This window comes from Catenulispora sp. MAP12-49 (assembly GCF_041262705.1).
Taxonomy (GTDB): Bacteria; Actinomycetota; Actinomycetes; order Streptomycetales; family Catenulisporaceae; genus Catenulispora.
In genome coordinates, this window is sequence record NZ_JBGCCP010000058.1 from 1 (window position 1) to 41,256 (window position 41,256).

Sequence of the window (41,256 nt, forward strand, 5' to 3'; positions counted from 1 at the left end):
AGCGCGACCCCCACTCCCCGGAGCGAGGCCGCTCGCCGCGCAGGCGCCGCCGGAGGCGCCCTTGACTGTCGCCCTTGACTGTCGCAGTAGAGCCGCCCACCTGCCCACACCACCACCGCCCCGCGAAACCAGCGCCACCCCCGACCCGCGCCACCAACGGATCCCGCAAAACCATGCGCGAAGCCGTCAAGAAACGCCTGTGCCTGTCAACCCACGAACAAACCGCAACCAGCCATACCCACACACATAAGGGCGCCTCTGTCGCTCAGGCAAAGCCCTGTTCTATATGTCAAGCCCCTGATTCGCGGCATCGTCGAGCGCCTTGTCCAGCGAAGTGGCCGCCATGATCAGCGCCAGGTGCGTGAAGGCCTGCGGGAAGTTGCCCAGTTGTTCGCCGGTCGGGCCGATCTCCTCGGAGAACATGCCGACGTGGTTGGAGTAGGTGAGCATCTTCTCGAAGGCGTAGCGGGCTTCGCGGATTCGGCCTGCCTGGGCGAGTGCGTCGACGTAGAGGAAGCTGCACAGGCTGAACGTGCCTTCGTTGCCGCGCAGTCCGTCCGGCGAGGCGGCCGGGTCGTAGCGGTAGACCAGGCTGTCGGACACCAGCGTGCGGTCCATCGCGTCCAGGGTGGACAGCCAGGCCGGGTCCCGTGGTGCGAGCATCCCCATGCGCGGGATGATCAGCAGGGAGGCGTCGAGCACGCCGTCGTCGCCGCCGTTGCCGTCGCTGTAGTGCTGGACCAGGGCCTGCTCCTTGGCGTTCCAGCCGCGCGTCATGATCTGCTCGATGATCGTGTCCCGCTCCCTGGTCCAGCGCTCCAGGTCCGCCGGGCGGCTGAACTCGGTGGCCAAGGCGATGCCGCGGTCGAAGGCGACCCACGACATCACCCGGCTGAAGGTGAAGTCCTTGCGCCCGCCGCGGGTCTCCCAGACGCCCTCGTCGGGGCGGTCCCAGGAGTCGGCGAGCCAGTCGAGGGTTTTTGCCAGCGACTTCCACCCCTGATACCCGGTGCTGCGCTGCAATAAGGCGCCTTCGGACAGGGCGTACATCGCCTCGCCGTAGATGTCGAGCTGGAGTTGGTCGGCGGCGGCGTTGCCGACGCGGACCGGCGCCGAACCGCGGTAGCCCTCGAGATGGTCCAGGACCGTCTCGGTCAGCGTCGGGTCGCCGTCGACCCGGTACATGATCTGCAGCGGGTCGCCGGTCCGGCTCTCGCGGTCGCGCAGGCGCTCCCCGATCCAGTGGACGAACTTGTCCGCCTCCTCGACGAAGCCGAGGTCCAGCAACGCGCGCACGGACAACGAGCCGTCGCGCACCCACGTGTAGCGGTAGTCCCAGTTGCGCTCGCCGCCGATCTGCTCCGGCAGGCCCATGGTGGCCGCGGCGACCGGGGCGCCGGTGGGGTGGTATATCAGCAGTTTGAGGGTGATCGCGGAGCGGTTGACCGCGCTGGGCCACCGGCCCTGGTAGGTCGAGCTTCGCACCCACTGCTGCCAGAAATGGATGGTGCCCCAGGCGGATTCGGAGGCGTCCTCGGCGGTCATCGGCGGGGGCAGGGCGCTGTCGGGCGCGCACACGGTGAGGGCGAACCCGGCCATGTCGCCGACCCGCAGGGTCGTCTCGCCGCGGACGTCGTCGCCGTCCTGAGCCATCGGGAAGTTGCCTGCCTGCAGGTACGCGGTGGCGCTGGGGGAGCGGAAGACGGCGCTCTCCCCGTCGAGCCGGAGCTCGTGGCCCGCCCGCGCGTAGTCGAAGCGCGGACGGCATTCCATCGTCATCGTGACCGCGCCGCGCACCACGCGGACCGCGCGCATGAGCGCGTGCCGGTCCGTCGGGGTCGTGGACGTGATCGGCGGCATCCAGTCGACGACTTCGCAGACCCCGTCCGGCGACGTGAACCGCGTGATCAGGACAGCGGAATCCGGGTAGTACAGCTGCTTGGCCTGAGCGTCCGGGTGGGTCGGCGCCAGCTTGAAGAACCCGCCGCGGGCGTGGTCGAGCAGCGAGGCGAACAGGCTGGGCGAGTCGAAGCGGGGCGCCGCGAACCAGTCCACGACACCGGCGGAGGAGACGAGCGCCGCGGTTTGCAGGTCACCCACCAGACCGTGGTCGGCGATGAGCGGATAGCGGTCCATGGCTACTCCCGCGTCGTCGTGGAAAAGCCTCTATAAACCCTTCCACTATCCGGCGCCGGGCGCGATTCGGCCTCCCGTCGGGGGGCTCGTTGCTCCATGTGGAGGTGGTGGCTGTGCGCTTGCTGGTGGTTACCCGGTAGCATCGCGTGCCGAGTCCGAGGAGGGCGTGATGAAGCAGAGGGCGCGATGAAGCATCGGCCGGCATGGGCGCCGGATGAGGTCGACATCGAGCGTCCATCAGTGGCGCGGATGTATGACTACTTCCTCGGCGGTTCTCACAACTTCCCGTCAGACCGGGATCTTGCCGAACAGGCGCAGAAGGCCTTCCCGGACGCGCCTCATGTCGTGCGGGCCAATCGGTCGTTCCTGGGCCGAGCCGTCGCCGCGTTGTGTGCGCTCGGCGTCGAGCAGTTCCTCGACCTCGGCTCCGGGATTCCCACCGTCGGCAACGTCCACGAGATCGTCGCCGCGCGCAGGCCCGGGGCTCGCACGGTGTACGTCGATTCCGACCCGGTGGCCATCGCTCACGCCTCGGTGCTGTTGCGGGACACGAACGGTGTCGCCGTCGTGCACGCGGACCTGCGGGATCCGGATGCGGTTCTGCACGAGGCGGTCCACGCCGGAGGACTCGATCTCGCCCTTCCGGTGGCGGTTCTGCTGGTCTCGGTGTTGCCGTTCATACCGGACGAGGACGACCCGGCCCGGATCGTGGCGGCCTACCGGGATGCCACCATCCCGGGCTCCCACCTGGTCATGAGCCACGGCACCAACGAATACCGGCCCAAGCAGGTCGGCGACGTCGAGACCGTCTATGCCAAGACCACGCAGCCTGGCGTGTTCCGCGGCAAGGCTGAGATCGGGCGCTTCTTCGAAGGGTACGACCTGCTCGAGCCGGGTCTGGTGGACATCGTTCATTGGAGGCCGGAACCCGAAGCGCTGCGGACAGACCCGCTCGGCGGCGACGTCGCTCGCTACAGTCTGATCGCCGGAGTCGGCAGACGGCTCGTGTAGCGGCCGCAGACGAGCGTCCTCGGGTAGCCTTGATCCACACGCGGGCGGGGGCGGAAGCGGGCGGGCTGGGATGACCGAAACAAGCGAGCGCGGCGCTGCCGAGGGGACCCGGCGGGCCGAACTGGCCGCGTTCCTCAAGACCCGGCGCGCGAAGATCCAGCCCGGAGACGTCGGCCTGCCCGACGGCGTCCGGCGGCGGGCCGCGGGACTGCGGCGCGAAGAGGTCGCGCAGCTCGCCGGGGTCGGGCTGTCCTGGTACACGTGGCTGGAACAGGGCAGGGCGATCAACGCCAGCACGCAGGTCCTGGACGCGCTGGCCACGACGCTGCGCATGGACCCGGTCGAGCGCGAGCACCTGCACGTCCTGGCCGGAGCCGTCCCGCTGCGCGGCCAGGCCGACGACCTCGTGATTCCCGACGCGGTCTTCGCCATCCTGCGTTCGCTCGACCCGCTGCCGGCGACGCTCGCGACAAGCCGCCTGGACACGCTCGGCACCAACGAGGCCTTCCAGGTGCTCTTCGCCGGCTGGCACGACCTGGGCTGCCTGCACCACAACGGGCTGTGGTGCACCATCACCGAGCCGAACGCCCGCCGATGGCTGCCGGACTACGACGACGACATCGCCTACCTCGTGGCGAGGCTGCGCAGCAACTACGCCCGCCACATCGGCGACCCGGAGTGGGAGGCGAACATCGCCCGCCTATCGGCCACCTCGCCGGAGTTCGCCAAGATCTGGGCGCGGCAAGAGGTCGCCGAGCCCTGCCTGCGGTCACGGCGGGTCATGCATCCCGACCTCGGACTGATGAACTTCACGCTGACGCAGCTCGACGTCGCTTTCTGCCCGGAGGTCTACATCAACGTCTACACACCCAGCGACGCCGAGACGTGGGCGCTGCTGGCGCGGACCAGACAGGGTTGATGTAGAGCGCTTCTGTTTGAAGTGCCAGCTGTTTGAAATGCGGCGGCCCTGGTGTATGTGTGGGTCGGGTTGGGGGTGTTGGTTCGGTTGGTGGGTGGGTTTTAGAGGCTCTCTACGGCTTCGCGCATGGTTTACGGGATCCGCAGGCTGGCGCGGTCGTCAGGCGTGGTCTGGGCTGCGTTGGCTGCTGATGGTCTGGGCAGGTGGTGCTGTCTACTGCGATAGTCAAGATCAAGAGCGACAGTCGCAGGCCACAGTCACAGGCGACAGTCAAGGGCGCCTCCGGCGGCGCCTGCACGGCGTGCGGCCTGGCTCCGGGGAGTGGGGGTCGCGCTGGCTGCCGGCGGACGCTGCTAGTGGTCGCCTCCGTCCCGGATTCCCCGTCTGTGGTGTGGGCGGGGTCCACTCGGTGAGGCACAGCGGCGGCCGGGTGGTGCGTGCGTGAGGTGCGGGAACCCTTCCCACAGGCGGGACAAAGGCGACCACAAGCAGCGTCCGCCGCCCGACAGCGCGGCCCCCCATCCCCGGAGAGAGCGCCGCTCGCCGCGTAGGCGCCGCCGGAGGCGCTCTTGACTGTGGTCTTTGACTGTCGCTCTTGATCTTGACTATCGCAGTAGACAGCACCACCTACCCAGACCAAATGCCGGCCCTGGCACGTACCTTAGGTGCTGCCACGCACAACGCCCGCCTCCTACAAGCGATCCCGCGACGAACGCCGGATCTTGACGCCCGCTGCCTTCTCCGTCAGCCTGTCGCCTGACAACGACGTCGGCCGCTGGCATGCAAGGAGACGAATGCGCCGTCTTGGGAACGTTCACACCCGTAGATCCCGCCTCACCCCCAGACCCCGCCTCATCGCGATGCTCAGTGTTGCGATACTCGCGATGGCCATCTCCCCTCAAGCAGCCAGCGCCGGCTCCGCGGACGCCAAAGCCGTGCCTGTCTCGGATCCCGCGGCCATCGTCAATCCCCTGATCGGCACCGGGAGCGGCGGCGACGTCGTGGGCCAGGTCGACATGTTCCCCGGGGCCGTGACGCCGTTCGGCATGGTGCAGTGGAGTCCGGACACCTCCTCGCGGCCTCCGGGTGGCGGGTACGACTACGCCGACACCTCGATCACCGGGCTCAGCCTCACCCACGTCTCAGGGCCCGGATGCGCCATCGGCGGCGACTTCCCGGTGCTGCCGATGGTCGGCGCCGTTCCCGCGGACCCGTCCTCCGCGCGGCAGCCCTTCAGCCACAGCACCGAATCGGCGACCCCGGGCCTGTACTCGGTGACCCTCGCGCCCGGAACGTCTGGCGCGATCAAGACCCGGCTCACCGCCACCGCGCGTACGGGGTTGGGCGAATTCACCTTCCCGGCCACCGACCAAGCGCGGGTGCTGGTGAACTCGGCCGGATCGGCGTCCGGCAGTTCGGCGGCGACCTTCGCGGTGACCGGTGACCGGGAGATAACCGGCTCCGTCACCAGCGGCCACTTCTGCGGACAGTCCAACTCCTACACCGTCTACTTCGCGGCGCGATTCGACCGGCCCTTCACCTCCTCGGCCACCTGGAGCGGCGGTACCGGTGGCACTTTGACCTTCGACACCCGCAGTGATTCGAAGGTGCGGATGCAGGTCGGGGTCTCCTACACCTCGGCCGCCGGCGCGCGCCGCAACCTCGCGGCCGAGGCGACGTCGTGGAACGTGGACGATGTGGCGCGTGCGGCCCATCAGGCCTGGAACAAGCAGCTGCGCAAGATTGAGATAGCCGGCGGTACCGCCGCTGAGCAGTCGAGCTTCTACACCGCGCTCTATCACACGCAGCTGGACCCGAGCGTGATCGACGATGCCGACGGTGCGTACCCCGGCTTCGACGGGAAGGTCCACACCGCGCCCGCCGGACACCATCAGTACTCGAACTTCTCCGGCTGGGACGTCTACCGCTCCGAGATGCAGCTGATCGGGCTGCTCGACCCCGATCGCGGCTCGGACATGGCACGTTCGCTGCTGGCCGACGCCGACCAGGGCGGCTGGCTGCCCAAGTGGCCCTCGGTCAACGGCTACACCGGTGTCATGAACGGCGACGCCGCCGATCCCATCCTCGCCGACCTCTACGCTTTCGGCGCCCGCGATTTCGATCTCGGCAAGGCGGTCGCCACGATGGTCCACGGCGCCCAGGGCACCGGCGCTCAGGGCCAGGGCTGGTATGTGGAGCGGCCGCACGGCCAGGACTACATCGCCAAGGGCTACGTGCCCAACGTCGGGTCCGACTCGATCAGCCCGGTGCCCAACGGTGCGTCGGAGACCGAGGAATACGCGCTGGCGGACTTCGCCATCTCCCAGCTGGCCCACGCCTCCGGTGACACGGCAGAGGAGTCCGTGTTCTTGAAGCGCTCGCAGAACTGGGCGTCGGTGTTCAACACGGCTACCGGATACATCCAGCCGCGCGACGTCGACGGCGCCTTCCCGTCCGGGGACCCGACCACCGCCGGCCAGTCCGGCTTCGGCCAAAGCGGCTTCCAGGAGGGCAACGCGTCGCAGTACACGTGGATGGTGCCGCAGAATCTGCGAGCCCTGTTCGACGGCATGGGCGGCGATGCCGCGGTGCGGCAGCGGCTGGACACGTATTTCACGCAGCTCAACGCCGGGCCGAACCAGCCGTACCACTGGCAGGGCAACGAGCCGGCGTTCGGCACGCCGTGGGCGTACGACTCCGCGGGCGCACCGTGGGAGACGCAGCGCGTGGTGCGGCGCATCACCTCGACGCTGTATTCCGCGACCCCCGGCGGCGAGCCGGGCAACGACGACCTCGGTGCGATGAGCTCGTGGTACGTCTGGGCGACGCTGGGCGTGTACCCGCAGACCCCGGGCGTGCCGATGCTGGTGCTCGGCGCGCCGTTGTTCTCCTCGGCCGTCATCCACGCCGGTGCCAACACCCTGACCATCAAGGCTCCGCAGGCCGGTGACGCGGCTCCGTACATCCAGAGCGTGCGCCTGGACGGCCGGGCAACGCAGCACACGTATCTGATGCTGGACGGCCGCGATCACCACCTCGACTACACGCTCGGTGCCTCGCCCGACCAGACGTGGGGTTCGGCGCCCCAGGACGCGCCGCCGTCGTTCGGCGCCGGGCCGGTCAGCTTCCCGCCCGCCACCCGGGCGGCGTTGTCGGTCACGCCGCAGCAGGTCCGTGTGGCGCCCGGGACGACGACGAGCGTCACGGTGAAGGTCGACAACACGCTGGGCACGTCCCCGGCGACCGTCACCTGGAGCGCGCAGGGTCCGGCCGGTCTGGCCGCCACGCCGTCGCAGACCACTGTCACGGTCGCGGCCGGGGCGGTGACGACGACCGCCGTCAGCCTGGCCCCGGACCCGGCGACGGCCTCGGGCTACTACCAGGTCGCGGTGCGGGCGAGCGCGTCGAACGGCGCGGTGCTGCCGACCACCGACATCCTGGCCACCGTCGCGGCGCCCGGCGTCTTCATCCCGACCGCCTATGTCACCGACTACAGCGACGGGACGCTGACCCCGGTCGACATCCGCACCGGCAACGCGGGCCCGGCCATCCCGGTCGGCAGCGGCCCCGACGGCGAGGCGATCACGCCGGACGGCAAGCGCCTGTTCGTGGCGAACAACAACACGAACAACGTGACCGTCATCGACACCACGACCAACCAGGTGATCGCCACCGTTCCCGTCGGCAGCGTCGCCGCCGACCTGGCCGCGACCCCGGACGGCAGGACGGTCTGGGTCAGCGACTTCGGCGACGGCACCGTCCAGCCGATCGACGTGGCCACCCTGACCGCCGGCCCGCCGGTGAAGGTGGGCAGCCAGGCCGAACGCGTGATGATCAACCCCGCCGGCACCCAACTGTGGGTCGCGAACCAGGGCGACGGCACGGTGAGCGTCGTCGATCTCGCCTCGCGCACCGTCGTGCACACGGTCGCGGTCGGCGCGGCGCCGTTCGGCGTCGCCTTCGCCCACGACGGTTCCAAGGCGTACGTGACCAACGGCGGCGGCAACAGCGTCTCGGTCATCGACACCGCCGCCTACGCCGTCTCCGCCACGATCCCGGTCGGCGCCGGCCCGCAGGGCATCCGGGTCTCCCCGGACGGCTCGGTGGCCTACGTCGCCGACTCCGGCGCCGGCGGCGTCACCCCGATCACCATCGCGACCGGCGTCCCCGGCGCGCTCATCCCGACCGGGTCGGGCGCCTACGCGGTCGGCTTCACGCCGGACAGCACCGTCGCGTGGGTGGTCGACACCAACACCAACGACGTGCGTCCCGTGACGGTCGCCACCGGCGCGGTCGGTGCACCGGTCGTCGTCGGCAACGTCCCGGACGGAATCGTGGTGACGCCCGCCACCGCTCACTGATGACAGGGGATTGAGAAGTTGAGAAGGTGATGCCCGGCCGAGGCTCTCAGCCTCGGCCGGGCATCATGCGCGCGAGCCCCCGCTCACAGAAGCCCGCCAGAAGCCCGCCAGAAGCCCGCGCTCTGGCCGCCGCGCCGGCGCTCGAATCAGTACGCGGGGAACGGACCCCAGTCCTTGATCGCGAACGCGCTGCCGCTGCGGACGACCTCCAACGCCGTCTGTCCGCTGAAGTGCGCGGGCAGGATCAGCGCCGTGTTGTCCGCGGCCCAGCCGAGCAGGTCGCGGCGGGTGGTCCGGGCCGTGGCCGGGTCCTCGCAGAAGCAGCTGTGGTGGTCGGGGTGGGAGACCTGGAGCGGGGTGTGCATCAGGTCGCCGGCGAACAGGGCGCGGTCGGTGCCCGAGGTCAGCTGGAGGACGGACGCGCCCGGTGTGTGGCCCGGTGCCGCCACCAGGCGCAGGTTGCCGTCCACCGTGTGCTCGCCCTCCCACAGCTGGACCAGACCCGCGGCGCGGATCGGTTCGACGCTGTCCTCGAAGGCGCCGGCGTTCACCCCGTTCGCGATATCCGGGTTCTTCGAGGGATCGAAGTGCTCGACGTCGAGCCGGGGCATCAGGTAGGTCGCGTTGGGGAAGGTCGGCACCCACCGTCCGCCCTCCAGCCGGGTGTTCCAGCCGATGTGGTCGACGTGCAGGTGGGTGTTGATGACCAGGTCCACCTCCTCGGGGCGGATTCCCGCGCGGGCGAGGTTGTCCAGGTAGCCCGAGGACAGGTGGTCCCAGGCGGGGACCGCCGAGCGGGTCTTGTCGTTGCCGATCCCGGTGTCGACCAGGATGATCCGGCCTTCGCTGCGCAGGGCGAAGGTCTGGAACGCGACCTGCACGATCCGGTCCTCGGCACCCAGGTGGTCCGGGACGAGCCAGTCCCGGTTGTCCTGCCAGTCCCGGTCGGGCCAGCCGGGGAAGAACTGCTCCGGGGTCATGCCGACCGGCCCGTGCAGCTCCTCGACGCGGGCGACGGTGACGTCGCCGATGGTGATCTCGTTCATGCCACGACTATCGATCGTCGTCCGGGCCGGCAACCACGCCGTGTCGGGGTGCCCCTGTGCGTGGCACACCCCGGCAGGGTGCGGCACAGCGGCCGCGGTGGTCCGACAATGGGCCCATGGCTGATCGCGAGAACCCGGGCGAACTCGGTGAGTACCTCAAGGCGTGCCGCGCGCGCGTCCGGCCCGAGCAACTCGGCGTCACGCCCTACGGCGACCGGCGTCGCGTTCCGGGCCTGCGCCGCGAGGAACTCGCGCTGCTCGCGGGCGTCAGCCCCTCGTACTACGCCCGCCTGGAGCAGGGGCAGTCCCGCAACGCCTCGCCGCAGGTGCTGGACGCGATCGCGGCGGCTCTGCGGCTGGCCCCGACCGAGCGGCAACACCTGCACGCCCTGGCCGAGTCCGCCGGCCGGCGCCGGATCACCCGGCCGGCGCCGGTCGAACACGCCGATCCGGCCCTGCTCGAGCTGCTCGGTGCGATGCGGGAGGTTCCGGTGCTCGTCCTGGGCAGGCGCGGCGACGTGCTGGCCTGGAACCCGATGTGCCACGCCCTGCTGGCCGGCCACCTCGACCGCGACAGCGCCTCGGTCCCCGGCCGCCGTCCCAACATGACCGAGCTGGTCTTCCTCGACCCCCACACCCGCGCCCTCTACGCGGACTGGGACAGCAAAGCCCGAGCCGTCGTGGGCAACCTGCGCCTGGCGGCCGGAGCCCACCCCGACGACCCGGCCCTGGCCGCCCTGATCGGCAAGCTGATCCTGGCCAGCCGGGAGTTCACCACGATGTGGGCCGACCACCGGGTCCAATCCTGTGCGACCGCCGCCTACGAGCTCCACCACCCGATCGTGGGAACCCTGACCGTCACCCAGCAGACCCTGCGCTCGGTCGAACGACCCGACCAGACCCTCATCACGTGCACCGCTCCGCGGGAATCCGCGTCCGCCGCGGCGCTGGAGCTCCTGGCCCATGTGGCACATCAGCCGGTCCGCGACGGTGCCGAGGTGTCAGAACCAGAAGGTGCCGAGGTGGCAGAACTACCGGCCTGACCTTGTACTAGAATCGCGCAGTCGTCCCGAGGCCGTCCTGACACGCCGGCCGTTTCGGAGCCTGAACCGGTCTACAGAAGGTTCTGAATGGGTGCTGCGCGTGCGGACTGGACAGCGGACGCCTTCATGGCCGAGCTGTTCCGTGTGCATTCGGGCCCGCTCCTGCGCTATCTGCTGCGTCTGACCCTGGGGGATACGGCGCGCGCCGAGGATCTGTTGCAGGAGACCATGGTGCGGATCTGGCGCCATCCGGAGAACTTCGGCGGCGAGGTCGAGGCGTTGCGGCCGCTGGTCTTCACGGTCGCGCGGCGGGCGGCGGTCGACGCGGCGCGGGCTCGTGGCTCCCGGCCCCAGGAGGTCGGCGACGCCGAGGAGTCGGGGGTGGACGCGTTCGGGGCCGAGGAGCCGGAGTTCGAGCGCGTGCTGGTGGCGCAGGTGATGAAGCGGGCGTTGCTCAAACTCAGCCCGGAGCATCGGGTGATGATCGTCGAGGTGCATTTCAACGGCCGCACGATCGAGGAGACGGCTCAGCTGCTGGGGATTCCGTTGGGTACCGCCCGGTCTCGGACGTACTACGCGGTGCGGAACCTGCGGAAGGCGTTGGCCGACCTGGGGTATGAGCGCTGAGCGGAAAAATCTTGCGGCGTCGGTGATATGAGGCGCGGCCCCGCGCGTAGTGCATCTCGGAACCGCTGCGTTCCTGTCTGAGATGTCGATGCGAGGGGAGTACCCCATGGACGGCGACCTCACTGATGCCCAGTGGGCTCTGCTTGAGCCGTTGTTGCCCGTTCCGACGGCGCGCGGGAAGGGCGGACGGCCTCGTTACCGGTCGCGGCGCGAGCTGATCGACGGCATCCGCTGGCGGTTTCGTGAGAGTGGGCGCTGGGACCGGGTTCCTGACCGTTACGGACCCCACCAGACCACATATGCCCTTTTCTACGCGTGGCGGAAAGACGGCACGTGGGAGCGGCTGGTCTCGGCTCTGGGCGCCGGTCCGGAGGCACGCACCATCATTCCGTGGGCCTCAACGGCAGGGGGCGCCAAGCGCTGAGTGCCGCTTGCGTACTGTGACCATGCATACTTTGCTGATCTGCCCCGCCACTTCCGCCGGCGGGCGGTTGTCTTCGCGCTTTCACCGGCGAAAGGTCTGGTTCCGGCATGGGCACAGTCGCGGCGAGGCGGCGCGGGCGGCGGGTCGCGGTGATCGCGCTGGTGGTCGCGGCGGTCGTTCCGGCTGTCGGGGCCGCGGCCGTGGTGTGGGACAACTCCGGCACGTCGCTGGCCTCGGTGCGTGCCGAGAGGCGCGGAATCCAGTATCTGGGCCAGACCGTGAAGCTCTTGGTGTCGGTCGCGCAGGCCCAGTCGGCGGCGGTGCGGAGCCTGCCGCCGGCGCAGCCTGGCCTGGCCACGGCGGTCGCCGCCGTGGACGCCACAGGCCTGCCCGGCGATCCGGATCCCGGCGCCGGCACGTTGTGGGCCCAGATCCGGCCCCAGGTCTTGGCCCTGTCCGGCAACCCGGCGACCGGCGCGGCTGCCTATCGGGCGTACAGCCAGGTCACGGACCTGCTTCTGCAACAGATCACGGCCATCGACGACGCGTCCGGCCTGGTGCCGGATTCCAGGGCGGATGCCTACCATCTGATCGACGCGTTGACGGTCTTGCTGCCGGACATGGAAGTGCAGGCGGGACGCTACGACGACCAGGTGACTTTGACCGAACCCACGACGGGGACGACGCAGCCGGGTACGGCTGCTGCGACAGCGCAGATCGCGGTGCTGCGGGACCGGATCGCCGTGGACGCGCACGCGTTCGTGACCGCGCTGAACAAGGTCTTCCGCACCACCGGCAGCGCCACCTTGGGTCCGCATCTCCTGGGCGATGTCGACCTGGTGAACACCGACATCAACGCGCTGGCGCCGACGGCGTCGGCGATCGACGAGGCCCTGATCATGCGGTCGGCGCCGACCGTGTCCCAGGAGCGCAAAGCGTTCGACCCGGCTGTGCAGGTGTTGGAGACGGCCGGCCTGGACGAGTTGGACAAGCTGCTCCAGGTCCGCGAGGCCGGGTACGACCGGCAGCGGCTGGAAGTGGCGGCGCTGCTCGGCGGCGGTGCGATGCTCGCGGCGTCGTCGCTGGGATGGCTGTGGTGGCGGCGCGGCCCGGGCCCGGATGTCGAGCAGGAACCGGAGCAGCATCGCCGTCAGGTGTCGAGTCGGCGGTCCGGGCAACGGCCCCAGCCCCAGCCCCAGCCCGAGCCCCAGCCCCCGGCCGACACGGCTCCGCTCGCCCTGCCCGATCGGCACCCCTGATGACCCGCCCTCGGCGCGGGCTGCTCATTCGGCACAAGCTCCACCTGCTCGTGGCCGTTCCGCTCGTGGGGCTGCTCCTGGCGACCGCGCCGCTCATCGATGACCGGGTGAGCCGTGCTTCGCAGGCTTCGGATCTGGCCGGCTTGATGACGGCGGCCGACCGGATCGGCGCGCTGGTGCAGGACGTGCAGCAGGAGCGGCTGTTGTCGATCTCCTATCTGGCCTCGCCGGACGCCGCGCCGAACGCCGTGGTGGTCCAGGAGGCGCTGGTGTCCGGGGCGGCGGCCGATCTGCGCCGGTCCCTGGGCCGCCGGCTCACCCCGGAGTTGACCGCCGCCCTGGACGGCGTGGACGGCCTCGGCCCGCTGCGCCAGCAGGTGCTGCACCAGACCGTGACGCCGAACCGGCTCAATTCCGCCTACGACACCGTGGTCGGCGCCTTGATCGATGCGATCGGCCTGATCCACCCCCGGGACGCCACGGTCGCCGGCAGCGCGGACCAAGCCGCGCTCGACGCGCTGTTCCGCGCCGATCAGTACCGCGGCACAGCCGGTGCGGCACTGCTGGCCTCGCTCGCGGCGCCGGCCGGCGCCGCGGGGGCGCTCGGCGCGGCCGGCCGCGCCGAGCAGGCCGAGGCCGTGGAGGTCGACCGGTTCAAGGAACTGGCCACGGCCGACCAGGCGCGGCTGTTCCGCCTGGCCGAGTTCGGCACGGCCTCCGCGCTCGTCAACGATCTGCAGGGCCAGATCGAGACCGCGCACGGTGCCCCCGCTGATGCCCAGGCCGGGTCCGCCCCGAGCCCGGCTTCGCAGACCCAGACCCAGACCCAGACGCAGACACAGACCCAGCCCGCCGACGACCGCAGGGTCCTGGTCGACCGCCTCGCCGACGCCGTCACGGCCCAGTACGGCCTGCGAGTCCTGGTCGAGGAGAAGATCGCCCACGACATCTCCACCGAGGCCGAGCATGCCGCGCACACCGAGCGGATCGCCGCCCTCGGTTTCGGCGTGGCGGTGGAAGCCCTGGTCGTCGTGGTCATCTGGCTCAGCATCAGCATCCGTCGGTCGATCTCCGAACCGCTGCGCGGCCTGACCGAGGCCGCGACCGAGGTCGCCGACCTGGCCGACTCCGAGCTGCGCCGGGTCGCCGACGTCGACGACTCCGGGCCGCGCGCGCCGATGCCGCGCCTGGCGGCGGTCCGCCTCACCAGCCGCGACGAGGTCGGCACGCTGGCCGAGGCGTTCAACCGGGTGCAGGCCACCTCGGCGCGGCTGCTGGAGCGGCAGATCCTCAGCCGGCGCAATGTGGCCGTGATGTACGGCAGCATCGGGCGGCGCACCCTGAACCTGGTGCGCCGGCAGCTGGCGCTCATCGACGAACTCGAAGCCGGGGAGGCGGACGCCGACCGCCTCGACCGGCTGTTCCGGCTCGACCACGCCGCCTCCAGGCTGCGCCGCAGCGCCCACAGCCTCATCGTGCTGTCCGGCACCCCGTACGAGGACGGAGCCCCCGGCGAGCCGCTGACCTTGTATGACGCCGTCCGCGCCGCGCAAAGCGACATCGACGACTACCGTCGCGTGGTCCTGACCTCGGTCGTCGAGGACCTCCTGCGGCCCCGCACGGCCGGCGACGTCGTCCTGGTCCTGGCCGAGCTGCTGGCCAACGCGGTCGCCTTCTCGCCGCCGGACAGCAAGGTCGAGGTCGCGGCCTACAGCATCGGCGGCGACCGGTGCGTGCGGATCGTGGACCACGGCGTGGGCATGCCCGCGGACCGGATCGAGGAGGAGAACACGCGCCTGGTCTCGCGCGAACGGCTGGACTTGGCGCCGACCGACCTGCTGGGCCTGTTCGTGGTCGGCCGGCTTGCTCGGCGGCACGGGCTCAGCGTGCGGTTGTCCGAGTCTCCCGGCGGCGGGGTCACGGCGGTCGTCGTCATTCCCGACCGGCTGTTCGTGGCGGGTACCGAGAAGGGCGGGGCGGAGGGCGGGATCCCACCAGAGGTCGCCGAGGCGATCCGTCGTGCGATGACGGCGTGGAGCGGGGAAGGCGTGGGACGACAGCTTCCCGCCCAGAGGGCCGGCGCGTCGGCTCCGGACCCCGACGACGCGCTGCCGGCCTGGCAGCCGTCCCGGGACCCCGGCGCCGTCCCGTTCCGGCTGGACCGGCGCGTGCCCGGGGCCACCATGGCGCCCCGAACCGGCGGCACGCCCGGCACGCCGTCACCGACACCGGACCCGGAGGCGGTTCGCGCCGAGATCGAGGCCTTCGAAGCGGGAGAGGCGCGCGCCGCTGCGGAGACGAGCGTGGAGAAGCAATGAGCGACACACCGACAGAACCGACGACACCGACCACACCGACAGCACCGGCCGGGGCCGAACTCAGCCGGCAGGCGCAGGACTTCTCCTGGACGGTGGACGCCTTCGTCCGGCAGACCGACGGCGTCACCGACGCGATCGTGGTCTCCGCGGACGGGCTGCCGATCGCGGCGTCCGAAACCCGCGGCCCGGACGCGGCCGACCGGCTCTCGGCCATCGTCTCGGGGCTGGCGAGCCTGGCCGGCGCGGTGACCACCACCGAGGACCTGGGCCCGCTGAACAAGATCATCCTGGATCTGGCCGACGGCTATCTCCTGGTGGCGGCGATCGGACACCGGGCGCTGCTCGGCGTGCGCGCCCTGAAGGAATCCGATCTCGGCACGGTGGCCTTCGAGATGACCGTGTACGCCCGTCAGGCCGGCGCGCGCCTGACGCCGCCGCTGGTCCGCGAACTGCAGCGGGCCAGGCCGCTGTGAGGTTCGCGGACACCCGCGCCGCGGCTCGCCCCCGACTTCGGCACCGGCACGGGCACCGGCGGCGGATCAGAGCGCTGGCCGTCCTCGCGGCGCTGGCCTGCGGACCCGGGCTGGCAGCCGGGTGCCGGGCCTCCGGCCCCCGGTCCGCGGCGGACGTGAGTGTCGGCCAGGTCGATCCGGGGGCCCGCTCGCAACTGCCGCCGGAGATCCTGGCCCGCGGGCTCGTGACGATCGCGACCGACCCCACGTACCCGCCCGACGAGTTCCGCCAGTCCGACGGCACGCTGGTGGGCATGGACGTGGACCTGGCCCGCGCGGTCGGGGCCAAGCTGGGTGTGCGAGTGCAGTTCACCCAGGTGCAGTTCCGGGACATCCTCGCGGGAGTGCAACAAGGGGAGTACGACATCGGGGTGTCCTCGATCACCGACACCACGCGCCGGGAGGAACTGGGCGACTTCGTCACCTACTTCCAGGCCGGCTCCTCGCTGCTGGTGCGCGGCGGCAACCCGCTGACGCTCTATCCGGACGACGAGTCGCTGTGCGGGCACCGGGTCGCAGCCCAGGAGGGCACCGTCGAGGTGGATCCCGTGCTGTCCTCGCGGTCGGCGCAGTGCGTCGCCGACGGCCTGCGCCCGATCACCACGGTCGTGGTGGCCGCCGAGGCCGACTCCCGGGCCGCCGTGCTCAGCGGCCGTGCCGACGCGATGTTCGAGGACGCCCCGATCGCCTCGTACGAGACGGCGCACTCCGGCGGCCAGTTGCAGACCGCCGGCGACCAGATCGACAAGGCTCCCTACGGTTTCGCGCTGGCCAAGGAGGACAAGCCGATGGACGACGCCATCCTGCGCGCGATGCAGGACCTCATCGACGACGGCGAGTACGCGGCCATCCTGTCCCGCTGGGGCCTGACCGCCGGCAGGGTCCCGGCCGCGACGCTGGACGGAGCGATCAATTGACGTCCGTTCATCTCTTCGCAACTTCGCGCGCGAGTACCATGACCGACAAGCGGACCACGAGATATGCCCGGTGGGGAGGTATGCGATGAGCTCAAGGAACCGCAACACCCAGCCGGGACCGGAACACACCGCGGCGAACAGTGAGGCGCTCGCGGCGTATGTCCTCAACGCCTTGGAGCCCGAGCAGCAGGCCGCGATGCAGCAGCACCTCCAGGACTGCGACATCTGTTACCTGGAGTACACGAGTCTGGGTGTACTGCCCGGTCTGCTGGACTCGCTCTCGCCGGAGGACATCAGGGAACTGACGGCGACGGTGACACGGCGTGCCGGGGCGCAGGCCGGGCAGCCCGCGAGCGTGACCGGCGCCCGCCCCGATCGCTCGGCACGGCCGGCGCGGTCGTGGTCCCGCCGACGGCGCGCACTGCTGGCCGGCGGCGCGTTCTCGGCCGCGATGGTCGCCACCGGCTTCGCCCCCGCCTACGCGGACAGCACACCGCCGGCGGCGCACCCCGGCGAGACGGCGAAGCCGGCGCCGGACCCGTCGGCGGCACCGGACGCGGCAGCGGCGGCGGTGGTGCTGACCGTGTCGGCGCAGAGCCTGCCCGAGGACCTGACCGCCCTGGACGTGGAACTCCGCTCACCCCGGGCGCTCCGCGAGTGTGTGTTGGAAGTGACGACGGACGACGGCGCGCGCATCGAAGCCTGCCGCTGGTCCGGTACGCCGAGCACCCGCGTGGTGTTCAGCGGCGACATCCCGCTGGCGGCCGCGCGGCTGCGGGCGGTGGCCGTTTTCACCGGGGACGGCACGGTTCTGGCGCGGCACGAGCTTCCTTAGTAGGACCCTGATAGCGAACACCAGAGTCATGGTCACCTGGTGTATCGCCTGGCACACTACGGACACCGTCACACGTCAACTCCGAGCCCTTCGGTGAGGTGTCTTCATGGCTGACCACGGCAGTTCGCAGCGGCAGGACACAGCCGAGCCCGATGCCGGCTTGCGGCGGCGGCGCTTCCTCGGCTTCCTGGTCGCCGCGCCGACGCTGGCCGTGGCGGTCGACTGGGCTCAGCCGGCCCCCGCCGGGGCGGCCGTGGTGACCCTGCCGCAGCCGGAGGACCTGTTCGATCTGGGCGACATGCAGAACCTGGCCGCGGCTCCGACCTCCGGCCTGATCTCGGTGCGGCTCGACGCGGACGGGACCGCTTTCTTCGCCGTGCCCCGGGCCGAGGTCGGGCAGGGGATGACCACGGCCGTCGCGATGATGGTGTCCGAGGAGCTGGACCTGCCGCTGGACAAGATCGAGGTCGGGCTGGCCGACGCGCGGCCCGAGCTGCTGATGAACCAGCTCACCGGCGGCTCGAACTCCGTGCGGAGCATGTACCTCCCGGTGCGTACCGCCGCCGCGATCGCCCGGCAGCGGCTCGTCGACACCGCCGCGGCCCAGTGGAATGTCCCGGCGGCCGACGTGAGCACCGCCGCGGGCGTGGTCAGCGGGCCCGGCGGGCTCAGCGCGACCTACGGTTCGCTGGCCACGGCGGCGGCCGCCGACCAGACGGTCGCCGTGACCGCCTCGCTCAAGTCCCCGGCGCAGTTCGGGGTGCTCGGTACGCCGCGGGGCCGCATCGACGCGCGGGACATCGTGACCGGCCGCAAGCAGTTCGCGATGGACGTCACGGTGCCCGGTGCGCTGCCCACGATGGTCGCGCGCCCGCCGACGATCAACGGCACGGTCGTGGCGATCAACAACCTGTCCGCGGTCCTGGCCATGCCGGGCGTCACCGATGCCGTCGCGATCAGCCACGGCGTCGCCATCCGGGCTCAGACGTTCGGGCAGTGCATCGACGCGATCCAGGTCGTCGACGTGACCTGGGGCCCGGGCACCGTGGACGGCGAGTCGGACGCGACGGTGCTGGAGAAGCTGCGGGCCGCGCAGCTGCCGATGATCGTGCCCCCGCTGTTGAGCCAGACCGTCGACGCCGAGTTCGTGTTCGCCTTCGCCAGCAACGCCCCGCTGGAACCGGACTGTGCGATCGCCGATGTGCGCGGCGACCGTGCGGAGATCTGGGCCAGTCTGAAGGTGCCGATCGTCGCGCAGTCCGAGATCGCCGCACAGCTCGGTCTGCCGGTCGAGGCGGTGACCGTGCACGTCACGCAGGGCGGTGGCTCGTTCGGGCGGCACCTGTTCCACGACGTCGCCGCCGAGGCTGCCCAGGCCTCGCAGAAGATGGGCAAGGCGGTCAAGCTCTCCTGGTCCCGGACCGATTCCTTCCGGCAGGGCCGGGTGCATCCGATGTGCACATCGCGGGTGCGGATGAACTACCTGCTCGGCAACGTCCTGAGCTATGAGCAGCGGCACACCGGCGTGCAGACGGACTTCGGGCACGGACTCGGCGAGATGATCACCGCGACCGCCGCGAGTCTGCCCGTGGCCGGGAACCTGACCTTCGCCGAGACGATCTTCGAGCTGACGCAGAGCTCTCCGTACGACTTCGGCGTCACCACCCAGCTGCTCAACGAGATTCCGGTGGAGTTCAACACCGGCAGCATGCGCAACATCTACTCGCCGAACGTCGTGTGCGCGCAGGAGTTGACGGTCGACCGGGTCGCCGCCCGGATGGGTCAGGACCCTGTGACGTTCCGGCGGGGATTCCTGCGCGACCAGAAGGTGCTCGCTGTGCTGGACAAGGCCGCGGACCTCGGCCAGTGGGGCAGGCCGATGCCGGCCGGCACCGCGCAGGGCATCGCCGTGCACACGGAGTACCGCGCCGCGATCGCCGTACTCGTGGAGATCGACTGCACGCCCGCGACCGTCGATCGGCCGATTCAGGACGGCGTGGGCGGGCCGCGCGTGACCAAGGCGCTGATCGTCGTCGACCCGGGCTTGTGCATCAACCCGACAGGACTGGAAGCGCAGATGATCGGCGGCATGCAGGACGGCATCGCGCTGGCCTTGACCTCGAGTCTGCACGTCCAGAACGGGATCCCGCTGGAGGGCAGCTGGGACAACTACTTCTACACGCGCGAGTGGAACACGCCACCGGATCTGCAGGTGGTCATCATGCCGAACACCAGCGACACCCCGAGCGGCGCGGGAGAACTCGGCGTCGCGCCGGCGTTCGCGGCCGTCGCGTGCGCGTACGCCAGGGCCACCGGCACGATGCCGACCTACTTCCCGATCAACCACAACGCGCCGCTCGGTTTCACCCCGCTTCCGCTGGAACCGTCCACGCCGCAGTCGCCCACCGACGGCCTAGCCCACACCTTCTGACCCGCGTTTCCTGACCCGCGCTTCCCGACTCACGCCTTCTGAGGGAAAACGATGACCACACACACTTTCGTGCTCAACGGCGAGCAGGTCAGCGTCGAGGCCGAGGACGGCGTCCGGCTGTTGTGGGTGCTGCGCGACCTGCTCGGCGTGACCGGGCCGAAGTACGGCTGCGCGCTGGACGTCTGCAAAGCCTGCACCAGCCACATCAACGGCAAGGCGTTCAACCCGTGTTCGGTCCCGGTCGCGGACATCGCGCCGACCGACGAGATCACCACCATCGAGGGCCTGGCGGCCAGTGTCGGCGCCGATCTGCACCCGATGCAGCAGGCGTGGCTGGACCACGACGTGGCCCAGTGCGGGTACTGCCAGCCCGGCCAGATCATGGCCGCGGTCGCGCTGGTCGAGCTGGTGCGCTCGCAGGGCCGGGCGGTCACCGAGGCCGATCTGGACTCGCTGCGCAACATCTGCCGCTGCGGCACGTACTCGCGGATCCGGCAGGCGATCGTCGAGGGTGCTCAGAAGATGTGAGTGAGGACCCGCTCGTCGCGCCGTCGGGCGGGCACCGGCTGGTGAAACTCAGTCCAGGAAGCCGCGCAGCAGCATGGCGGTGCCGTCCAGGTGTTCCAGCATCGCGCGGCGCGCCCCTTCGGGATCGCCGCTGAGGACGGCGGTGGTGATGCGTTCGTGCTGGTGTGCGGCGTGCCGGAGGTTCACCGGCATCATGGGGATCGACTCCAGCAGGTCGTTGCTCCGCAGCCGGGCGTCGGCGACCGCGGCGGCCAGCTGCGGCGAGCCGGACAGCTCGGCGATGGCCAGGTGGTAGCGCGTGTCGGCGATGCGGTACGCGGCGATGTCCGCCGATTCGGCCGCCTTCATCCGATCCACCAGCAGGGCCCGCATCTCGGCGTCCAGGGTCCGGGCCGCGGCCGCCTCGGCGGCGCCGCCCTCCACGGCGCGCCGGAACACCAGCGTGTCCTCGAGCCCGTTCGGCAACCGGTCCACGGCCTCGCGCAGATGCCCGTGCGGTGCCGGGGTCCGGAGCACGTAGGCGCCCCCGGCGCGGCCCCGCCGGCTCTCGACGATGCCCTCGGCCGACAGCACCTTCAACGCCTCGCGCACCGTGTCCCGGCTGACGTTCAGCAACTCGGCCAGCTCCCGCTCCGGGGGCAGCCGGTCCCCGATCGGCACCTCGCCGAGCTTGATCGCCCGCAGGATCCGCTCGATCGTGTCCTCGAACGCGTTGCCCGTCCGCACCGGCTGGAACAGCGAGTAGCCCTGGACGTCAGCCACCGTCGAGACCATCGCCCCTCATGAGTTCTTTCGAAGGCCTGATACCCGGCCATTATCGCTGCTTCGCCGTGCGCGTGTCCACGCCACTCGCCGAGTTTCCCCGACTGCCTCGGCTGAATCGCCTGATCTGGCTGAATGCTTGACACGGCGAAACGCCAGCCCCACACTTGCGGGCACCGCAATGGATGGTTAGCCAACCATTAAGAGTCCCGAAACTCCCGCCGCGTTTGCCGGAGGTGCTCCGTGACCGCCGAATCCACCGATACCGACAGACCGCTCGAGGGCGACGAGCAGCGTCTGCACGAAATGGGCTATGCCCAGGAACTGGCCCGCTCCATGTCGGGCTTCTCGAACTTCGCCGTCTCCTTCTCGATCATCTCGATCCTGTCCGGGTGTCTGACCCTGTACGGGTACGGCATGACCACCGGCGGCCCGGCCATGATCGTCTGGGGCTGGCCGCTGGTCGGCCTGATGACCCTGCTGGTGGGCCTGTCCATGGCCGAGGTCTGCTCCAGCTATCCCACCGCCGGCGGCCTGTACTTCTGGGCGGCCAAGCTGGCCCGCGGCAACGGTGCGGCCTGGTCGTGGTTCACCGGGTGGTTCAACTTCCTGGGCCAGGTCGCCACGACCGCGGGCATCGACTACGGCGCGGCGCTGTTCGCCAACGCCTTCCTGGACCTGCAGTTCAACTTCGCGACCACGCCCGGCCACACCCTGACGATCTTCGGCGTGATCCTGCTGCTGCACGCTCTGCTGAACACCCTCGGTGTGAAGCTGGTGGCCCTGTTCAACGACATCAGCGTCTGGTGGCATGTCGTCGGCGTCGCGATCATCGTCGGCGTGCTGGCGTTCTGGCCCTCCCACCACGCCTCGGCCAGTTTCGTGTTCACCAAGTTCGTCAACGAGACCGGCTTCCACAACCCGCTCTACGTCGGCCTTCTGAGCCTGCTGCTGGCGCAGTACACGTTCACCGGCTATGACGCCTCGGCGCACATGACCGAGGAGACCAAGAACGCCGCCGTGGCCGGGCCCAAGGGCATCATCACCTCGATCCTGGTCTCGCTGGCCGCCGGCTGGGTCCTGCTGATCGGCATCACCTTCGCCATCACGAAGTACGACGGCGCGGTGACTTCCGGGACCGGGGTGCCGCCGGTCCAGATCTTCATCGACGCCATCGGCACCACCGGCGCCAAGCTGCTGCTGCTGATCGTCATCGGCGCGCAGTTCTTCTGCGGCATGGCCTCGGTGACCGCGAACTCCCGCATGATCTACGCCTTCTCCCGGGACGGTGCGCTGCCCGGCTCGAAGATCTGGCACCGGATCAGCGACCGCACCCGCACGCCGGTGAACGCGGTCTGGCTCGCCGCGGTCGGCGCCTTCGCGCTCGGTCTGCCCTCGATGTGGAACAGCACCGCCTACGCCGCGGTGACGTCGATCTCGGTGATCGGGCTCTACATCGCGTACGTGATCCCGGTGTTCCTGCGGCTGCGCCAGGGGTCCTCCTTCGAGCGCGGGCCGTGGCACCTGGGCCGCTGGAGCCGGCCCGTGGGCACCATGGCCGTGGGGTGGACCGTGCTGATCACGGTGATCTTCGTGCTCCCGCAGGTCAGCCCGATCACCACCAAATCGTTCAACTACGCCCCGGTCGCGGTCCTGGTGGTCCTCGGTTTCGCCGGAGTGTGGTGGCTGGTCTCGGCCCGGCGCTGGTTCACCGGGCCGAGAGTGCAGGGTTCGCTGGAAGAGCTGGAAAACATCGAAGAAGGGCTTGAACACTGATGGGTCCGTATCGCGGTCGCCTGACCCTGGACGAGCTGCGCGACATGGTCGCGGCGGGCACGATCGACACGGTCGTCCTGGCTCTGACCGACATGCAGGGCCGGTTGCAGGGCAAGCGGATCGCCGCCGACTACTTCCTGTCCGACGTCGTCCCGCACGGTTCGGAGGGCTGTGGCTATCTCCTGGCTGTCGACGTCGACATGAACACCGTCGAGGGCTATGCCCTCTCCTCGTGGGAGGGCGGCTACGGCGACCTCGTCATGGCCCCGGACATGGCCACGCTGCGCCTGGTGCCCTGGCATCCGGGCACCGCGATGGTGCAGTGCGACGTGGCACATCACGACGGGACCCCGGTCAGCGCCTCGCCGCGCCAGGTGCTGCGCCGCCAGCTCGACCGGCTGGCCGCACTCGGCTGGGACGCCTACGTGGGCACCGAGTTGGAGTTCATCGCCTTCCGGGACACCTACGAGCAGGCCTGGGACCGTGACTACCACCGCCTGACCCCGGTCAACCAGTACAACGTCGACTACTCCGTGCTGGGCACCGGCCGCGTCGAGCCGCTGCTGCGCCGGCTGCGCAACGGAATGGCCGGCGCGGGCCTGGTCGTGGAGTCGGCCAAGGGCGAGTGCAACCTCGGCCAGCACGAGATCGCGTTCAAGTACGACAAGGCCCTGAACACCTGCGACGACCACACGGTCTACAAGACCGGGGCCAAGGAGATCGCCTCGCAGGAGGGCGTGAGCCTGACGTTCATGGCCAAGTACAACGAACGTGAGGGCAACTCCTGCCACATCCATCTGAGCCTGCGCGACCGGGAGGGCAGCCCGGTGATGGCCGGCGACGGTCCGCACGGCTTCTCGCCGGTCATGGAGCACTTCCTGGCCGGACAGCTGGCCGGCCTGCGCGACTTCTCCTTGTTGCTGGCCCCGAACGTCAACTCCTACAAGAGGTACGTCGCCGGGAGCTTCGCCCCGACCGCGATCGCCTGGGGGCGCGACAACCGTACCTGCGCGCTGCGCGTGGTCGGGCACGGCTCGTCGCTGCGGTTCGAGAACCGCGTGCCCGGCGGCGACGTGAACCCCTATCTCGCGGTGGCCGCGTTGATCGCGGCGGGACTGCACGGCGTGGAGAACCGGCTGGAGCTGGAGCCGGAGTTCGCCGGCAACGCCTACGCCTCCGACGCTCCGCGTGTGCCGTCCAACCTGCGCGACGCCATCGAGGCGTTCGAGGGCAGCCAGCTCGCCGCGGACGCGTTCGGCAAGGACGTCGTGGCGCACTACGCCCACGCCGGCCGGGTCGAGCTCGCCGCCTACGACTCGGAGGTCACCGACTGGGAGCGGCGGCGGGGGTTCGAGCGGCTGTGAGCGGACGACCCCTGATCGGCATCACTTCGTACCACGACATGGCGTCCTGGGGAGTGTGGCAGCAGCCTGCCGCACTGATCCCGTACACCTATGTCAGTGCCGTGACTCGGGCCGGAGGCGTCGCGGTGCTGCTGCCGCCGCAGCAATCAGGTGCGCTGGAGGCCGTGGCCGCCATCGACGGCCTCCTGCTGGCCGGCGGACCGGACCTGGATCCGGACACCTACGGCCAGGATCCCCATCCCCGGACCGGCACGCCGAACAGCGAGCGGGACGACTGGGAGTTCGCGGTGCTCGGCGAGGCTCTGCGGCAGCAGATTCCGGTCCTCGGGGTCTGTCGCGGGATGCAGCTGATGAACGTCGCGCTCGGCGGACGCCTCATCCAGCATCTGCCCGACCGGCTCGGCGACGTGGTGCACCAGCCCGCGCCGGCGGTGTTCGGGGACCAGAGCGTCCGGGTCCGGCCGGGCAGCCGGCTCGCGCCGATCCTGGGCACCGGCCCGGTACCGGTGCGCTGCTACCACCACCAGGCGGTCGCCGAGATCGGGCACGGTCTTCTGCCCGCCGCCTGGTGCGGCGACGAGACGGTCGAGGCCCTGGAGATGCCGGAGCGGGACTTCGTCTTCGGCGTGCAATGGCATCCCGAGGCCGCGCCGGAGGACAACCGCCTTTTCGAAGCCCTCGTCGAAGCGGCGTCGAAGAACAGCATCGAAAGAGAGAACGCATGACCGACAACGAGGCGGTGTCCGCCGGCTCCGTTCACGAGGTGGTGAACCCGGCCACCGAAGAGGTGATCGCCAAGGTCGAGCTCGCCGGGACCGCGGAGGCCGACGCCGCGATCGCGCGCGCCGCGGCGGCGTACGAGAGCTGGCGCTCCGTCGCGCCGGCCGACCGTGCGCGGCTGCTGCGGGCGTTCGCCGCCGAGGTCGACGCCGACCGGGAGCACCTGGCGGCCCTGGAGGTCGCCAACTCCGGTCACACGATCGGGAACGCGCGCTGGGAGGCGGGGAACGTCAGGGACGTTCTCGAGTACTACAGCGCCGCTCCCGAAAGGAACTTCGGCCGGCAGATCCCGGTGGCCGGCGGGATCGACATCACCTTCAAAGAGCCGCTGGGCGTGGTCGGCGTGATCGCGCCGTGGAACTTCCCGATGCCGATCGCCGGCTGGGGGTTCGCGCCGGCGCTGGCCGCCGGGAACACGGTCGTGCTCAAACCCGCCGAGCTCACCCCGCTCACCGCGCTGCGTCTGGCCGAGTTGGCACTGCGAGCCGGGATCCCGGAGGGGGTGTTCCAGGTGTTGCCCGGGCGCGGTGCGGTCGTGGGCCAGCGCTTCGTGGACCACCCGGCGGTGCGCAAGGTCGTGTTCACCGGCTCCACGCGGGTCGGCAAGCAGGTCATGGCCGGATGCGCGGCGCAGGTGAAGCCGGTGACGCTGGAACTGGGCGGCAAGAGCGCGAACATCGTCTTCGCCGACGCGGACCTGGCGGCCGCGGCGGCGGCGGCGCCGATGGCGGCGTTCGACAACGCCGGCCAGGATTGCTGCGCACGGTCCCGCGTCCTCGTCGAGCAGTCGGTGTTCGAGGACTTCATGGCCCTGCTGGAGCCCGCGGTGCACGGCGTGCGGGTCGGTGACCCGCTCGACGAGTCCTGCGACATGGGCCCGCTGATCTCGGCCGCGCACCGGGACAAGGTCGCGGCCTACGTCCCCGACGGCGCGCCGGTCGCCATCCGGGGGAGCGCACCGTCCGGCCCCGGCTACTGGTTCGCGCCCACGGTCCTGTCCCCGGTCGAACACTCCGCCGCCGCCTTCACCGAGGAGATCTTCGGCCCGGTGATCTGCGTGGCGCCGTTCCGCGACGAGGACGACGCGGTGCGCATCGCCAACGACTCCGAGTACGGGCTGTCCGGATCGATCTGGACCCGCGATCTCGGCCGTGCGCTGCGGGTGGCCCGCGGCGTCGAGGCCGGCAACCTCTCGGTCAACTCCCATTCCTCGGTGCGGTACTCCACGCCCTTCGGCGGGTTCAAGCAGTCGGGCCTGGGCCGGGAACTCGGCCCCGACGCGCTGGACGCCTTCACCGAGACCAAGAACGTGTTCATCTCCACGAACTGAACCGCGCAACCGAACCGCGCAACGAACGACAGGAAACACATCATGAGCAAGCGTCTCGACGGCCGCGTCGCCGTCATCACCGGAGCCGGCAGCGGGATCGGCCTGGCCAGCGCGCGCCGCCTGGCCGCCGAGGGCGCCAAGGTGGTCTGCGCGGACGTGGACCCCGAGGCCGGCGAGAAGGCCGCCGCGGCGGTCGACGGCCTGTTCGTCCACGTCGACGTCACCGACGAGGCCGCCGTCGAAGCCCTGTTCCGCACGGCAGCCGACACCTACGGCAGCGTGGACATCGCGTTCAACAACGCCGGCATCTCCCCGCCGGACGACGACTCGATCCTGGTCACCGGTCTGGACGCCTGGCGCCGGGTGCAGGAGGTCAACCTGACCAGCGTGTACCTGTGCTGCAAGCACGCGATCCCGTACATGCAGCGCCAGGGCAAGGGCTCGATCATCAACACGGCGTCCTTCGTGGCGGTGATGGGTGCCGCGACGTCGCAGATCTCGTACAGCGCGTCCAAGGGCGGCGTGCTGGCGATGTCACGGGAGCTGGGCGTGGAGTTCGCCCGCCAGGGCATCCGGGTCAACGCCCTGTGCCCGGGACCGGTGAACACCCCGCTGCTGCAGGAACTGTTCGCCAAGGACCCCGAACGCGCGGCACGCCGCCTGGTGCACATCCCGCTGGGCCGCTTCGCCGAACCCGAGGAGATCGCCGGCGCCGTGGCCTTCCTGGCCAGCGACGACTCCTCGTTCATCACGGCCAACACGTTCCTGGTCGACGGCGGGATCTCGGCGGCGTACGTCACGCCGGTGTAAGACGGCCGACCTGCGCTGAACTGTGCCGGCGCTCGGGACCCGGGCCTGGCGGTGCGGTGGCGTGGCGGTGTCGAGGACGCCGCCACGCCACCGCACACAGCGGCGCGTGTCCGTCCGATCAGGGCTCGATCACCCGGTCGCGCCCTGGCCGTACCAGAGGTGGTCGTCGGGGCGTGCGACGGTGCCGGTGCCCCGAAGATCGGCGTAGAGCTGGCCGTCGGCGAACGCCGCGGTGACCCGGTGGCCGACGCGCACAGCGAGCGCCGACTTCCCGATGCCGGCGGCGCCGGTGAGGACCACCACCGGGCCCGCGCTCCCAGCGGCCTGCATCGCCACCGTGCGGCAGAGATATTCCACGGCGCTCGTGCGCCCGACGAAGTCCGCCAGATCGCGAGGAATCTGGCGCGGCGTCGGCATCGCGGTCGTCGGTACCGGCCCGGCACTGCCGAAAGACGCGGTACCCGGCGGCATCTCGGCGACGGCCGCAGGATGCCCCGAGCCTGCCGGATGCGAAACAGGTCGGCCCCTCCGGTTCCAGTCCTGAGACGAGGTACATGATGACGTGGTCCAGCCGTCTTCGCCCGAGGTTCCTGCCGTGTTGATGGTCGTCTGAGCACCCACCCGGGCTGTAACCCTTCGCCGTATCTCGGGATGAAAGGAACCTGTTTCACCGACTCATCAAGAGGACAGCATGCGCAACAGAGCGATTCCCTTCCTGGCGCTGGCCGTCGCGGGCCTGCTGGCGGCCGGTGCCGCCGAGGCACAGGCGGCCGGCTCGATCTTCCAGGTCGTGGCCACCCCCAACACCGCCACCGCGCCGATCTCCAATGATCTGCTGACCGGGACGGCGAGTACGTCGACGAAGGATGTGTGGGCGGTCGGCTTCGCCACCGATCCCGGCAACACCGACCACACGCTGGCGGAGCACTGGAACGGCACCCAGTGGTCGGTCTCGCCCACCCCGGACGGGACCTCCGGCAGCCAGCTCGCCGCCGTCGCGGCCGTGTCGCCGACGAACGCCTGGGCCGTGGGCCTGCAGAACTCCGATCAGCCCATCGCCTCGAACACCACGCTGATCGAGCACTGGAACGGCTCCACCTGGTCCATCGTGCCGAGCCCGAACCCGGACACCGAAGGCGACGTGCTCACCGGCGTCACCGCGACCTCCGCCAACGACGTGTGGGCGGCCGGCTACTTCACGACAGGCGGCGGGACGGAGATCCTGCCGTTGTTCGAGCACTCGAACGGAACCGCGTGGAGCGTGGTGTCGGTGCCGGCCGTGGACTCCTCGGTCAGCTTCGTCCATTCCATCACCGCGGTGTCCCCGACCAACGTGTGGGCCGTCGGCTACCAGATCGACGACTCCAGCGGCCACAGCGACGACCTGATCCTGCACTGGGACGGCACCCGCTGGACCGACCAGCCGATCCTGCCCATCGGCCAGGTCACCCTGCAGTCGGTGCACGCCGTCTCCGCGAACGACGTCTGGGCCGTGGGCACATCCCTCGGCGCCACCGGCGGCGACTCGACCAACCTCGCGCTGCACTGGAACGGCTCCGCGTGGACCTCGGTGAACATCCCGAACGTCGACACCCCGAACCAGGGCATCGATCTCCTGGAGAGCGTCACGGCGCTGTCCAGCACCGACGTGTGGGCCGTGGGCGCGGCCACCGGCTCCGCCGGCGTCAACCAGAACATGATCGAGCACTGGAACGGCAGCACCTGGAGCATCGTGCCCGCCGCGAACCAAGACCCGCAGGGCGACAACTCCAACACCCTGTTCTCCGTCGTCGCCACCGGACCGGGCAGCCTGACGGCGGTCGGTTCCTGGAGCAGTCTGCAACAGGGCAACCCCGGATCGCGCACCCTCGCCCTCACGACGACGCGCGGCTGAGCCGCGGGGGAACGCGGAAACGCGGAAACGCAACGGCCTGGGAAAGGTGCCGATTGTGCCGATCCGAGATGCGGGCGACAACGCATCCCGGATCGGCATTTGAGCGAGCACACCCGGCGCGCGAGCGGGAACCCGCCGGCGTCTACCGGTGTCCGCCGGCTATCGCGGCACCGGCATTGCCATGAACATTCCGTCGGGGTCGTAGTGTGCCTTGACCGCCAGCAACCGTTCGGTGTTGCGCCCGTACGCGTCGGCGACGCGGGGGTCGTCGCGCGCCATGAGATTCGGCCAACCGCCGGGCAAGGCGTGTGCGTCCATGCGGTGTTCGGTGTCTCGGACCCAGGCTGACTCTGTCGTTCCGTCGCTGTCGCTGTCGCCATCACCATCGCCGTCGGTCCACGACCCCAGGATCTCCACCACCAGGTGCTCGTCACGGTATTGATATGCCGTGGCGTCCGCGGCCACGCGGGTTGCCGCGCCGTGCGAGTGGTGCACGTTCAGCCCGCAGGTGGCCGGCATCTCGTCGCCGGCGCGGACGAAATCGTCGATGGCGGCGTCGGTGAGGCCCGGCAGGAGTCGGCTGGCGAGGTGGTAGTTGCCTCCGCGCGGGAACAGCTCGTCCATCGCGTGCACGGTGTCGGCCAGCGCGCGGTGGCCGACGTCTTCCAGCACCGGGTCGCCCAGCGCGCGGACGCGGGCGATCTGCTCCTCGGCGCGGGCGGGGTCTCCGGCCCAGGTCGGACTGGTGAACAGGACCAGGCCGGCCGGCGTGTACAGGGCGCCGAACATCACGTCCAGCGCGTCGTCCGCGGAGGCCATCAGGTCCCGCCAGCCCCGCAGCACCGCCCTCGCCTGGTCCCACCCGAACGCGATCATGCCGGTCGTGACTTCGGCGTGCGGGTTCAGACGGGTGCGCACCTCGGTCACGACGCCGAAGTTGCCGCCGCCCCCGCGCAGGCCCCAGAACAACTCGGGCTCGCTGTGCGGATCGGCCGTCACGACCCGACCGTCCGCCAGCACTACCTCCGCCGCCAGCACGTTGTCGACACCCAGTCCGACCAGCCCGATCAGGGTCCCATACCCGCCACCGAGCGTCAGCCCGGTGAACCCGACCGAGCTCACGGTGCCCACCGCCGCGGCGTACCCGTGCGGGCGCACAGCGTCCAGGACGTCCGTCACGGTCGCACCGCCGGCCACCCGCGCCGCCATGCCCTCTACGCCCTCCGTGCCCTCCACGGCGACCTGCCGCATGGCGCTCAGGTCCACCAGCAGACCCCCGTCGCGCACGGCCCCGCCGGCCCAGTCGTGGCCGCCGCCCAGCACGCAGAGAGGCAGACCCGCGGACTGCGCCGCGAGCACCGCCGCGCGGACGTCGTCGGTCGAACGGCACCGCGCGATCACGGCAGGACGCCGGCGCACCTGCGCGTTCCACGGCCGCACCGCCTGGGCCACCGCCTCTCCCGTCACGACCATCTCGGCAGGCAGCTGCTTATGCAGCAGCCTGACAGCGGTCTCGACTCCGTTACCTGAGGGGGAAGACATGTGTCAGAGCCCTCCTTCGCGTGGCGATGTGCTCCTTCTTCCCATCGTCGTCGACGTGCGCCCGCCGGGTACAGTCCCGGTAGTCCTCTTAGGGGTATACCTGCCGCCGCGAAGCTGCGTGATGGTCGCCATGACCGACGGAATCACATGGCTCGCCGCACCGCAGGACTCACCGATCTTTCGGTGCCGCGCGGTCTGGCTTCCGTCCGTGTAGGTACGCTCCTTCCCTGATACCTGAGGCACACAGCAGAGGCGGCGAGCCATAGCGGTGCGATGCTCGCGGCGAGCAGGCCGACGACGAGGTGCTTTGTCACCTCGTTTCCATCGCCATATATCGAAACGAAGTACTGGAGAACGGCAAAACTCAACAGGATCCCTGCCACGAGGGCGAAGCCGCGAGGTTTCGAATTCGGCGCTGAGCGACGAAATAGCCATACCGCAGCAGTGCCGCAGAAACCCCAGTAGCAGATGATCGCAGATACGCCGAAGCTGCGAAAGGCTCGTGAAATATCTGTCACCAGGGTCATCCGCTGTTCCTGGGTGCCGGCTGGGTGGCCCGCGCTCTCGTCATAGGTCCCGATGTAGTCATTTCTAAAAGACAGGTAGGCTTTCGCCCCGCCTGTGAAAATCTTGGCCGACATGGCGGGATTCATAGCAAAATAGTGGGCGAGGTTGACCTGCGTTAGCTTCCCCGAAATCGCCGCATACTCGGGATCATTGGGGATGGACTTCTCGCTCCACCAGTTCGAGCCGCTGTATGCGCCAAACCTTCTTGGCAGGCCGAGGTCAACCGCAACGCCACCGGGATCTTTCGACAGGGGCATCACGGTCATGGTCACTTCGTTGCTGACGTTGACCTTTTCGAGCGGGATATCTCCATCAGGTGAGAATGCTCCGAGCACCCACAGCGCTGTCATCAATATTGAACCGACGCAGAGCGCTGGAAGAGCGCGACTGCCGAGCCTGCTGCTGAAGCGACGAATTTCGATCTTGCGAAAAGCGAAGAAGAGGCATAGTGGAACCGCGAGTGTCGCGGTCTCGGTTTTGGCGCCGACTATCAGGAGTGCGCCGAACCAGGCGAGGAGAAACGCCGGCAATCGATGAGTCTCTCCGCCGACGAACGCCACAGCGGCAACGGCGAAAATAAGCACACCGTATAGTGCTGCAGTCTCGGTATAGGGCGAACCGGCATAGTCGGCGAATGCCGCATCGGCGGCAACGATGAAAAGGGCCGCAGCAAAAGCGGTCCGAATGGCTGGAGAAATCCCCGAGAGAATGCGGAGCGTGATCGCGATGACGACACCGACGATCATACAGTAAGGAAGAATGAGTTCCCGCGCGTCGAGGGCTTCAGATCGGCCGAGAATATTTTGGTCCATCCACGACGCAACAATGAGCGGAACTGCCTGAATCGTCGCGTATCCGTCACACTTCTGGCCGTTGAGGATCCCATAGTGGATCACAGCGAATGCCCAACGCCGACTACTCGGTGCCGCATGGATGACACAAAGTAGCCGACGCCCATCGCCGTTGTCCGCCATCGTGACCGGTGTAGGAAACAGCAGTCGCGCTGCCATCGCAAGAGCGGCGACTAACCCGACTGTTTCGGGCGCGAATTTTCGATCAAGCTGCGTGACGGCGAGCCGGTAGGCGTCCCTCGCCAGTGGCGGTGGCATGACGTAGATCATACAAACCGTATCAGGGTCCTGCTCTGGCCGTAGTCAAATCTCATGGTCGATACCGCGGCCTTCGCTCGAAACGGTCACGAAGCTCATCCGCCGCCGTGAAGACGGCGTAACGCCCAGCGCGCCCGGCGTGTGATCGCCCGGAAACCTGCCCTTCCTACGGTGCTGGCTGTGGGAACCCTCCCACGGCAGGGAGGGGCGGCCTTGACCACCACACCGGAAGCGACCCGGACCGCGCGCACCGTGTGCTCGTACTGCGGGGTCGGGTGCGGGATCACGCTGGAGATCGCCCGGGACCCGGAGACCGGGAAGCGGCGGGCGGTGAAGGCGTCCGGGGACAAGGCTCATCCGGCGAACTCCGGGCGGCTGTGTACCAAGGGCGCTACCAGCGTCGACATGATGGCCGCGCCGGGGCGCGTTCGTAAGGCGCTGGTGCGGGCCGAGCGCGGGGATGAGCCGGTCGAGACCGATGTCGATGAGGCGATCGCGACCGTCGCGGCTCGGCTGCGGGCGATCCTGGACGAGCACGGTCCCGACGCTCTGTACTTCTACGTCTCCGGCCAGATGTCGTTGGAGGCGCAGTACCTGGCCAACAAGCTGGCCAAGGGCTTTGTGCGGACCAACCAGATCGAGTCGAACTCGCGGCTGTGCATGGCCTCGGCCGGCTCCGGTTACAAGCTCTCGCTCGGTGCGGACGGCCCGCCCGGCTCGTATCAGGATTTTGACTCCGCCGATGTGTTCTTCGTCATCGGCGCGAACATGGCCGACTGCCATCCGATCCTGTTCCTGCGGATGATGGAGCGCGTCAAGGCCGGCGCCAAGCTGATCGTCGTCGATCCGCGGCGCAACGCCACCGCAGACAAGGCCGACCTGTTCCTGCCGATCAAGCCCGGCACCGACCTCGCACTGCTGAACGGCCTGCTGTACCTGTTGGTCGCGGACGGTCACATCGACGAGAACTTCATCGCCGAGCACACCGACGGCTGGGAGGCGATGCCGGAGTTCCTGCGCGACTATCCGCCGGAGACGGTCGCGCAGATCACCGGCCTGCCCGAAGCCGACATCCGGCAGGCCGCGGCGTGGATCGGCGCCGCGGGGGAGTGGATGAGCTGCTGGACCATGGGCCTCAACCAGTCCACGCACGGCACCTGGAACACCAACGCGCTGGTCAACCTGCACCTGGCGACCGGCGCGATCTGCCGCCCCGGCTCCGGCCCCTTCTCGCTGACCGGGCAGCCGAACGCGATGGGCGGCCGGGAGATGGGCTACATGGGCCCGGGACTGCCCGGGCAGCGCTCGGTCCTGGTCGCCGACGAGCGGGCCTTCATCGAGGGCATGTGGCAGATCCCCGAAGGCTCCCTGCGTACGGAGGTCGGACGGGGAACGGTCGAGATGTTCGGGCAGATGGCCGCCGGGGACATCAAGGCGTGCTGGATCATCTGCACCAACCCGGTGGCCTCGGTCGCCAACCGCAAGACCGTGATCGCCGGCCTGGAGGCCGCCGAGCTGGTCATCACCCAGGACGTCTTCGCCGAGACCGAGACGAACGCCTACGCCGACGTCGTCCTTCCGGCCACGCTGTGGGCCGAGTCCGACGGCGTCATGGTCAACTCCGAACGGAACCTGACCCTGGTGCCCGGCGTCATCGACCCGCCCGGCCAGGCGCTGCCGGACTGGCAGCTGATCGCGCGGGTGGCGTGCGAGATGGGCTTCGCGCAGGGCTTCACCTACGCGAGCTCTGAAGAGGTGTTCGAGGAACTGAAGCAGGCGTGGAACCCGAAGACCGGCTGGGACCTGCGCGGCTTGAGCTACGAACGGCTGCGCACCACCCCGGTCCAGTGGCCGGCGCCAGTCGCGGACGGCCCGGACCGCAACCCGATCCGCTACATCAACGACGGCGTCAGCCAGACCCTGCTGGAACACCAGGACGGGACGCGCCCCCGGCTCGCCTTCCCGACCGCGAACGGCCGGGCGCAGTTCTTCGCCCGGCCGCACCTGCCGCCGGCCGAGCTGCCCGACGACGACTATCCGTTCGTCCTGAACACCGGACGGCTTCAGCACCAGTGGCACACGATGACCAAGACCGGGAAGGTCGCCAAGCTCACCAAGCTCACCCCGGGGCCTTTCGTCGAGGTCCACCCGGAGGACGCGGCACGTCTCGGCATCGCCGAGGGTGATCCGGTGGAGGTCGCCTCGCGGCGCGGGCGCGCGGTGTTGCCCGCTGTGGTGACCGATCGGGTGCGGCTTGGGACCTGTTTCGCGCCCTTCCACTGGAACGACCTGTTCGGTGAGTACTTGAGCGTCAACGCTGTCACCAACGACGCGGTGGATCCGGTGTCCTTCCAGCCCGAGTTCAAGGTGTGCGCCGTGGCGCTGGCCAAGACGGCCGCGCCGGTGCCGGCGGTTGTCGTGACGCCCGCACCGGCTGCCGTGCCGGCCCCGACTCCGGCTCTGGCCGCCCCGACTCCGGCTCCGGCTCCGGCCCCGACTCCGGCTCTGGCCGCCCCGACTCCGACTCCGACTCCGGCTCCGGCTCCGGCTCTGGCTCCGGTCGCCGACGAGTTGGCCACCGTGTTCGGTATCGCCGATCTGGCCCCGCCGGTCTTGGCCGAGCCGGAACGCCACTACCTGGCAGGGTTCTTGTCCGGCCTGGCTTTGAGGCCGCCGGATGGGAGCGTTCCGGTGCTGCCGCCGGGCGCGCCGTTCGCGCCGGAGACCGCGCTGTGGGTCGATGGCGTGCTGGCCGGGAGGTTCTCGCGCACCGCGTTGCTCGACAGGGCAGATCCAGAATCGGTCCCGGCGACCCGACGGCTGCTCGTGCTCTGGGCCTCGCAGACCGGCAACGCCGAGCAGTTCGCGGCGACCGTCACCGAACGCCTGGCGGCCGAGGGCCAGCGCGCCGAACTGCTGCCGATGGCCGACGCCGCCCCGGAGCATCTGATCCCTGATACCGATGCCCTGATCGTGACCAGCACCTTCGGCGACGGCGACGCCCCGGACAACGGCGCAGGGTTCTGGCAGGCGCTGTCCGCCCCTGACGCCGCCCGGCTCGACGGACTCCGGTACGCGGTCCTGGCCCTGGGCGACTCCAACTACGACGACTTCTGCGGACACGGCCGGCGGATCGACGAACGGCTCGCCGAACTCGGCGCCACGCGGCTTCTGGACCGGACCGACTGCGAACCGGACTACGAGGACCCCGCCGATCAGTGGCTGGGCAGCATCATCAGCGTCCTGGCACAGCCGATTGCCGTGCCCGCGGCCGTCGAGGCAGCGCCGAACCCGACGAATCCACCTCCGGCCGCAACTGCCCCGGCCTTTGCGCCGACTACAGCGCCGACCGCCCCGCCAGCCTCCGCGCCGACCACCGGCCCCGCCCCCGCATCCGCCTACACCAAAGCCTCGCCGTTCTCGACCCTGCTCGTCGGAAACCGCCTGCTGAGCCTGCCCGGCTCCGGCAAGGAGATCCGCCAGTTCGCCTTCGGCACCCGCGAGGGCCAACTGGCCTACCAGGCCGGCGACGCCCTCGGCGTGTGGCCCGTCAACGGCGCCGACCTGGTCGCCGAGTGGCTCGCGCTCACCGGCGCCGATCCCGCCGAGCCGGTCGAGCTGGTCCAGGCCGGCGGCGCCGCGCCGCTGCCGCTGGCCGAGGCCCTGCGTACCCGCCTGGACATCACGCGCATCACCACCGACCTGCTGAAGTTCGTGGCCGACCGGACCGGCAACCACGACCTGAAACGGCTGGTGCGTCCGGACAACAAGGACGAACTCGCCAAGTGGGCCTGGGGCCGCCAGGCCGCCGACCTGCTCGCGGCGTTCCCGGTCCGAGCCCCGGCCGCCGAGTGGGTCAGGGTGCTCAAACGCCTGCAGCCGCGCCTGTACTCGATCTCCTCCAGCCCGCTGGCCCACCCCGGCCAGGTCCGCCTCACCGTCTCGGTCGTCCGCTACAGCGGCGAGAGCGGCCGGGACCGGGGCGGCGTGTGCTCGACGTACCTGGCCGACCACGCCGACGACGGCCCGGTGCAGGTCTTCGTCCAGTCCTCCCCGCACTTCCGCCCGCCGGCCGACCCCGCCACCCCCACGATCATGATCGGCCCCGGAACCGGCGTCGCACCGTTCATCGGCTTCCTGGAGGAGCGCCGCGAACGCGGCCACACCGGCGCCAACTGGCTCTTCTTCGGCGAACAGCATCAGGCCACTGACTTCTACTACCGCGAGGAACTGGAGGCACACCGGGCATCGGGCCTGCTGGACCGCCTGGACGTCGCCTTCTCCCGCGACCAGCGCGCCAAGATCTACGTCCAGGACCGGATGCGCGACCACGGCGTCCGGCTGTGGCGCCGGCTGCAGGAAGGCGCCCACCTCTACGTCTGCGGCGACGCCACGCGCATGGCCAAGGACGTCGACCAGGCGCTGAGGGACATCGCCATGGCCCACGGCGGCATGGACGAGCAGGAGGCCGCCGCCTACCTGCGGCGGCTGGCGGGGGACAAGCGGTACGTGCGCGACGTCTACTGAGCCGATTCCCAGCCGGGCTCGCCTGCCCGTACGAGTCCGGGTGTAAGGACTCGGGCCGGCCGCCAGCCGCCGGCTGACTTCGGCCAGACCTCAGCCGATGTCCAACAGCTGTTCGTAGAACCCGCCGAACCCGCCGGCGGGTTCTACGAGGTGGATCTCCAGGATCCAGTGGCAGACGCGCCCGGCGCGGTCCGTGCCGCGCATCGGCGTGGTGTTGCCCGGGGCGATGTAGGAGTGGATGCGCTCGGCGTCCATGATCTCGTGCGGGAATTCGCCGACCAGGTGTCCGGCGAAGCCGGTGCCGCCGAGGTGCCAGCCGGCTTCGCGGGCCAGCCGGTCGATTTCGGCGTGCAGCTGCGCGCCGGTGATGGCGGGGTGCTCGGCGAAGAAGCGGCGGCCGGCGTCGAAGATGCGGGGGAGGTCGGCGGTCAGGCGGAGTTTGACCGGGTCGTCGCCCAGGACGTAGGTGCGGCCGAGGTCGGCTTCGAATTCGGCGAAGATCGGGCCGAAGTCGGCGAAGGCGATGTCGTCGTGCTGCAGGATGCGGTCCGGGGGGTTGTCGTTGTAGGGCAGCAGGGTGTTGGGGCCGGAGCGGATGATGCGCTTGTGCCAGTGGCGGGTGGCGCCGAACAGGTCGTCGGCCAGGTCCCGGATCCGGTCGCTGATCGCCTTCTCGGACTGGCCGGCGGCGATCAGGCCGTGTTCGACCACTGTGTCGAACAGTTTGATGGCGTTGGCCTGCGCCTCCAGCAGCCGCCGGATTCGGAACTCCTCGGCGGTCGCGGAGTTGACGTACACCCACGCCTTCGCCCCGGAGCGCAGCTCGACGGGGACGCGCAGATAGTCGACCTCGTAGGCGTCGGCGGCGGCGAGGTCGTCCGGGCTCAGGGTGAACACCGTGCCCTCGACCGCGTCGTGCGGGTCGCCGCTCGGCACGGCGACCGGGTGCAGTTCGTTGCCGCTGTCGGCGATCACCGAGGCGTCGGTGATCGCCACCGTCTCCAGGCGGAAGCCGACGAGCGCGTCGGGCCGTCCGGACAGCTCGCGGCCGAACCTGGCCGTCTGGACGCGCGGCAGCCGGAGGGTGCCGTAGGAGAACAGAAGTTGGTCAGCCATGGAGACCCCCGGGTGCGCGGTGCAGATACCAGCGGAATCTTCTCACCCGGGCCGCATCTACGCGTCGGCGCTCCATCGATTTGCGTATCAGTGTCTAGTGGCGGTTAACGTAAGACCCGGCCGGGCAGATCCCGAGGTATTCGGCGGGCACGCCGACCCACAGGACGATTCTCAGGGGGTAGGCGTTTGCAGCCCATGGTGCCGCGTCAGTCCACGGCTGAGGCCGGCTTCTCCGCGTTGGAGGAGATCAAGGAGCTCGCCTTGTCGCGACCCGCCGCACGCGGCCAGTTGGGCCGACTCCGCGACGAGCACGTGACCCTGATCGCCGAGCTCGATCAGACCCACCCCGCCGCCGCCGATCTCGGCGACCGGTACGTCGACGCCGGAGCACGCGGGATCGCCGTCCGCACCCGCACGTCCGACGCGGACCCCGGCGCCGTGGCACAGATCAGTGCCCGCATTCACGCCCCGCTGCTGTCCCTGGAGCCGGCCGACTCCAGCTACCGGCTCTGGTGGGCCCGGGCCTGCGGCGCCGACATGGTCGTGCTGCCCACCGAGACGCTGTCGGATCCGGCGCTGTACTCGCTGCTGGAGCGGGCCGAGTCGATCGGCATGGCCGCGATCGTCGAAGTGCGGGGGAGCGCGGATCTGGTGCGTGCGCTGCGGGCTCAGGCTAAGGCTGTCCTGTTGCGGCCTGATGCCGGTTCCGGTTCTGGTTCTAGTTCTGACGTCGGTGTCGGTGTCGGTGTCGGTGCCGGTGCCGGTATGGACGAGCTGCTGTCGCTGGTGCCGAACGGCGTGGTGAAGGTGGCCGAATGCGGTCCGGGCGGGCGTTCGAGCCTGATCACGTGCGCGCGCGGCGGTGCCGACGTCGTGCTGATCGGGGCGTCGCACCTGACCGGGACCGACCCCGCGTCGACCGTCGCCGGGCTCGCGGCCATGGGGGCCCACCCGGCTCTGACGGCGCGCGCCAGCCGGTCGGCCTGACTGGCAGAACAGCTCAGGGCCACCAGGGCCGGGTCGAGTTCGCGCAGCCCCCGCTGCGTTCACAGACATTGTGTTCGGCACCCGTCCGGCCGCCCCCGGCAGCCACCCGAGCGGCTCCGGCACCGTGCCGACCGTAGATTCGAAACCATGACCGGGACCTCGTGCCGACCCTGCTGGAGATCGCCGGGCTGGACGCCGCCGAGACGGCCGCCCGCCACCCGGGGCTCAAGGGGCACTCGCTGATGCCCGTGCTCCACGGCCGGCCGGTCCGCGAGGGCATCCTGAACGCGGTGGAGTCGATCACGACGCTGGACGCCTCGTTCTGGTTCGAGTTCGCCGACGCCGAGGCGCCCCGCCGGGCACACCCAAGCCGCAGCTCTACGACTACCAGGAGCGCCAGGGCCGCCACCCCGACGACCTGCTGGACGAGCTGAACACCCCCGAGCGCCGCCGCCGCTACATCGGCGAGTTCTTCGGCCACCGCATGTGGTGCCCGCCCAACGCCTTCAGCGAGGCCGACATCGCCCTGCTCACCGAGTCGGCTACCGCGCGCGAGCAGTGATGGTGATGACGCCGGACAGGCGGGGGAGTAGCGGCGTGAGAATACGGTGACGGTTGGAGCGTTTGGGGCGCCGGATCCGGGCTATCAGGAAGGTCGGCCGTCCCGGCCTCCCCCCCGCCGGGACGGCCAATCGCGTTCTTTGTGCCTGTGGCGGTGTTCCCGGGCGCAGCCGCAGCGATCCTGATCACTTTCCCGCGCCCCCTGGTTTGATCATGGCTGATCGCGGATAATCGGCGCGTTTGACCGGCGACGACCCTGGGAGGGCGGCATGCACGACGGGAGTGTGAGTTCGGGGAACGGTACGGAGCGAGAACTGCTCCTGCCACCCGCGGCCCACGCAGACGTACCGGACCTGCGTACGCGCGCAAGCCGGAGCCTGCGGCAGGTGCTCCTGCGACGCGGGGCCTTCGCCACCGCGATCGCGCTCGTGGCGCTGGTCGTCTCCTACCACTACGGCGGCCTGCTCGGCGCCGGCCAGCACCATGTCCTGCACCACCTGCTGGCGGCGGCGGGCGCCCTGGTGTTCCTCGGGGCCGCGGTGATCGCCGTGCGCTGCGCGACCAACGACATCCTGGGGCTGGTGCACGTCCCGGGCCGGCTCAGCGATGCCCGCGCGAGCACGTTCCGCATCCTGTGCCTGCTGTGCGGCTACATCCTCGTGGTCCTGGGCGGCCTGAGCCTGCTGCGGGTCCCGGTCGGGCACCTGCTGCTGGGCGGAGTCCTGACCGGGGTCATCCTGGGTATCGCGGCCCAGCAGGTCCTGGCGAACGTCTTCGCGGGCATCACGATCCTGTTCGCCAAGCCCTTCGCTGTCGGCGACGAGCTGCGCATCCGCTCCGGCGCCCTCGGCGGCCCGATCGTCGGCCGCGTGTCCGGGATGACGCTGACGTACGTGACGGTGTCGACCATCGCCGGCCCGGTGCTGCTGCCGAACAGCGCGGTGCTCGCGGCGGCGGTGGGGCCGGCGGCGGAGTGGCTTGAGCCCTAAGGCTTGTGCGAGGCCCGCATCCACGGCAGCGCCGGCAGCGCGATCGCCGAGACCACGAGCGTGGCGAGTGTGTACGGGACGAGGTGGGCCAGCCGCGCCGGGTGCGGGGTGGCGGCCATGACGACCATCGCGACCAGGAACGGCAGCATCAGCAGATCGCCGGCGAGGAAACGTCTGTGGTCGACGCGCTTGCCCAGCCACAGGTGCGCGCTGATCCGGCCGCAGACGACGGCTCCGGCCGTGAACGCACAGACCAGGATCCGCCAGTCGTCGAGGACGACGCCGGGGTCGCCGTCGGCGGTGTGCCAGGCGTCGGCGAATTCGAAGCGGACGACATGGCCGCGCCAGACCGCCACCGGGATGCGCGAGCCGACCGGTGCCTGGCTCCTGACATCCTCGGAGTCGGACAGGTAGATATGGTCCGAGCCCTGACCGCCGGCCCAGGTCACTTCGGCGGAGGTGCTTCCGCCGAACTTCTTGGCCTTGGCGAAGTCGAGGCCGGCCACCGTCGCGCTGGTGTGGAGCACCCCGGCCTGGTCGGCGGCGAAGGAGTGCACGGTGCGCGTCTGGTCCTCCAAGGAGGAGACCGCCTTCAGTGACGCGAACACGAACCACAGTGCCGCGACGGTCAAGAGTACGCCGATAAACCGCGCACGCAGGCCGCTCACGATGTCCCCCCGGCTAGAGGGCTTTCGGACCGGATGTCGTTGCCGGGTCGACGTCTGGTGACAGGCTGTTACGTGCGCGCTATGCCGTTGGTATGAGGTATGGGAGG

Annotated in this window: 31 protein-coding genes and 1 pseudogene; 23 read left to right on the forward strand and 9 right to left on the reverse strand. The window is 70.0% G+C overall.

The genetic code is table 11. The features are described from left to right. Positions 1–282 precede the first annotated feature (282 nt). On the reverse strand, positions 283–2,136 hold the full coding sequence (locus tag ABIA35_RS46790; RefSeq protein WP_370362311.1) for a glycoside hydrolase family 15 protein: 1,854 nt from the start codon (positions 2,134–2,136) through the stop codon (positions 283–285). A gap of 186 nt (positions 2,137–2,322) precedes the next feature. Between ABIA35_RS46790 and ABIA35_RS46795 the strand changes: the two genes are divergently transcribed. From ABIA35_RS46795 to ABIA35_RS46805, 3 genes are all read left to right on the forward strand, one after another. Further along, positions 2,323–3,147 (forward strand): SAM-dependent methyltransferase, encoded by an 825-nt coding sequence (locus ABIA35_RS46795; protein WP_370362312.1) that lies wholly within the window; start codon positions 2,323–2,325, stop codon positions 3,145–3,147. A gap of 70 nt (positions 3,148–3,217) precedes the next feature. Beyond that, positions 3,218–4,066, forward strand: a complete 849-nt coding sequence (locus ABIA35_RS46800) for a helix-turn-helix transcriptional regulator (RefSeq protein ID WP_370362313.1) — start codon at positions 3,218–3,220, stop codon at positions 4,064–4,066. Positions 4,067–4,950: 884 nt separating this feature from the next. After that, a complete protein-coding gene (locus ABIA35_RS46805) occupies positions 4,951–8,427 on the forward strand; it encodes a GH92 family glycosyl hydrolase (protein ID WP_370362314.1) in 3,477 nt (1,158 codons plus the stop codon). A 146-nt stretch (positions 8,428–8,573) separates the two neighbouring features. Here the strand turns inward: ABIA35_RS46805 and ABIA35_RS46810 are convergent, their stop codons facing one another. Then, complete coding sequence (locus tag ABIA35_RS46810) at positions 8,574–9,473, reverse strand: MBL fold metallo-hydrolase (RefSeq protein WP_370362315.1); 900 nt, start codon at positions 9,471–9,473, stop codon at positions 8,574–8,576. Positions 9,474–9,589: 116 nt separating this feature from the next. On the opposite strand from ABIA35_RS46810, the gene ABIA35_RS46815 reads away from it, so the two are divergent. The 10 genes from ABIA35_RS46815 to ABIA35_RS46860 all read left to right on the forward strand — a co-directional run bounded on the left by ABIA35_RS46815 (position 9,590) and on the right by ABIA35_RS46860 (position 20,367). Further along, a complete protein-coding gene (locus ABIA35_RS46815) occupies positions 9,590–10,516 on the forward strand; it encodes a helix-turn-helix domain-containing protein (protein ID WP_370362316.1) in 927 nt (308 codons plus the stop codon). 87 nt (positions 10,517–10,603) lie between these two features. Continuing rightward, positions 10,604–11,143 carry a sigma-70 family RNA polymerase sigma factor gene (locus tag ABIA35_RS46820; protein WP_370334052.1) on the forward strand — a complete coding sequence of 180 codons (540 nt, stop codon included), beginning with the start codon at positions 10,604–10,606 and terminating at the stop codon, positions 11,141–11,143. Between the two features lie 106 nt (positions 11,144–11,249). Continuing rightward, positions 11,250–11,567 carry a transposase gene (locus ABIA35_RS46825; RefSeq protein WP_370334053.1) on the forward strand — a complete coding sequence of 106 codons (318 nt, stop codon included), beginning with the start codon at positions 11,250–11,252 and terminating at the stop codon, positions 11,565–11,567. Positions 11,568–11,674: 107 nt separating this feature from the next. Next, positions 11,675–12,826 (forward strand): hypothetical protein, encoded by a 1,152-nt coding sequence (locus ABIA35_RS46830; RefSeq protein ID WP_370362317.1) that lies wholly within the window; start codon positions 11,675–11,677, stop codon positions 12,824–12,826. Beyond that, a complete protein-coding gene (locus ABIA35_RS46835; protein WP_370362318.1) occupies positions 12,826–15,144 on the forward strand; it encodes a nitrate- and nitrite sensing domain-containing protein in 2,319 nt (772 codons plus the stop codon). The genes ABIA35_RS46830 and ABIA35_RS46835 overlap by 1 nt, the downstream gene beginning before the upstream one ends. Next, positions 15,141–15,617, forward strand: coding sequence for a roadblock/LC7 domain-containing protein (locus tag ABIA35_RS46840; protein ID WP_370362319.1), 477 nt, complete (start codon positions 15,141–15,143; stop codon positions 15,615–15,617). The genes ABIA35_RS46835 and ABIA35_RS46840 overlap by 4 nt, the downstream gene beginning before the upstream one ends. 155 nt (positions 15,618–15,772) lie before the next feature. Next, complete coding sequence (locus ABIA35_RS46845; RefSeq protein WP_370362320.1) at positions 15,773–16,573, forward strand: ABC transporter substrate-binding protein; 801 nt, start codon at positions 15,773–15,775, stop codon at positions 16,571–16,573. 85 nt (positions 16,574–16,658) lie between these two features. Further along, positions 16,659–17,408 carry a zf-HC2 domain-containing protein gene (locus ABIA35_RS46850; RefSeq protein ID WP_370334058.1) on the forward strand — a complete coding sequence of 250 codons (750 nt, stop codon included), beginning with the start codon at positions 16,659–16,661 and terminating at the stop codon, positions 17,406–17,408. A 106-nt stretch (positions 17,409–17,514) separates the two neighbouring features. After that, entirely contained in the window at positions 17,515–19,839 is a 2,325-nt protein-coding gene (locus ABIA35_RS46855; protein WP_370362321.1) for a molybdopterin cofactor-binding domain-containing protein, read from the forward strand. 51 nt (positions 19,840–19,890) lie between these two features. After that, positions 19,891–20,367: a (2Fe-2S)-binding protein gene (locus ABIA35_RS46860; protein WP_370334060.1), complete on the forward strand. Its 477-nt coding sequence runs from the start codon at positions 19,891–19,893 to the stop codon at positions 20,365–20,367. Between the two features lie 48 nt (positions 20,368–20,415). On the opposite strand, the gene ABIA35_RS46865 is transcribed toward ABIA35_RS46860, so the two are convergent. Further along, positions 20,416–21,129, reverse strand: a complete 714-nt coding sequence (locus ABIA35_RS46865) for a FadR/GntR family transcriptional regulator (RefSeq protein WP_370334061.1) — start codon at positions 21,127–21,129, stop codon at positions 20,416–20,418. 306 nt (positions 21,130–21,435) lie between these two features. On the opposite strand from ABIA35_RS46865, the gene ABIA35_RS46870 reads away from it, so the two are divergent. The 5 genes from ABIA35_RS46870 to ABIA35_RS46890 are packed head-to-tail and all read left to right on the forward strand — an operon-like array spanning position 21,436 to position 27,189. Next, the gene (locus ABIA35_RS46870; RefSeq protein ID WP_370335155.1) at positions 21,436–22,905 is read left to right on the forward strand and encodes an amino acid permease; all 1,470 of its coding nucleotides are present in this window, start codon (positions 21,436–21,438) and stop codon (positions 22,903–22,905) included. Continuing rightward, positions 22,905–24,269, forward strand: a complete 1,365-nt coding sequence (locus tag ABIA35_RS46875; protein ID WP_370334062.1) for a glutamine synthetase family protein — start codon at positions 22,905–22,907, stop codon at positions 24,267–24,269. The genes ABIA35_RS46870 and ABIA35_RS46875 overlap by 1 nt, the downstream gene beginning before the upstream one ends. Next, positions 24,266–24,994: a gamma-glutamyl-gamma-aminobutyrate hydrolase family protein gene (locus ABIA35_RS46880; protein ID WP_370362322.1), complete on the forward strand. Its 729-nt coding sequence runs from the start codon at positions 24,266–24,268 to the stop codon at positions 24,992–24,994. Before ABIA35_RS46875 ends, ABIA35_RS46880 begins: the two co-directional genes overlap by 4 nt. Beyond that, positions 24,991–26,379: an aldehyde dehydrogenase gene (locus tag ABIA35_RS46885; RefSeq protein ID WP_370334064.1), complete on the forward strand. Its 1,389-nt coding sequence runs from the start codon at positions 24,991–24,993 to the stop codon at positions 26,377–26,379. The genes ABIA35_RS46880 and ABIA35_RS46885 overlap by 4 nt, the downstream gene beginning before the upstream one ends. Positions 26,380–26,421: 42 nt before the next feature. Next, a complete protein-coding gene (locus ABIA35_RS46890; RefSeq protein WP_370362323.1) occupies positions 26,422–27,189 on the forward strand; it encodes a 3-oxoacyl-ACP reductase in 768 nt (255 codons plus the stop codon). 129 nt (positions 27,190–27,318) lie between these two features. Here ABIA35_RS46890 and ABIA35_RS46895 read toward each other — a convergent pair whose 3' ends face one another. Next, positions 27,319–27,606 carry a hypothetical protein gene (locus tag ABIA35_RS46895; RefSeq protein WP_370334066.1) on the reverse strand — a complete coding sequence of 96 codons (288 nt, stop codon included), beginning with the start codon at positions 27,604–27,606 and terminating at the stop codon, positions 27,319–27,321. Positions 27,607–27,880: 274 nt separating this feature from the next. Here ABIA35_RS46895 and ABIA35_RS46900 point away from each other — a divergent pair, with 274 nt between their 5' ends. Continuing rightward, complete coding sequence (locus tag ABIA35_RS46900; RefSeq protein ID WP_370362324.1) at positions 27,881–29,083, forward strand: hypothetical protein; 1,203 nt, start codon at positions 27,881–27,883, stop codon at positions 29,081–29,083. A gap of 159 nt (positions 29,084–29,242) precedes the next feature. On the opposite strand, the gene ABIA35_RS46905 is transcribed toward ABIA35_RS46900, so the two are convergent. After that, positions 29,243–30,625: an FAD-binding oxidoreductase gene (locus tag ABIA35_RS46905; protein ID WP_370362325.1), complete on the reverse strand. Its 1,383-nt coding sequence runs from the start codon at positions 30,623–30,625 to the stop codon at positions 29,243–29,245. Positions 30,626–30,768: 143 nt separating this feature from the next. After that, positions 30,769–32,313, reverse strand: a complete 1,545-nt coding sequence (locus tag ABIA35_RS46910; protein WP_370362326.1) for a hypothetical protein — start codon at positions 32,311–32,313, stop codon at positions 30,769–30,771. Between the two features lie 201 nt (positions 32,314–32,514). Between ABIA35_RS46910 and ABIA35_RS46915 the strand changes: the two genes are divergently transcribed. Beyond that, positions 32,515–36,828, forward strand: a complete 4,314-nt coding sequence (locus ABIA35_RS46915) for a molybdopterin-dependent oxidoreductase (RefSeq protein WP_370362327.1) — start codon at positions 32,515–32,517, stop codon at positions 36,826–36,828. A 90-nt stretch (positions 36,829–36,918) separates the two neighbouring features. Here the strand turns inward: ABIA35_RS46915 and ABIA35_RS46920 are convergent, their stop codons facing one another. Next, positions 36,919–37,626 carry a M24 family metallopeptidase gene (locus tag ABIA35_RS46920; protein ID WP_370362330.1) on the reverse strand — a complete coding sequence of 236 codons (708 nt, stop codon included), beginning with the start codon at positions 37,624–37,626 and terminating at the stop codon, positions 36,919–36,921. Continuing rightward, a pseudogene (locus ABIA35_RS46925) lies at positions 37,624–37,944 on the reverse strand (gamma-glutamylcyclotransferase family protein); the annotation flags it as partial. The pseudogene ABIA35_RS46925 and the gene ABIA35_RS46920, both read right to left, overlap by 3 nt. 195 nt (positions 37,945–38,139) lie before the next feature. On the opposite strand from ABIA35_RS46925, the gene ABIA35_RS46930 reads away from it, so the two are divergent. From ABIA35_RS46930 to ABIA35_RS46940, 3 genes are all read left to right on the forward strand, one after another. After that, entirely contained in the window at positions 38,140–38,931 is a 792-nt protein-coding gene (locus ABIA35_RS46930) for a hypothetical protein (RefSeq protein WP_370362328.1), read from the forward strand. Between the two features lie 161 nt (positions 38,932–39,092). Beyond that, the gene (locus ABIA35_RS46935) at positions 39,093–39,365 is read left to right on the forward strand and encodes a hypothetical protein (protein ID WP_370334072.1); all 273 of its coding nucleotides are present in this window, start codon (positions 39,093–39,095) and stop codon (positions 39,363–39,365) included. A gap of 513 nt (positions 39,366–39,878) precedes the next feature. Then, positions 39,879–40,481, forward strand: coding sequence for a mechanosensitive ion channel domain-containing protein (locus ABIA35_RS46940; protein ID WP_370334073.1), 603 nt, complete (start codon positions 39,879–39,881; stop codon positions 40,479–40,481). Here the strand turns inward: ABIA35_RS46940 and ABIA35_RS46945 are convergent. After that, positions 40,478–41,113 carry a hypothetical protein gene (locus ABIA35_RS46945; RefSeq protein WP_370362329.1) on the reverse strand — a complete coding sequence of 212 codons (636 nt, stop codon included), beginning with the start codon at positions 41,111–41,113 and terminating at the stop codon, positions 40,478–40,480. The genes ABIA35_RS46940 and ABIA35_RS46945 overlap by 4 nt on opposite strands. Between the last annotated feature and the right edge of the window lie 143 nt (positions 41,114–41,256).

Coding starts and splice junctions, on each gene's coding strand:
- ABIA35_RS46790 (WP_370362311.1), bottom strand. CDS start 2,136: ATGGACCGCTATCCGCTCATCGCCGACCACGGTCTGGTGGGTGACCTG.
- ABIA35_RS46895 (WP_370334066.1), bottom strand. CDS start 27,606: ATGCCGACGCCGCGCCAGATTCCTCGCGATCTGGCGGACTTCGTCGGG.
- ABIA35_RS46840 (WP_370362319.1), top strand. CDS start 15,141: ATGAGCGACACACCGACAGAACCGACGACACCGACCACACCGACAGCA.
- ABIA35_RS46810 (WP_370362315.1), bottom strand. CDS start 9,473: ATGAACGAGATCACCATCGGCGACGTCACCGTCGCCCGCGTCGAGGAG.
- ABIA35_RS46930 (WP_370362328.1), top strand. CDS start 38,140: ATGGTGCCGCGTCAGTCCACGGCTGAGGCCGGCTTCTCCGCGTTGGAG.
- ABIA35_RS46885 (WP_370334064.1), top strand. CDS start 24,991: ATGACCGACAACGAGGCGGTGTCCGCCGGCTCCGTTCACGAGGTGGTG.
- ABIA35_RS46795 (WP_370362312.1), top strand. CDS start 2,323: ATGAAGCATCGGCCGGCATGGGCGCCGGATGAGGTCGACATCGAGCGT.
- ABIA35_RS46900 (WP_370362324.1), top strand. CDS start 27,881: ATGCGCAACAGAGCGATTCCCTTCCTGGCGCTGGCCGTCGCGGGCCTG.
- ABIA35_RS46825 (WP_370334053.1), top strand. CDS start 11,250: ATGGACGGCGACCTCACTGATGCCCAGTGGGCTCTGCTTGAGCCGTTG.
- ABIA35_RS46875 (WP_370334062.1), top strand. CDS start 22,905: ATGGGTCCGTATCGCGGTCGCCTGACCCTGGACGAGCTGCGCGACATG.
- ABIA35_RS46805 (WP_370362314.1), top strand. CDS start 4,951: ATGGCCATCTCCCCTCAAGCAGCCAGCGCCGGCTCCGCGGACGCCAAA.
- ABIA35_RS46850 (WP_370334058.1), top strand. CDS start 16,659: ATGAGCTCAAGGAACCGCAACACCCAGCCGGGACCGGAACACACCGCG.
- ABIA35_RS46815 (WP_370362316.1), top strand. CDS start 9,590: ATGGCTGATCGCGAGAACCCGGGCGAACTCGGTGAGTACCTCAAGGCG.
- ABIA35_RS46905 (WP_370362325.1), bottom strand. CDS start 30,625: ATGTCTTCCCCCTCAGGTAACGGAGTCGAGACCGCTGTCAGGCTGCTG.
- ABIA35_RS46855 (WP_370362321.1), top strand. CDS start 17,515: ATGGCTGACCACGGCAGTTCGCAGCGGCAGGACACAGCCGAGCCCGAT.
- ABIA35_RS46860 (WP_370334060.1), top strand. CDS start 19,891: ATGACCACACACACTTTCGTGCTCAACGGCGAGCAGGTCAGCGTCGAG.
- ABIA35_RS46890 (WP_370362323.1), top strand. CDS start 26,422: ATGAGCAAGCGTCTCGACGGCCGCGTCGCCGTCATCACCGGAGCCGGC.
- ABIA35_RS46870 (WP_370335155.1), top strand. CDS start 21,436: ATGGGCTATGCCCAGGAACTGGCCCGCTCCATGTCGGGCTTCTCGAAC.
- ABIA35_RS46820 (WP_370334052.1), top strand. CDS start 10,604: ATGGGTGCTGCGCGTGCGGACTGGACAGCGGACGCCTTCATGGCCGAG.
- ABIA35_RS46830 (WP_370362317.1), top strand. CDS start 11,675: ATGGGCACAGTCGCGGCGAGGCGGCGCGGGCGGCGGGTCGCGGTGATC.
- ABIA35_RS46800 (WP_370362313.1), top strand. CDS start 3,218: ATGACCGAAACAAGCGAGCGCGGCGCTGCCGAGGGGACCCGGCGGGCC.
- ABIA35_RS46835 (WP_370362318.1), top strand. CDS start 12,826: ATGACCCGCCCTCGGCGCGGGCTGCTCATTCGGCACAAGCTCCACCTG.
- ABIA35_RS46910 (WP_370362326.1), bottom strand. CDS start 32,313: ATGATCTACGTCATGCCACCGCCACTGGCGAGGGACGCCTACCGGCTC.